We start from the raw sequence: 57,671 nt of genomic DNA, 5'->3' as shown, positions 1-57,671 counted from the left end.
AGTTTGCCGACCAATACGCGCAATCCATTCGCGGGACGTCCGGCCAGACCAACGTCGGCAGCGGCGTAACCACCGCCGCCGTGTCGCAGCAGTTCACCCAGGGCTCCTTGACCACCGGTACGGCCAACAGCCTGGACCTGGCGATCAACGGTAATGGTTTCTTCATGCTCAGCAACAACGGTGAAAAGCTCTACACCCGTGCGGGTGCATTCCATACCGACAAGGAAGGTTTTGTCGTTAATAGCTCCGGCCAGAATCTGCAAGGCTACAACGTCGATGCCAACGGCAACGTGGTGGTGGGTGCGTTGAGCAATCTCAAGGTCGACTCGTCGAACCTTGAGCCAAAAACAACCACTTCGATCACCAACAAGGCGAACTTTAACTCGTCGGAAGCGATTCCAGCGGTGACCACGTTCAGTCCGACCGACACCAAGAGCTACAACGTCAAATACAGCACCCCGATGTACGATACTCAAGGCAATGCCCACACCCTTGACCAGTACTTCGTGAAGACCGATACCAACAAGTGGACCATGTACTCGCTGGTCGACGGCCGCAATATCACCGACCCGACTACTGCGGTAAATCCTCAGACCGACAAGGTTGACCTGACCTTCGACTCGTCGGGCGCGTTGATCACCAGTGGTGTCGGCGCTCCTGTCGTCGCTGGCGCCGTAGGTCTCAATACCGATGGCACGTTCAAGGTGGATGGCTGGAAGCCTGGTGTTCAGGTTGGTACCGGCACGACCGCTACCTGGGCTCTGAATGGCGCCGACGGTGCAGCCAGCATCAAGCTGAACATGATGGCCGCTACCCAGACCGCTTCGGCATCGGGTTTGATCACTCAGGATCAGGACGGCTACGCTACTGGCCAGATCAGCGCCATGAGCGTGGATGCCACCGGCAACCTGTTCGCGACCTACACCAACGGCAAATCCAAGGTGATCGGCCAGGTTTCGCTGACCAACTTTGCCAACGTGCAAGGCCTGGCACCTGCCGGCGGCACCAACTGGCGCGAAACCTTTGCTTCGGGCGTGCCGGTCAGCGGTGTGCCGGAGTCGGGAACGCTGGGCTACCTCACTGGCCAGGCGCTGGAGGATTCCAACGTCGACCTGACCGGCGAGTTGGTTAACCTGATTAAAGCGCAGAGCAACTATCAGGCGAACGCGAAAACCATTTCGACTCAAAGCACCATCATGCAGACCACTATTCAGATGACCTGATAACAGGGTTGGATTGATGGATCAAAAACCTCTCTTCGGAGAGGTTTTTTTATGACCTGGAATTGCAATATTAGTCCAAAAACAAACGGCGATGAATATAGAGGTAGCATCTGAATTTATAGAGCTGTCGCACAATCTATATGGAAATTTCCTACTTGCATTGCTGAGACAATAAAAACTCCTTAATAAAAGTGCCGTGGTTGCGGTTCGGGAGTTTTCATGTCGTTCAATGTTGCTATCAGTGGTATCAACGCTGCCAATAAAAGGCTTGAAGTGGCCGGTAATAATATTGCCAATGTCGGGACGCTCGGTTTCAAGTCATCTCGCGCAGAGTTCGCCGCGCTTTATTCGTCGGCACATTTAAGCAATGGGCGCAGCGCTGTAGGTGATGGTGTGCGTTTGGCCAATGTGTCGCAGAACTTCAATCAAGGCACTTCCATGACCACCCATGGCCGGCCGCTGGATATGCGGATTCAAGGTAACGGATTCTTTGTGGTCAGTGATGGCGGTGCTTTGGCGTATACCCGTGCCGGGGCGTTCCTCAAGGATGCCGACGATTTTATCGTGGACAGCGAAGGCGGGCGCTTGCAAGGCTATGCAGCCAATGAGAAGGGCGAAATTGTTGATGGAATTCGTACCGACCTGAGGATCGATACCTCGACCATGGCACCGACGTTCACCACGCGGATCTCGGACACGATCAACCTGAACGCTTCATCGCAATCACTGGCAGCGCTGCCCAAGTTTGATGCAGCGGATGCGACCACTTATACCAAAGTGACACAGACAACCATTCAGGACAAAGGAGTGGGTGCTGTGCCTCCCGCGGATCATCAACTCAGCCAGTATTTCGTCAAGACGGATGAAGGTCAGTGGTCAATGTATGTATTGATCGATGGCCGCAATCCGATTGATCCTTCCAGCACCAGCGCGCTGCATGTGACATTGAATAAAGCAGCGGATGGGACGGTCAATTATTCCGGCAATACCGAACATATCAGAAAAGTCTCGGACACAGCGTTCACATTGAATGGCTGGAAGCCCGCACAACAAATCGGGGGTTCGTGGAGTGCCAGTCCAGCCCCCAGTAATGGCGCTGTTTCCCTGTCTCTGAAAGAGGGTGCGCTCAATACGCTGGATGACAGTGATCCGGTAATGATACGGCCCGTTCCGCTGTTTGATGCCTCCGATATCACAACCTACACCAATACGTTTCCTACCGGCATCTTTGATAGCCAAGGCAATAAACACGAGCTCCAGCAATACTTCATCAAGGATGGCGTGAACAGTTGGCAGATGCAGCTGCTGGTCAACGGCCGCAATCCGATGGACCCCGGCTCGAAACAACCGCTGACGGCGAATATCGTGTTCGAAACCGATGGCTCGTTACGGTCGATCACCGGTTCTCCGGGGTTGATGGCCAGTGGCGACGGCAAGCTTCAGCTCCAAGGCTGGGTGCCGGCCAGAGCGCGGGATCGTGGCACTCAGCGTGAGGAGTGGTTATCCAATGGCGCAGTTGCCGGTGCTGACGGCATCACTCTCGATATGAGCAAACTCAGCCAATACAGCGCTGTGACGGCACGAACTTCGCCTCAAGCCGATGGTCACGCGGCGGGCGCGTTGGCAGGGCTCACTCTGGAGCGCGACGGCACGCTGCGGGCCTCGTTCAGTAACGGCCTGACCCGCAATATCGGGCGTGTCATGCTGGCCAGCTTTGCCAACGAGCAGGGTTTGCAACCGCAAAGCGATTCGCGCTGGACTGCAACCAATGCATCCGGGATCGCCAATTACGGCACCGCCGGAGCGGGTACGCTGGGCAGTATCATCGGCGGGGCGCTGGAGGGTTCGAATGTTGAGCTCAGCGAAGAGTTGATCGCGTTGATCCAGGCGCAGACGGCGTATCAGGCGAACTCCAAGGCGATCTCGACGGAGGTCACGGTGCTGCAAACCTTGATCCAGTCCACCTGACAAAAAGGTGATTGGCCCTGTCGCTATCAGATCGAGCAATCCGATTTGATGAATGCGCCGTGCAAACGAGTCCAGCCCTTGCCGGGGCTGGTTTGCGCGCAGACTACGCGGTCTGCGCCTTGCCATTTGTAATAGCGGGCGGTCTGGGCGTGGGCGCTCATAGGGCCGAGCACCAGTAGCGTTGCGATGATCAGTGTGAGGCCAATGCGGCTGTTCATGAAGTACCTGCTGCGCTGCAGAGTGCGCTGTGCCCAAGCCTATCATTACGCGGCGGTACGTGAGGGACTTTGATAGCTCCAATACTGGCGCTTCAACGAAGTTTTTTTGGCGGCGGCTCCGCTGGATTTGGCCAAATGCGGCAGTCTGCCGCCGCGTCCGTGCTGCCGATTTATCCCAAGGCTGCATCTGCGCCCGATATTGCTGGCGAATCAGTGCTTTGTACCAGGCCCGACAAGTTGGTTCGATAATTGCTTTGTCCCTATCAGAACAGCTACAGGCGGCAAGCGTCTGTCAGAGGAGGAAGACTGTGGACAAGTTGCTATACGTCGCCATGAGCGGTGCATCGGAAAACGCCATTGCGCAAAAGGCCCATGCCAACAACCTGGCAAACGTTTCTACCAACGGTTTCCAGCGTGACCTTGAACAGGCGCGGTCGATGCCGGTATTTGGTGACGTTCAGCCATCGCGTGCCTACGCCATGAGCGAGCGTCCAGGGACTGACTTCAGTGGCGGCGCAATGATCGACACGGGTCGCGACCTCGACGTCGCCGTCAAGGGCGATGGCTGGATTGCCGTGCAGACGCCTGATGGTGGCGAGGCTTACACCCGCACTTCCAGCATGAACATCGATGCCCTCGGCGTGTTGCGCGATGGCAGCGGTTTGCCGGTTATGGGCAACGGCGGTCCTATCGCCGTGCCGCCGCAGCAGCAGATCGAGATCGGCGCCGACGGCACGATCAGCGTTCGCTCCCTGGGTGAAACACCAACAGTCATGGCGCAGATCGACCGCATCAAGCTGGTTCGGCCTGACATCAAGAATATGGAAAAAGGCCCTGATGGCCTGATGCACACCAAGAACGGGGCTGCCGCGCCGGCAGATGCCACTGTTCAGGTCGAATCAGGTTTCCTGCAGGCGAGCAACGTCAACGCCGTTGAAGAGATGACTTCGGTACTGACCTTGTCCCGCCAATTTGAATTGCACGTCAAGATGATGAAGACCGCCGAGACCAACGACGAGTCCATGGCTCGCGTCTTGCAGGTTGGCTAACCATTGACAGCTTGCGTCGATAATCCGACGCACGAGGAGAGAAACAATGCTTCCTGCACTATATGTCGCCAAAACCGGTCTGGCCGCTCAGGACACCAACCTGACGACCATCTCCAACAACCTGGCCAACGTGTCGACCACCGGTTTCAAAAGTGATCGCGCCGAGTTTCAGGACCTGCTGTATCAGATCAAACGTCAGCCTGGCGCCCAGTCGACCCAGGACAGCGAATTGCCGTCCGGCCTGCAATTGGGTACCGGTGTGCGGATCGTCGGCACCCAGAAAAACTTCACCGCCGGCAGCCTGCAAACCACCAATAACCCGCTGGACCTGGCTGTAAATGGTCGTGGGTTTTTCCAGGTCATGCAGCCTGATGGCACCATCGCCTACAGCCGTGACGGCACCTTTCACCTGGACTCCAACGGCCAGATCGTGACCTCCAACGGCTACGCCCTGGAGCCAGCGATCGTTGTGCCGCAGAACGCCCAGACCTTCACGGTCGGGCAGGACGGTACGGTGTCGATCACCCTGGCGGGCGCTGTTGCTACGCCGCAGGTCATCGGCAACATCCAGACCTCCGACTTCATCAACCCGGCCGGTCTGCAGGCTCAGGGCGGCAACCTGTTTCTGGAAACCGCTTCCAGCGGCGCACCGCAGGTTGGCACACCTGGCCTCAATGGTCTGGGTCCGGTTCTGCAGAACACCCTGGAAAACTCCAACGTCAGCACCGTTGAGGAACTGGTCAATATGATCACCACCCAACGTGCCTACGAGATGAACTCCAAAGTGATCTCGACGGCTGACCAGATGCTGCAAAACATCACGCAAAACCTGTAAGGCCCTGATGGATCTATCCGGCCTGTTGCACCACCTGCTCAATCCGATAGGGCGCCTGATTAAGCGTCTGCTACACCGCGAGGTTTAAGTGTCATGAAACGGCTTCCTGTTCTGCGGCTCTCTCTGTTAGTCGTTCCACTTTGTGGAATCGCGCTACTGACGGGTTGCGTTGCCCCGGCTTCCAAGCCTAATGACCCTTACTACGCGCCGGTGTTGCCGCGCACACCGTTGCCTGCTGCGGCGAACAACGGTTCGATCTATCAGGCGGGCTTTGAGCAGAACCTGTATGGCGACCGCAAGGCTTATCGGGTCGGTGACATCATCACCATTACTCTGTCCGAGCGGATGGCGGCGAGCAAGGCGGCCAGTTCCGGGATCAGCAAGAACAGCAGCAACAGCATTGGCCTGACCTCGTTGTTCGGTGCCGGTCTGAGCACCAACAACCCGTTGGGCAGCGGCGATCTGAGCCTGAATGCCGGTTACACCGGCGACCGGGTTACCAAGGGTGATGGCAAGGCAGCGCAGAGCAACAGCTTGACCGGTTCGGTCACCGTGACCGTCGCCGATGTGATGCCCAACGGCATTCTGTCGGTACGTGGCGAGAAGTGGATGACCCTGAACACCGGCGACGAGCTGGTGCGCATTGCCGGCCTGATCCGCGCCGACGACATCGCCACTGACAACACCGTTTCCTCCACTCGTGTGGCGGATGCGCGCATCACTTATTCAGGTACCGGTTCGTTCGCCGATTCCAGTCAGCCGGGGTGGTTCGATCGGTTCTTCCTCAGCCCGTTGTTCCCTTTCTGATAGCGGGATAGACATGATCAAGCTCAAGCAACTGATAGCGGCCGCACTGCTGTTGTCCGCCACGTTCGGCGCTCACGCCGAACGTTTGAAGGACATCGCCAGTATTTCCGGTGTGCGGACCAACCAATTGATTGGCTACGGCCTGGTGGTTGGCCTTAACGGTACCGGTGACCAGACCACGCAGACGCCGTTCACGCTGCAGACCTTCAACAACATGCTGGCGCAGTTCGGCATCAAGGTGCCCACCGGTTCCGGAACTGTGCAGTTGAAGAACGTCGCCGCCGTGGCGGTGTATGCCGATTTGCCGCCGTTCGCCAAACCGGGGCAGATGGTCGACATCACTGTGTCGTCCATTGGTAACTCGAAAAGCCTGCGCGGCGGTGCGTTGCTGATGACGCCCATGAAAGGTGTCGACGGCAACGTCTACGCCATCGCCCAGGGCAACCTGGTGGTGGGCGGCTTCGATGCCGAGGGTCGTGACGGCTCCAAAATCACTGTCAACGTTCCGTCGTCCGGGCGAATTCCGGGTGGCGCATCGGTTGAGCGCGCCGTGCCAAGCGGCTTCAACCAGGGCAACACCTTGACCCTGAACCTGAACCGCTCCGACTTCACCACCGCCAAGCGCGTGGTCGACAAGATCAACGATCTGCTCGGCCCGGGTGTTGCCCAGGCGCTGGACGGCGGCTCCGTGCGGGTAACCGCGCCGCTGGATCCGAGCCAGCGCGTGGATTACCTGTCGGTGCTGGAAAACCTTGAGATTGATCCGGGTCAGACCTCCGCCAAAGTCATCATCAACTCCCGGACCGGCACCATCGTCATTGGCCAGAACGTAAAAGTGTCGCCAGCCGCCGTGACCCACGGCAGCCTGACCGTGACCATCACCGAAGACCCGATTGTCAGCCAGCCCGGCGCCTTGTCCGGCGGCCAGACGGTGGTCGTGCCGCGTTCGAAGATCAACGCGCAACAAGAGCTGCACCCGATGTTCAAGTTCGGCCCGGGCACCACACTGGATGAAATCGTTCGGGCGGTTAACCAGGTGGGCGCGGCGCCCGGTGACTTGATGGCCATTCTCGAAGCACTCAAGCAGGCCGGCGCGTTGCAAGCCGACCTGATCGTGATCTGAGGAACCGCGCATGGATATGCCTAAGAGCCCGATTTCCTCGGCCAGCGATTCAGGGGCCTACACCGACCTCAATCGTCTGAACTCGATGAAAAACGGTGACAAGAACAGCGAGGGCAACCTGAAAAAGGTGGCGCAGGAGTTCGAATCGCTGTTCGTCAGTCAGATGCTCAAGGCCATGCGCTCGGCCAACGAAGTGTTGGCCAAAGACAACCCGATGAACACGGCGGCGACGCGTCAATACCAGGACATGTACGACCAGCAGTTGGCGGTTTCCATGTCCACTAAAGGCGGCGGTATCGGCCTGCAGGATGTGTTGATGCGTCAGCTGTCGAAAAACAAGAGTGTGCCGCCGGTGACGCCGGGAACTGCGACGGCTGACGGCGCGAAGGCTGATGGTGCAGTCGCGCCCGCCAGGACCGCACTGGCCACCAGCGTTTATCAGCGTCCGCTGTGGGCCACGCGTTCGGCGGCGGCAGATCAGGCCGCCGCCGCAGCGGCGGCCACCGGCGAAGGACGCAACGACATGGCGCTGCTCAATGCGCGTCGTCTGTCGCTGCCGACCAGACTGACCGATCGGCTGTTGGCCGGCATCGTTCCAAATACCGCCAATACCTTGTCGCCCACCGCGCGCACGGCTGCCAATGTCGCCGGCACGAACGTCAGCGGCAAAGGCAACGGCGACTGGACGCTGGACCCGAATCTGGCACCGGCCACGCCAAGCTATGTGCGCAGCATGGCGCAGCCACCACTGGCTCCGGCCAAGCGCGCGTTCAGCAACGCTGACCAGTTTGTGGCGACCATGTTGCCGCTGGCCAAGGAAGCCGCTGCCCGGATCGGCATTGATCCAACGGTGCTGGTTGCCCAGGCGGCGCTGGAAACCGGTTGGGGCAAATCCATCATGCGTCAGCAGGACGGCAGCAGCAGTCACAACCTGTTCGGCATCAAGGCGCAAGGCAGCTGGAAAGGCCCCGAAGCCCGGGCGATCACCAGTGAGTTCCGTGACGGCAAAATGGTCAAGGAAACGGCGGACTTCCGTTCCTATTCGTCCTATGCCGACAGTTTTCACGACCTGGTCAGCCTGTTGCAGAACAACGATCGCTATAAAGAAGTCGTGAATTCGGCCGATAACCCGGAACAGTTTGTAAAAGAATTGCAGAAGGCGGGTTATGCAACTGACCCGGACTATGCCAGCAAGATTTCGCAAATCGCCAAGCAGATGAAGAGTTACCAGACTTACGCAGCCGCAACGGGCTCTTCCACTACTTTATAAGGCTTGAACCATGTCACTGATTTCAATTGGGCTCTCAGGGCTGACCGCAAGCAGCGCCGCGATGAACACCATCGGTAATAACACGGCAAACGTGGATACCGCCGGTTACTCGCGTCAGCAGGTCATGACCACCGCTTCGGCGCAGCAGAATCTGGGCGCCGGTTATATCGGCACCGGCACGACGCTGTCTGATGTGCGGCGGATCTACAACAGCTATCTCGATACTCAATTGCAAACCAGTACATCGCTCAATGCCGACGCGACGGCCTATTCCGGCCAGGCGAGCAAGACCGACACGTTGCTGTCCGACACCGCGACCGGTATTTCCCCGGCTCTCGCGTCGTTCTTCACCAATCTGCAAGGGGTCTCGACTTCGGCGACCGACACGAATGCGCGTTCGCTGTTCCTGCAGCAGGCGTCGGCGCTGGGCGCGCGATTCAACTCCATCGCGGCGCAGCTCAACACCCAGAGCTCGACCATCAACACCCAGCTGACAACGCTGGCCGATCAGGTCAACAACCTGTCGTCTTCGATTGCCAAGCTCAATAAGCAGATCACCTCCAGCACTGCCACCGGCGCCACGCCGAACAGCCTGCTGGATGCGCGCAATGAATCCGTGCGCAAGCTCAACGAGCTGGTTGGCGCCAAGGTGGTCGAAAACAACGGTAACTACGACGTCTACCTCGGTACCGGTCAGGCGCTGGTGAACGGCAGCACCGCCAATGCCATGACGGCTGTGCCGAGCGCTGCCGACCCGGCGCAATACAGTCTCAAGGTTGCCTCCGGCTCGACCACCACTGACGTGACCTCGGTCATCACTGGCGGCAGCATCGGCGGCCTGCTGCGCTACCGCAACGAGGTCATGACCCCGGCCATCAACGAGTTGGGCCGCGTGGCGCTGGTGTTGTCCGATCAGGTCAACAGCCAGCTGAACCAGGGCATCGACAGCAACGGCGCGTTTGGCAGCAATCTGTTCAACAGCATCAATGACCTCAGCCAGATCACCCAGCGCAGCATCGGCAAGACCGGTAACACGCCAGGCTCAAGCAACCTGAACGTCACGATCACCGATACCAGCAAACTGAGCGCCAGCGATTATTCGGTGACATTCAGCGACAACGACAACTACACGATCCGCAGCCTGCCCGATGGCACCGCCGTCGGCGTCGGCAAAATCAGCGATCCGAGCACCACTCCAGCGGGTCTGGGTTTTCAGGTGTCGCTGCCTGCGGCAACCGTGCCACCGAGCACACCGTTTGCCAATGGTGACTCGTTCACGTTGACGCCAACCCGCAACGCCGCTGCCGCGTTGACGACGGTCATCACTGACCCGAAAAACCTCGCTGCCGCTGCACCATTGACGGCAACAGCAGGTGCCAGCAACAAGGGCAGCGGTACGTACACCCAGCCGACGCTGACCACCAAGGCCAATATCTACGACGCCGCTGGCACAGCGGATCTGCGCAACGGCATCAAGGACACTGCGCCGCTGAAGCTGCTGTTCGGCCCGGTTACCTCGGGTTCGCAAAGCTATCAGTTGCTGGATGCGAAGGGCGCTGCCGTGCTGGATAAAAACGGCGTTGCGGTCACCGGGACCATCGTTCCCGGCCAGAGCAATGTGCTGAAGCTGCCAGTGGGTTACACCGACTCGGCAGGCGCCGCTCAGGATTACACGTTCGAAATGACCATCGCCGGCGCACCGAGCGATAAAGACACTTACAACATTGCCCTTACCGGTGCGGGTTCGGCCGATAACCGCAACGCCATTGCGACAACCGCCTTGCAGACCAAGCAAACGGTCGGCGTCGGCGCGAACGGTTCCACGGGTCTGAGCCTTGCAGGCGCCTACGGCTCGCTGGTATCCAGCGTCGGGACCTACGCCGCGCAAGGCAAGACCGATACCACTGCAACCGCCGCGCTGCTGACCCAATCCAAAAGTGCGCGTGACGGAGTATCCGGCGTTTCCCTCGATGAGGAAGCCGCCAACCTGGTCAAATATCAGCAGTACTACACCGCTTCGTCGCAGATCATCAAGGCGGCACAAGCCATTTTCAGCACGCTGATCAACAGTCTTTAAGGAGTCGTAATTCATGCGTATTTCAACTGCCCAGTTTTACGAAACCAGCTCTGCCAACTACACGCGTACGTACGCCAACGTCATCAAGACCGGTGAAGAAGTCGCCAGCCAGGTCAAGTTGAATTCTGCTGCCGATGATCCGGTGGGCGCGGCGCGCGTGTTGCAACTGGCCCAACAGAACTCGATGCTGACCCAGTACGACTCGAACATCAGCACCGTCAGCATCAATGTGACCAAATCGGAAACCGCGCTGAAGAGCATCCAGACTGCCTTGCAACGGGCATCCGAGCTGATCATCGAAGCGGGCAACGGCACCTATACCGATGCGGACCGTGCCTCCAACGCCGCCGAGCTCAAAGAGCTGCAGTCGCAGGTCCTGAGCTTGATGAACAGCCAGGACGCCAACGGTCAGTACTTGTTCTCCGGCTCCAAGACCTCGGTGCCTCCGTACTCGCAAAACCCTGATGGCACCTTCGCCTACAACGGTGACCAGACCGCGATCAATCTGGCCATCGGCGACGGCTTGAGCATTGCCAGCAACACCACCGGTTGGGATGCTTTCGAGACGGCGATCAATACCACCCGCACGTCGTCCACCTTGACATTGCCGGCTGTTGATGACGGCAAAATCAGTTTGTCTGGCGGGATCGTAACCTCCACCTCGAACTACAACAGCCAGTACGTCAGCGGTCAGCCTTACACGGTCACGTTTCTGAGCAGCACCCAGTACAAGATTACCGATGCTGCGCTTAATGATGTGACCGTAGACGCCAGCGGTACCGGCACTTTTTCCTCGGCCGATGCGGCTAATCAGGTGATCAGTTTTCGCGGCGTGGACCTGTCGCTGAATATCAATCTGACGGCCGCGGAGCGGGCCTCGACGACCGCCGCTGATAATGCGTTGAAGGACCATACCTTCGTCCTGGCGGCAACCCCGGACCAGATCAGTACCACCGCGAGCCCGGGTAATTCGGTGCCCAATGCTGTGATTACCGGTGCCACAGTGGGCACTTCGGTTGCCGATCTGGCCGCCTACAACAACACCTTCCCGCCTGGCGGCGCAATCATCAAGTTCACCAGCGCTACTGATTTCGATCTTTACGCGTCGCCAATGACCAGTTCCAGCACCAAGATTTCCAGTGGCAGCACAACGCCGGCGACCAGCGCCTCGGGCATCACGTTCCAGGTCAGTGGCAACCCGGCTGTGGGCGACACGTTCGTGGTCAAAGGTGGTACGCAGCAAACCCAGAACATCCTGAATACCTTGTCCTCGGTGATCACCGCGCTCAATACTCCGGCGGATGGCAATCCCGTGGCCAGCCAGAAATTGCGCGCTTCCCTGGATTCTGCGCTGGGCAACATCACCAGCGGCAAGGAGCAGGTGTCCAAGGCCATTTCTGCCGGCGGCGCGCGTCAGGCCAGCGCGGACTCGCAAGGCGTCACCAACGGTTTGCTTCAGGGCAACAACACTGTCGAGCAGGGCAAGATCGTCGACTCCGACCCGGTGGATGCGATTGGCCGCCTGACGATGCAACAGACGATGCTGACCGCCTCCCAACTGGTGTTCACTCGGGTTTCCCAGTTGAACCTGTTCAGCAAGCTTTAAGCGCAAGGCCGCAAGGATGCGGCGTATTACCGAGCATCAGCCGTCTTTTTCAGCGGTTAATGGGCATCTTCCGCCAGGCTGGATGCCCGCCGCTCGCGAGTAAGCCCTGTGAATTCCGTACCCCGCGTCAGCATTGTCATCCCCGCTTTTAACCCGCGTTTCTTTCAGGCGGCTTTAGCCAGCGCCCTGAGCCAGACCTACGCCAATCTTGAAGTGATCGTCTGCGACGACAGCCCTGACAGTCAGATTCAGGATATCGTCCAATTGTTTGGCATGCGCTCTGACATTGCGTTGCGCTATGTGCGCAACGCCGAGCGGCTGGGCTTGGTCGGTAACCTGCGAGCGGGTCTGGAGGAAGCTCAAGGCGAGTTCATCAAGTTCCTCTGTGATGACGATCTGATCTTCCCGACCTGTATCGCTCAGCAAGCCCAGGCGCTGCAAGACAATGCAGATTGTCATTTTGCCCTGGCGCAACGACTGTTTTGGGACGCCAACGATCTGCTCTTGCCGGGGCGCCTGGAGAACAGCCCGCTTTCGCAGGAAAGCGGAGTGTTCAAGGGCGACGACCTGCTGGCGATCATCGAGAGTTTTCCGGTCAATTTTCTGGGCGGTTTCAGCAGTGCGCTGTTTCGCCGAGCCGATCTGGTGGAGCTGCTGCCGGCGCTGACCCAACCAGGTTTTTGCTTTACGGCAACACTCGATTTTGCCCTGTATATCTGCCTGTTACGCCGCGGCAACCTGGTGGTGCTCAACAATATCCTGAGTGTTGAACGCTTGTATCCAGAGCGCCTGATTCGCCAGCAGCCGATGCTCGATGCCACACAGGCGGAGCGTAAATGGCTGGTGCAGATGCTTGAGGCACGTAGCGGCGAATCGGCTCCTGCTGCCGGCTGGGTATCTTTCGTTGCTTTGTCTCAGACTGCCCAGGTTCCGCGTGTCTGGGGCGAATTGCCGCTCTCGCGCACGCTCGGTAACAAGCAGGCCGCGTTACCTTACCGGGTTGGCGTAGAAAGCCAGAGTTTTGGCCAGATGTATGCTCAATGGCTGGCCTGCCGGACCCTCACCGCGCCCCAGAAAAAGCTGCTGCCGGACACCTTGGCGGGTTGGCATTGGCGGCCGAAAATCGTACCGGTCGTCATCGACGATCAGGTCGGCAGCGCCGCGCTGGAACTGACCTTGCGCAGCATCTCCCAGCAGCTGTATACGCCGGAGCTGGTGCTGGTGCTGTCGAGTGCCTGTACCGAGATGCAGATCGAGGGACAAGTATTGCGCATGCCGTTGCAACGCAACTGGCAGCAGCAACTCAATGAGCTGCTTGGCCAGCTCGATGGCGCCGACTGGATTTACCTCTTGCAAGCGGGTGATCGTCTGCCAGAGCCAGCCTTGCTGGTCATGGCCGAGCGAATAGTCGCGTTTGCCGATATTCGCTGCATTTACTCCGACGAAGGTGGATTGGTCGATGGGGAGTCCGCAGAGCCTGCGTTCAAGCCTGACTTCAATGTTGATATGTTGCGCAGCTTTCCCTATGTCGGACGAGCCTTGGCGTTCGAACGCCAGGGGCTGTTGAACGTTGGCGGTTTCGACTCGGACTACGGCGTGCTGGCCGCCCACGATTTGCTTTGGCGGTTGGTTGAGGCTCACGGCAGCCAGGCGATCGAGCATATTGCGCAGGTCCTCGTCGAGTCGCAGTCCGGCTTCGCTCAGTGGCTGGGAATGCCTGAAGTTATCGCGCAAAACCCTGTGGTGGTGCAAGCCCATCTGCAGCGAATGGGCATTGCCCACGAGATTCGCGCAGGCAGTTATGAATTGCTCAATCGCGTTGATTACGTGCATGCCGAACGGCCGCTGGTGTCGATTATCATCGCCAGCCAGGACCATTTGGCGGCTGTGCAGCGCTGCGTCCAGAGCCTGCTGGAAAAAACCGCTTACGGTGAGTATGAGCTGCTGCTGATCAACAATGGCAGTCAGCAAACCGCCAGCGTTGAGTGGTTTGCTGCCATGTCCCAAATGGGCAGCGACCGCTTGCGGGTGCTGAATTACCCACAGCAGGGCAACATTGCCGCGCTGCGCAATTTCGCGGCCGGGCAGGCGCGGGGCGAATTTGTCTTGATGCTCAGCCCGTTCGCCGTGATTACCGAGCCGCTATGGCTTGATGAGCTGCTTAACCATGGGCAGCGCGCCGAGGTCGCGGTGGTGGGCGCCAAGGTGCTCAGTCCTGACGGCGCGGTTGTCCATGCGGGCCTGATCCTGGGGTTACAGGGGCCGGTCGGTGTGCCGTTCTATGGCGAAATGCTCAGTGCCGCCGGGTACATGCACCGTCTGCAAGTGGTACAGGATCTGAGCGCCGTGGGTCCTGATTGCTTACTGTTGCGTAAACAGGTCTTCGATGAGCTTGGGGGCTTCGACGAACAGAATTTTGCACATGCCCTCAGTGAAGTGGACTTGTGTCTGCGTATCAGGCGGTCGGGGTACCTGGTGGTATGGACGCCCTATTCACAACTGGTGTTGGGTGCCCAGCCGACACCTGCTCCCGACGCGCAACGTGACCGGTTACGTGAACAGGAGCAGGAAAACTACTACAAGCGCTGGCTACCGCTGATCGTCAGAGATCCGGCGTACAACCCCAACCTGGCCCTGCACATTCTGGGTGGCTCAAGTTTCAGTCTCGAGCCTGGATTGCTGACAGGCTGGAGCCCTTTCTCGCACAAGCAACTGCCGTCGATATTGGCGTTGCCGGTCAATACGTCTGCGGTGGGTCATTATCGGGTCACGCAGCCCTTGCTTGAACTTGAGGCTGCAGGTCGCGCCATCGGGCAAATCCACTATGACCAGCCGAGCCTGATCGAGATCGAGCGCCTGCAACCGGATGTCATCGTGACTCAGTGTCGCTATAGCGAGCTGGCAATAAACGACATTGAGGTGTTTAAAAAGTATTTCAACGCCCGGCGCATCTATGAGCTGGATGACTATGTCATCAAGGCGCCGAAGAAAAATTCGCATATTCGCAACATGCCGGACAGCGTTGAAATGGAGCGCCTGGTGCGGCGCGGTATCGGGCTGTGTGACCGCGTTGTGGTGTCTACTGCGGCACTGGCTGATGCCCTGTCAGGCATGCACCAGGATATCCGGGTAGTGCCAAACATGCTGGCGCCGCATCTGTGGAACAACCTGCCCGGCAGCCGCCGTCGAGCCTCGAGCAAGCCGCGCGTTGGCTGGGGTGGTGGCACCAGTCACCACGGTGATCTGGCGATCATTGCCGATGTAGTGCGTGAGCTTGCCGATGTGGTCGAGTGGGTGTTCTTTGGCATGTGCCCGGATGAGCTGCGTCCCTACCTGCACGAGTTTCATCCCGCAGTGGGCCTTGATGCCTACCCGGCCAGGCTGGCCAGCCTCAATCTGGATCTCGCTCTCGCGCCGCTGGAGTTTCACATTTTCAACGAGTGCAAGAGCAACCTGCGCCTGCTGGAGTATGGCGCGTGCGGTTATCCGGTGATCTGCACCGACACGGCTGCCTATCGCGGGTATTTGCCTTGCACCCGGGTGGTCAGCAACAGCACTTCGGAGTGGCTGGAAGCGATTCATATGCATCTGGATGATCCTGATGCCAGCTATCGCATGGGCGATCAGCTACGCGAAGCTGTGATGCGCGACTACATGCTCCAGGGCGATAACCTGCGCAACTGGGAGCACGGCTGGCTGGATGACTGAACCTGGCGTTCCCCAGGTCGCCAGTTCGGGCAATCCGAGCTGGCGCGTTTCCTGCAAGATCCCCATATATTCTCATCAGTCGCGGATTTCCGGCGCGGCGGTGAAGGGCTCGTGCCGAATGGCGACGTCTATGGGTGACTTGCAAAGCTCGGTAGTAGCTGTGCCAAAGCCCCGTGCAGTAAAAGAGGGAGCGTGATGAAGGCAGTTATCCTGGCAGGCGGTTTGGGCACGCGGATCAGTGAGGAATCGCACCTCAAGCCCAAGCCGATGATCGAAATCGGCGGCAAGCCAATTCTTTGGCACATCATGAAGCAGTACTCCGCCCACGGTATTCATGATTTCGTGATTTGCCTCGGTTACAAGGGCTACGCAATCAAGGACTTTTTCGCCAACTATTTCCTGCACACCTCTGACGTCACCTTCGACATGTGCAACAACCGCATGGACGTGCATCAGAACTACAGCGAGCCATGGCGCGTCACCTTGATCGATACCGGCGAAGACACCATGACCGGTGGCCGTTTGCGCCGGGCCAGCCGCTATGTACAGGACGAGGAAGCGTTCTGCTTCACTTATGGCGACGGCGTTTCCGATCTCAATATCAGTGCGCTGGTGGACTTTCATCTGTCTCACAAACACTTGGCCACAGTCACTGCCGTGCAGCCGCCGGGTCGCTACGGCGCGCTGGAACGTAATGGTGATCTGGTCAGCGGTTTCACGGAAAAACCCCGTGGCGACGGTGGCTGGATCAATGGCGGATTCTTCGTGTTATCGCCGCAGGTACTGGAGCTGATCCCCAACGACGAAACCGTCTGGGAAGCCGAGCCTTTGATAGGGCTGGCTGAACGTGGCCAGCTGGCCGCCTTCCAGCACGATGGTTTCTGGCATCCGATGGACACCCTGCGCGACAAGAATTACCTCGAACAACTGTGGCAGAGCGGGGAGGCCCCGTGGAAGCAGTGGGACTGAGTTCGCAATTCTGGAGTGGCAAGCGGGTATTGCTCACGGGTCACACCGGATTCAAAGGCAGCTGGTTGACGCTATGGCTGCAAAGCCTGGGGGCTGAGGTCAGTGGTTTTGCCCTGGCACCTTCCACCGAACCCAGCCTGTTCGAACTGGCTGGCGTCGCCGATGGCATCAACGACCAACGCGGCGACCTGCGTGATCTTGGCGCCTTGCTGGAGCTGATCGCCGAGACGCGGCCGGAGATTGTCCTGCACCTGGCCGCCCAGCCATTGGTGCGCGAAGGCTATCGCGATCCGCTGGGCACCTATTCCAGCAATGTCATGGGCACCCTCAATCTGCTCGAAGCCATTCGCCAGATCGGCGGCGTGCGCGCCTGTGTCCTGGTGACCACCGACAAGGTTTACGCCAATCAGGAATGGCTCTGGCCCTATCGTGAAAATGAACCCTTGGGCGGGCATGATCCCTACAGCAGCAGCAAGGCTTGCTGCGAGTTGCTGGCTCAGTCCTACGCGGCGTCGTTCTTTGCCGCCGAACGCTATGCCGAACACGGCCTGGCGCTGGCGACCGCGCGTGCGGGCAATGTGCTGGGCGGCGGTGATTTCGCCCCGGAGCGTTTGATACCGGATGTGCTCAAGGCCTGGTCGGCCAACGAGCCGGTGACCCTGCGTTATCCACAGGCGGTACGCCCCTGGCAGCACGCGCTGGAACCACTGGCGGGTTATCTGCTGCTGGCCGCCGGCCTTTACGAACATGGACCGCGATTTGCCGGTGCCTGGAACTTTGGCCCCGGCGAAAACGATATGTGCAGCGTCGGTGAAGTGGTGCAGCTACTGGCCAGTCGCTGGCCTCGCGGGCCCGGCATGCGCGTCGAACCCAGCGAACTGCACGAAGCCGGCTTGTTGCGCCTGGACAGCAGCCGTGCCCATCAACTGCTGGCGTGGAAGCCGCGCTGGTCGCTGCAACAGTGCCTGGAACATACGCTGGATTGGCATCTTGCGTGGAAAGCCGGGCAGAACATGCGTGAGGTGACGCTGGCTCAGTTGGACCTGTACAAGGAGCAGCAATGAGCGAGTTCCTGTTGAAGGCGCTGCCGTTGGCGGGACTGTTCAGCGTACAGCACAAGCGTCACGAAGATACGCGCGGGCACTTTTCCCGATTGTTCTGCGAGGGCAGCCTGAGTGGCTTCGATCAGCCGTTTCATATTCGCCAGATCAATCATTCCTGCACCCGCGAGCAGGGCAGCGTGCGTGGCCTGCATTACCAGAACGGCGACCACCCGGAAGCCAAGCTGATCACCTGCCTGCGCGGCGAAGTCTGGGACGTGGCGGTGGATTTGCGGCCGGACTCGGCAACCTTTTTGCAGTGGCATGCCGAACACCTGCGCGCTGGTGATGGCCGCAGCCTGCTGATCCCGGCAGGCTTTGCCCATGGTTTTCAGACCCTGACTGATGATGCCGAATTGTTGTACCTGCACAGCGCTGACTATGCGCCGGAGCATGAGGGCGGTCTGTCGGTACATGACCCACGCCTGGCGATTGCCTGGCCGCTGGCTGTCAAAAATCTGTCGGCAAGGGATGCATCCCATCCATTGCTGGATTCCCGGTTTAGCGGAGTGCACTTATGAACTGTCGCGGCTGCGGCACCCTGTTGAATCTGCCGCTGATCGACCTCGGCACTGCGCCGCCTTCGAATGCGTATTTGCGGGCGGAACAGCTGGAAGTCGCCGAGCAATGGGTGCCTTTGAAAGTTCAGGTCTGCCAGTGCTGCTGGCTGGTCCAGACCGAGGATTACACCAGCGCCGAAAGCCTGTTTGACGCCGATTATGCGTACTTCAGCTCGTTCTCCAGCACCTGGCTTCAACATGCCGAGCGCTATGTGGAAACCATGGTTGAGCGCTTCGGCTTGACGGCTGAAAGTCGCGTGGTGGAAATCGCTGCCAATGATGGCTACCTGCTGCAATACGTTGCCAAGCGCGGCATTCCTTGTCTGGGAATCGAGCCCACCCGCAGCACCGCCAAGGCCGCACGGGAAAAAGGTCTGGAAATCCGTGAGCTGTTTTTCGGCCGCGAGACCGCGTTGCAGCTCGTCGAAGACGGCTGGGCAGCGGACCTCATGGCGGCCAATAACGTGCTGGCCCATGTGCCGGATATCAACGATTTCCTCGCGGGTTTTGCGGTGCTGCTCAAGCCCGACGGCGTGGCGACTTTCGAGTTTCCGCACCTGCTGGCGCTCATGGCGGGCGCGCAGTTCGACACGCTTTACCACGAACACTATTCCTATCTGTCGCTGACGGCAGTGCAGACATTGTGCGAGCGCAATGGCCTGGAAATTTTTGATGTCAGCCATCTGCCGACTCACGGTGGCTCGCTGCGGGTATTCGTGCAACGCGCCGATGGTGGGCAGCGTGAGCGCCAACCGGCCGTGCAGCAGGCATTGAGTGCCGAAACGCTGGCCGGTGTCACTCGCCCCGAGTTCTACGCGACCCTGGCGCCAGCCGCCGAACGTATCAAGCACGAGTTGCTGCGCTTTCTGTTGCAGGCCAAGGCCGAAGGCAAGCGCGTCGTAGGTTATGGCGCGGCCGCCAAGGGCAATACCTTGCTTAACTATGCTGGCGTCAAACCGGACTTGTTGGCCTGGGTGGCCGATGCCAACCCGCACAAGCAAGGCAAGTTCTTGCCGGGCAGTCGAATTCCGGTGGTGGGCCCCGAGCGCATCGCGCTGGAGAAGCCTGACTATGTGCTGGTCCTGCCGTGGAACCTGATAGATGAAATCACCCATGAGTTTGCCTGCGTGAGCCGTTGGGGTGGGCGTTTTGTTGTTGCGATTCCGGAGCTGAGTTTTCGATGAGCAGAATTCATTACACCAAACCCAGCGTCGGCGAACTTGAGGCCGCTTATGTGCTGGATGCCGTGCAGAACGGCTGGGGCGAGCGCTGCTACGACTACATCAACCGCTTCGAAAAAGCGTTCGCCGAACACATCGGCGCGAGCTGGGCAATTGCCACTTCCAGCTGCACCGGCGCGCTGCACATGGGGATGGCGGCACTGGGCATCGGCGCCGGTGATGAAGTGATTCTGGGTAATACCAACTGGATCGCATCCGCCGCACCGATTACTTATCTGGGCGCCACGCCAGTGTTCGTCGACGTGTCGCCAATCAGCTGGTGCCTGGATCCGGCTAAAGTCCGGGAAGCGATTGGGCCGCGTACCAAAGCCATTGTCGCTGTGCATCTGTACGGCAATCTGTGCGACATGGACGCGCTGTTGGCTATTGGTGAGGAATTCGGCATTCCGGTCATCGAAGACGCCGCTGAAGCTGTCGGCTCCCAATGGCGGGGCAAACCTGCCGGGTCACTGGGCGCGTTTGGCGCATTCTCGTTCCATGGCACCAAAACCATGACCACCGGCGAAGGCGGCATGTTCGTCACCTCGGATCGAGCAATCTACGAACGCGTGCTGACGCTGTCCAATCACGGCCGGGTCGCTGGCAGCACGCGGCAGTTCTGGCCTGACTTCATTGGTTTCAAATACAAGATGAGCAACCTGCAGGCGGCCATCGGCTGCGCCCAGGTCGAACGCATCAATGACCTGATTGCGCGCAAGCGGGCCATCTTCGATACCTACGCCCAGGCCCTGTTGCAGATTCCGGGCCTGAGCATGAACCCGCAGCCGGATCATTCGCGCAATGGCTACTGGATGCCCACCGTGGTGTTCGCCGAGTCGACTGGCGTGACCCGGGACACCCTTATCGAAGCGTTCAAGGCTGATGATATTGATGCGCGGGTGTTTTTCTGGCCGCTGTCGTCGTTGCCGATGTTCGAGCACACGGATCCAGACCAGGCGCCCGTGAATACCCCGACCGCATTTTCACTGTCGGAACGGGCGATCAATCTGCCCAGTTATCACGACATGACGGATGCCGATCAGCTGCGAGTCATCGCGGTGCTTCGCGATCTCTGCAGCGGCAGAGGCCTGTTGTGAACATTTATCTGCTGGGCGCAGCGAACCCGGAAGCCGTGCGCATGATCGGCTCGGTCAGTCGCGCCAATGCGAACGTTGAGTTTGCGTTTCTCGACAACAATCCGGCCAGGCACGGCACGCTGTTTTTTGGCGTGCCGGTCATCGGTGGTTCCCAGCGCGTGCCCGAGCTGAAAGGGCCGGACGCGCGCTTCGTCAATCTGATCACAGGCTCCACTGCGCTGCGTTATGAAACCACCTGTGAATTGGTCGAACTGGGCGCGACGCTGACCAATTTCATCCATCCCGGCATTGACCTGAGCATGACCCGAATGGGCGTCGGCTGCTATTTGCAGGAGGGCGTGATCATGCAGGCCGATGTCGAGCTGGGTGACAACACCAGCATCAGTTCCGCCTGCGTTATCGGGCATGAGGGCCGGATCGGCCACTCGGTGTTCCTGGCACCGGGTGTCAGCATCGCCGGTTGCGTGGAAATCGGCGATGGCACGTTCATTGGGATCAATGCCACGGTCCTGCCGCGTCTGCGCATTGGCCGCTGGGCGACCATTGGTGCCGGAGCCGTGGTGACGCGGGACGTGCCGGACTACGCCGTGGTGGTGGGTAATCCCGCCAGAATTATCAGATCGAATGCGGCTTCCTATCAGGATGGCCGGGTTTTCAGTTCAACGCCGCACCCTATTCGGAGCGTTTCCAATGAATCCCCATGAGCAGTTTCGGGAAGAAGTAAAACAGAACATTGATGGCCTGGAACAGGACAAAGCGCTACAGGCCACATCACTGGACTGGGTCGGGACCACGGCCAGACACAAGTACACCTACAACTTCAGCTGGATGGGTCGCCCGATCATCCAGTTTCCGCAGGACATGGTTGCGATGCAGGAAATCATCTGGGACTTGCGCCCTGATGTGATCGTCGAAACCGGTATCGCCCACGGCGGTTCGCTGGTGTTCTACGCATCGATGCTGCAGTTGATCGGGCACGGCGATGTATTGGGAGTGGATATCGATATCCGCCAGCACAACCGCGAAGCCATCGAAGCGCATCCGATGAGCCATCGGATTCAAATGATCCAGGGTTCCAGCATCGATCCGGCCATCGTCGAGCAGGTCAAGCAGCGCATCGCCGGCAAAAAAGTCCTGGTGGTCCTGGATTCGAACCATACCCACGAACACGTTCTGCAAGAGCTGCGCCTTTATGCGCCGTTGGTATCGGTTGGCAGTTATTGCGTGGTGATGGATACCGTGGTTGAAGACATGCCCGAAGACGCATTTCCGGATCGGCCATGGGGCAAGGGTGATAACCCGAAAACCGCAGTCTGGGCCTACCTGAAGGAGAACCAGGATTTCGAAATTGATGCCGCTATTCACAGCAAGCTGCTGATCACGGTTGCTCCGGACGGTTATCTACGCCGGGTGCGTTGATCGCAAATTGATTGGTCATTGAATCCTTTTTGTTTATTCACCGGTTGTATAGGGAAAGATTTATGCAAGGAAAATACGGCTCAGAAAACGCTCTGCCACTGAACGAACTGCTCACCGTGGTTTTGATAAGCCACAATCGGCCAGCATTTCTGCGTCGCGCTGTTCAGTTTTACAGCGCATTGCCTTGCAAGGTGTTGATCCTGGATTCCTCCGCCGAGCTGACTGAAGGCGTGGCAGGGCTTTTTGCATCCATGGAGTACCAGCACCTTCCGCACATCGGTTATTGGGGGATCCAGGCCAAGCTTGACTATGGCGTCAGACAAGTCACGACGCCTTACATGGTTTTCGCAGCTGACGATGACTTTATTGTCCATGACGCGCTGGAACAGTCGGTCAGTTTTCTGCAGGCCAATCCGGATTACGGCATGTGCCATGGCTATTGCCTGATGTACCTGACGCTCGCCAATAGCGTCAGCTATTACCGGCGCGACAAGAAGGTCAGTGAGGATTACGCTTCGGACGTGGCGCAGGATCGTATTCTGGACTTCATGGGTGAGTACATCCCGCCATTCTACGCCGTTCACCGTACTTCGCTGCTGCGCGACTGGTACGACGCAATGCCTGACGGAACCATTTTCCAGTGGCAGGAAATCGGCCATGCCTGGTACATGCTGGCGCGGGCCAAGGCGCGTATCCTGCCGATCCCTTACGTCGTGCGTGAGATCAACTATATTTCCTCGGAACACTCCACCGAGATTTTTCATACCCTGACGTTTACCGATCCTGAGTCGGTCGCCGATCGTGAGCGATTTGCCGGTTTGCTGGCGGCGCAGCCCACCCAGTTCCAGGCCGACGAGCCGCAGCACGCCGTCGCCTCCATTCTGGAAAGTTTTGCGGTGTTGGCCGACAACCTGCGCCATCGCCGCTCCTTGACTGCCGAGCTGATTTTCGAGTCCAGCTGGAGCAGCGCAACGCAGCAGACCGAGCGGCGCTTTGGTCCCCGGCAGTACGTGGAAATGCCATTTTACAATCAGCGGTTTTTTGAGTTGCTGAGTGAATATGAATTCATGCAGCACGCCATGCCTGCCGGTCGAGTGCAGCTCGAAGGGCTTGAAGGCGTCTGGACCCGCCAGCAGGAGCTGATGCGTCCCCGCAACAACGACACGCCGGAGAGTGTTGTCGATCGACTGTGGCTGGCGCTGGATTGCAATATGTTCAACCGCGAGGTGGTCAGCCGTCTGGCGCACCAGCTGAATGTCATTGGCGACGACGATGAAGCGCAGAAATTCCTGGCATGGGAAGCGCGTCTGAACACATTGCCTGACCCTGACAATCACCAGACCTTCGACGCCACGCGTTCCGGTCGTCTGCTCAAGTGGCTGGACGCACGCAACCCTGACACCAGTGAGTTGCAGCTGATCAGCGACGCTGTGCGCGACCGTGATGGCGTCCCATCGTTCGGGCTGCTGGTGTTGAACCTCGACGGCGATGTGGCCGCTCTGCAGGTCACTCTGGACAGCTTGCTGGAAGGCCACTGCAAGGCCTTCAAGATTGTGGTGTTCACGACGGCAGAACCGCCTGCGGCAACCACAGTCGACAATACCCTGCACTTTGTGAAAGTCAGCCAGGCGAACCATGTCGACAAGCTTAACCAGAGCGTGCGCCAGCTAACCTGTGAGTGGCTGCTGTTGGCAAATGCGGGCGATCAGTTCACCGCAAGCGGTCTGTTGCGGGCCAGTCTGGAATTGCTGGCGGCCCCACAATGCCGCGCGGTCTACGCCGATGAGATTCATCGTCAGGCCAATGGCGCTCTCGTCGATGTGTTCCGTCCGGATTTCAACCTGGATTTGCTTCAGACTCTGCCGGGTTTGATGGCTCGCCATTGGTTGATTCGTCGCGACGTTCTGGTCGACGCAGGCGGCTATTCGGCAGAGTTCGCCAACGCGCTCGAATTCGATTTGCTGTTGCGGATCATCGAGCAGGGCGGGATGGCCTGGCTGGCTCATATGAGCGAACCCTTGCTGATCTGTGACGCGCCCGTGCTGGAAGAAAATGTCCAGGAGCGGCAGGCGTTGAGTCGCCATTTGACGGCCCGTGGCTACAAGGCCCTGATCACCTCCGAGCCGGCAGGAACCTATCAGATCGATTACCGCCACAGCGAACGCCCGTTGGTGTCCATCATTGTCCACGGCCAGTCCGAACTGATCGATTTGCAGCGTTGCGTGACCAGCATTCTGCAACGCACCCGTTACACAAAATTCGAAGTGTTGATCGGCCAAAATCGTGACACGGCGCCCGCAACACTGGAATGGCTGGCGGCTCAACCGCAACCGAACGGCCGGATCAGGCTGATCGAATCCGGGAATGTGTCCGGTGCATCCGCGCTGATCAACCATCTGGCCCGTCACGCCAAGGGTGAATACCTGATCCTGCTGGCTTCGGACAGTGAAGTGGTCAGCCCCAACTGGGTAGGCAGTCTGCTCAATCAGGCCATGCGCCCTGAAGTCGGCGTGGTCGGCGGTAAACTCATCGATTCGGCAAACAAGGTGACCCAGGCTGGATTGATTCTGGGATTGAACGATGGGGTTGGCTCGGGTTTGGTGGGCTCCAAAAATGTTCCCGGTTATATGCATCGCTTGATCCTGACCCAGAACTACTCGGCGGTTTCCTCGACTTGCATGATGATTCGCAAGGCGCTTTTCGACGCCGTTGAAGGTTTCAACGAGGATGCGTTTGCCGAGGTGTTCGCTGATATCGATCTGTGCCTGAACATCGGCCAGGCAGGTTACCTCGTGGTTTGGACGCCTCAGGTTCAGATTACTCATCCGGGCGTACTCCCTGATGCACCGCAGGCGCTCGCTGCCTTGCGCGACAAGTGGGCGGGTTCGTTCGACAGCGATCCGGCTTACAACAAAAACCTGAGTTTGACCGGCAACGGTTTCGACCTCGGCACCCCGAGTGCAGTGAACTGGGCGCAATTGCTCGCGTAGGTTCGCTACCGGTCAGAGGATTCAAGGATGTTCAACGGCAAATCGATTTTCATCTCTGGCGGCACCGGCTCGTTCGGTCGCCAGTTCATCCGCACCCTGCTTGAGCGCTATCAGCCCAAGCGGGTGGTGGTGTTCTCTCGGGATGAGCTCAAACAGTACGAAATGCAGCAGGAATTCTCCGCGCCATGCATGCGCTTTTTCCTTGGCGATGTGCGTGATGCCGACCGCTTGCTGCAAGGCATGCGCGGCATCGATTATGTGGTGCACGCCGCAGCGCTCAAGCATGTGCCCGCTGCGGAGTACAACCCGACGGAATTCATCCGCACCAACGTCAATGGCGCGGAAAACATCATTGCCGCAGCCATCGCCAATGGCGTGAAAAGCGTCATCGCGCTGTCCACCGACAAGGCTGCCAGCCCGATCAACCTGTATGGCGCAACCAAGTTGCTGTCCGACAAGCTGTTCGTCGCCGCCAACAATATTGCCGGCGATCAACCGACGCGTTTTGCCGTGGTGCGGTATGGCAACGTGGCCGGTTCCCGGGGTTCGATCGTGCCGTTCTTCAACAAGCTGATTGCCGGCGGTGCCAGCGAACTGCCGATTACCGATCCACGCATGACCCGCTTCTGGATCACCCTGGATCACGGCGTGGATTTTGTGATGCAGAGTTTTGCGCGCATGCATGGCGGCGAAGTGTTCGTGCCGAAGATTCCGTCGATTCGCATCGTCGACCTGGCCCAGGCCATGGCCGCCGGGTTGCCGCACAAGCATGTTGGCATTCGTCCCGGTGAGAAGCTCCACGAGTTGATGGTGCCGCTGGACGACGCGCGCATGACCCTGGAATTTGCCGATCACTACACCATCGTGCCGTCGATCCGTTTCAATAATGTCGATGTGAATTTCAGCCTCGATGCTACCGGAGAGCAAGGCACGGCCGTAGCCGACACCTTCGAATACCGCTCGGACATCAACCCGCATTTCCTGTCAGTCGGCCAGATCGGCGAACTGCACGCTGATATCCAGCCATGATTCCCTACGGTCGCCAGAGCCTGGATCAAGCGGACATCGACGCAGTGGTCGAAGTGTTGCAGTCCGACTGGCTGACCCAAGGCCCGACGCTGGAACGCTTCGAAGTCGCCATGGCCGCGCGCGTCGAGGCCGGCTTTGGCGTAGCGGTATGCAATGCCACGGCGGCGCTGCACATTGCTTGCCTGGCGGCGGATCTTGGGCAGGGCGATTTACTGTGGACGACACCCAATACGTTTCTTGCTTCGGCCAATTGCGGGCGCTACTGCGGCGCTGATGTAGATTTTGTCGACATCGACCCGCTGACCTGGAATCTCGATGCCCGGTTGCTGGCGCGCAAGCTCGAAGTCGCTGAGCGCGACGGGCGACTGCCCAAGGTTCTGGTGGCGGTGGCGTTCTCCGGCCAAAGCTGTGACATGCGCAGCATTGCTCAGTTGGCCACACGCTACGGCTTCACCGTCATCGAGGACGCGTCTCACGCGGTGGGCGCCACTTACGCCGGGCGTCCGGTGGGCTGTGGCGAGTTCGCGGCGATGACCGTGTTCAGTTTTCACCCGGTAAAAATCATCACCACCGGGGAGGGCGGTATGGTCATGACCAATCGCCCCGAATTAGCCGAACGCTTGCGCCGCCTGCGCAGCCACGGCATGACCCGTGATCCGGTGCACATGGACGAACCCAGCCACGGCCCGTGGTATTACCAACAGGTTGAACTGGGCTTCAATTACCGGATGACTGACATTCAAGCTGCGTTGGGCTTGTCGCAACTGAACAAGCTGGACGCGTTCATTGGCCGGCGTCGGGCACTGGCGGCTCGCTATCAAGCAGCGCTGACCGATCTGCCGCTGACGTTGCCCTGCGCCCAGACCGAGGCTGAATCGGCCTGGCATTTATACGTCGTGCGCCTGCAAACCGAGCGTCTGACGCTGAGTCATCGGGAGGTTTTCGAAGCCTTGCGCGCCGCCGGGATCGGCGTCAACCTGCACTACATCCCCGTTCACTTGCAGCCGTATTACCGGGAGCTGGGATTCACGTCAGGCGATTTTCCCGAGGCCGAGCGCTATTACGCGCAGGCCATCAGCCTGCCGATCTTTCCGGCCATGAGCGAAACCCAGCAGGACTACGTGATCGAACAGTTGCGGCGTTTGCTCACCACTGGCAAGGCGTAACGCTCGGCCTCCACTGAACTGATGGTAGAAAGACGATATGCGTGAATTGACTGAGCAAGAACAGTTCTGGGCCTCAGAGCCACAGTTTTCGGCGCACGACCTGAGTTGTTTACTTCTGGAACAACGTGCGTGAGCGCAGTAGCCATTATTCCGGCGCGGGGCGGCAGCCAGCGAATCCCGCGCAAGAATCTCAAGCTGTTCAACGGCCAGCCGATGATCGTCTGGTCGATCCACGCGGCCTTGGCCAGTGGTGTATTTGATCGGGTAGTGGTCAGCACCGACGACCCGCAAATCGCTGAAATCGCCCGAGCCCACGGCGCCGAAGTGCCGTTCATGCGCCCGGCTGAGCTGGCCGATGCATTCACTGGCACCAGCACGGTTATTCAACATGCAATCGCCGCGCTCGCAGATCAGGCACTGAGTTTCGACTACGTCTGTTGCATCTACGCCACCGCGCCGCTGCTGCAAGCGCGTTACTTGCGTCAGGGGCTGGAAATGCTGCGGTCCTCTCCGGAAAAATCCTACGCGTTCCCGGTGTGCAGTTTCGGCTTTCCGGTGCAGCGTGCGTTGCTGATCGAGGCCAGTGGTGCGTTAGCGCCGATGTATCCGCAGTTCCGCGCAACCCGCTCGCAGGATCTTGCGGCCGCGTATCAGGATGCCGGTCAATTCTATTGGGGACGTAGCGAAGCGTGGCTGCGCGGCGATGTGGTGTTCTCCGAGCTGAGTCTGCCGATCATCCTGCCACGCCATCTGGTGCAGGACATCGACACCGAAGAGGATTGGCGGCGTGCGGAATTTCTCTACTCAGCGCTCAAGGCGGCCGGGGAGCTGGAAGGGTGAGAGTGCTGATTCGTGCCGACGCATCGCTCAATATCGGCAGCGGTCATATTGCGCGGTGCATGGCGCTGGCTGAAGTGTTGCGCAACGGCGGGGCGCGAGTGAGCTTCGCCTGTCGCCAGCTGCCTGGGCATTTGTCGAGCCGCCTTCAGTCTCAGGGTTATACCGTTCATGGTTTGCCGGAGCGCTATGCGCAGGAGCAACCGGGAACCGACATCGAGGCGTTACTGCCTTGGCAGGAAGACATCGACGCGCTGGCGCAGGCGCTGCCTGCTGACGAGCGCTTTGACTGGCTGATTGTCGATCACTACGGTCTTGCCGCCGACTGGGAAAGCGCCGCGCGTCGATTTGCGCCACGTGTCATGGCCATCGACGATCTGGCCAATCGCCGTCATACGGCTGATGTGTTGCTTGATCAGAATTTTTCCGGCACGCCCCAGGCCTATGCGCCGTGGATCACTGGCCAATGCCAGGCGTTGCTCGGACCGCATTTTGCTCTGTTGCGTGACGAGTTTCAGCGTGAGCCGATCGAGATCCGCCCCAGGGTCAAGCGGGTTATCGTCAATTTCGGTGGTTTCGACGCGGCCGGGCAGTCGTGGATCGCGATGCAGGCTTTGCTGGCCTATCCGCAGCTGGAAGTGGATTTCATCGCCGGAATCGATAATCCCGACTGGCTTGCCATGCAGGCGTTGGCCGAAGGACGCTTGAACTGGCAGCTGAAAATCCAGGTCAGCGATTTTTCGCGCTTGATGGCCGAGGCCGATCTGTTCATCGGTGCCGGTGGCGGAACGACCTGGGAGCGCGCCGCGCTGGGATTGCCGACTATCTGTGTCGCAGTCGCCGCCAATCAGAAGGCCAATGCCGAACAGTTGGCAGCAGCGGGTGCGCATCTTTATGTCGGCACCCGGGAAAAGGCCAGTGTGCAGAGCCTGCGTCAGGCGATTGAGCACCTTATGTACAATCAGGAGCTGCGCCAAAGTCTGGCGGCACAGTCCCGCAAGTTAGTGGACGGGAAGGGCGCCCGTCGTGTTGCGGCAGTGCTGGCAGCTGCCGTCCCCGGTTTTAATGCGAGTGAACAGCGATGACAGGTTTCAAGATTGGCTCACGTTCCATCGGCGCGGATGCTCCGCCCTTTGTCATTGCCGAAATGAGTGGCAATCACAATCAATCCCTGGAGCAGGCGCTGCGCATCGTCGAGGCCGCTGCCAAAGCCGGAGCCCATGCGCTGAAGCTGCAAACCTACATCGCCGACACCATGACCCTCGATATTGACGAGGGCGAGTTCTTCATCAAAGACCCCAACAATCTGTGGGCCGGTTCTTCGCTGTATGCGCTGTATGAAAAGGCGCATACGCCTTGGGAATGGCATGCGCCGATTTTCGCCCGAGCCAAAGAATTGGGCATGCTGGCGTTCTCCACGCCGTTCGATGAGAGCGCGGTGGACTTTCTCGAAAGCCTGGATGTGCCTGCCTACAAGATCGCCAGTTTCGAAAACACCGATCTGCCACTGATTCGCCGGGTCGCGGCGACCGGCAAGCCGATGATTATCTCCACCGGCATGGCCAGTATTGCCGAGCTGGATGAAAGCGTGCGTGCGGCGCGGGCGGCGGGCTGCCGCGACCTGGTGCTGCTCAAATGCACCAGCACTTATCCGGCGTCCCCGCTAAACAGCCACATTCGCACCATTCCCCATCTGCGCGAGCTGTTCGGTTGTCAGGTCGGTTTGTCTGATCACACTATGGGCGTCGGCGTTTCAGTGGCGGCGGTGGCGATGGGCGCGACCGTCATCGAGAAACACTTCACCCTGGATCGCACCGATGGCGGCGTGGATGCCAGCTTTTCCCTGGAACCGGCGGAGATGGCCAGTCTGGTCATGGAAACCGAACGTGCCTGGCAAGGGCTGGGTCATGTGCAGTATGGCGCGACGCTGGCGGAACAGAACTCGCTGCAATATCGCCGCTCGTTGTACGTCGTGCGCGATATGTTTGCCGGCGAAACGTTCAGCAAGGACAACGTGCGCGCCATTCGGCCCGGCCTTGGGCTGGCGCCCAAACATATTGATGCGGTGCTGGGGCGCAAGGCCCGACAGCCCTTGACTCGGGGTACTGCGCTGGATTGGGATAGCGTCGAGTGAGCGGCACATTGGCGTGACATTTTAAAGTCGGCAGGCAATTTTCGGCACGATATCAGCTGTTGTCGGTGGCATGCGCACCGTTAAAAGCGCATAAAACTTAGTGACCTATGAGTCACAACGCGCATCTTCACTGTATCGTGCTCGCGGGCGACGACGACGTATGGCTGATTTCACGGTTCTCCGGGATCGGTCAAACTTCCCCGCAGCCCTTTATTCAAGGGCAAAAAAAGCCTTCTGATTACAATGCCCCGCCATCGAGCGCGCGGTGATATTCAGCTATTTATTATTGGGAAGCCATGATGATTGGCATAAAAAGCATAGCGAGTTACGTGCCCGCGGCCGGCGTTGACAACTACGCGCAGGGCGCTAAATTCGGCAAGGATGACGAGTTCATTCTGGGCAAGATCGGCTCGGCTTTCCTGCCACGCAAAGAAGACAGTCAGGAAACTTCCGATTTGTGCGTCGAAGCGGTCAACGCTTTGTTCGCCAACAATCCGCAACTCAAGCGCGAATCCATCGACGTGCTGATCGTCGTCACGCAGAACGGCGATGAAGAAGGCCTGCCGCACACCGCTGCCATCGTTCAGGACAAGCTCGGCCTGTCGACCAACGTTGCAGCCTTCGATATTTCCCTGGGCTGCTCGGGTTACGTCTACGGCATCTATGCGCTCAAGGGTTTCATGGAAGCCACCGGTCTGAAAAACGGCCTGCTGGTCACCGCTGATCCTTATTCGAAAATTGTCGATCCGGAAGACCGCAACACCACCATGCTGTTTGGTGATGCAGCCACCGCCACCTGGATGGGCGAGGACGCTCAATGGCAGCTGGGCAAGGCCAAATTCGGCACTGACGGTTCCGGCGCGCCGCACCTGAAGGTCAGCAACGGCGTGTTCTTCATGAATGGTCGTCAAGTGTTCAACTTCGCGCTGCTCAAGGTTCCGGCGCACTTGCACGAGTTGCTCGACGAATCCGGCCTGCAATCCACGGATATCGACGCGTTCTGCATCCACCAGGGCAGTGCGGCGATTGTCGATGCGGTAGCGCGACGTTTCGAGGGCGAACCCGAGAAGTTCATCAAGGACATGCTGGAGACCGGCAACACCGTGTCTTCCAGCATTCCGCTGCTGCTGGAACGGCATGCCATGGATTCCAGCTGGAAGCGGGTCGCCTTGAGCGGTTTCGGCGTGGGCTTGTCCTGGGGTTCGGCGATCATTTATCGCCCGTGATTCCATAAAGCAGCAAAAATGGCGCTCAAGGTGAGTTAATCTTGAGCGCTATTTTTTTGCCTTCGTTTTCAGGGAGCCTTCATGACCGACAGCTTTGAGCGCAATGCCGCCGTGCTGAAGAACCGTTGGCCGGATGTCTTCGCGCGCTTGCAGACTGAGGACGATGCCTCGTCCCAGGCCGAGTTGGTTGAAGGGCTGCAATCGACCCTGCGGATCAATGGCATTCAGCTCACCAGCCGCCATGACCGGCTTGCCGAGGCGCGTCTACAGGCCGCCAGTTTGCCGCCGGGCAGTGAAGTGCTGCATATATATGGCACCGGACTTGGCGATTTGCCGCGCGTTCTGCTGGAAGACCACGGCGCAGCGCGTTTGCGGGTGCATATTCTCAATGGTGCGCTGTTCGCCTTGGTGCTCACGTTGACCGATCAGGATGACTGGTTGAGCGACCCGCGCATTGAATTGGCTTACGCCGCTGACCACGCTGAAATCCGGTTTCCCTTTTTCGCTTTGCCGGCCGAGCTGGAACTGGCCGACGAAAACAATGCGCGGATTCGAGATCGGCTGGTCAGCGAAGTGCACATTCATTTCAACAATCGCGAATTCGATCCGCAGTCGCCGGAAATTGTGCAGCGCCTTGAGGAGAGTTTTTCCCTGGTCAGCCGTGATCCTGACGTGGCTCAGCTGTTCGGTTCGCAAGCGGGTCGGGAAATTTATGTGATTGGCACCGGGCCAAGCCTTGAGCAGCATTTCAAAAAGCTGCTGGCCGTGCGCGGTCAGGTGCAGCGCCCGTTGTTCATCTGTGTCGACACCGCGTATCGACCATTGATAGCCCAGGGAATCGTGCCTGATCTGGTGGTGACCATCGACCAGCGGATTTCCGAACGGCATCTGCCGGCGGCAGATTCAGAAAACATCCGCCTGGTTTATCTGCCTTTAGGCGATCCGCAAGTCCTATCAGCCTGGCAGGGTGAGCGTTATGTCGCCTTCTCGCCAAGCCCGGTGTACGCGCAGCTGCGCCAACGGATTCAGCGCGGCATGCTGGCGGCCGGCGGCAGTGTCATTCATCCGGCGGTGGATCTGGCGGTGAAAATGGGCGCGACGCAGATCACTCTGTTTGGTGTGGACTTCGCTTATCCGATGAACAAAAGCCATGCTGGCTGGCACGCCGGGGAGCTTGGGGGGACGGTGGATCAAGCCAGACAGTGGGTGCTCGATGGCTATGGTCAGCGGGTCAGGACCCAACTCAATTTCCGGCGCTACCTTGGTGAGCTTGAACGTTACATTCAAGCGCATCCGCAGGTTCGCTTCCTTAATAGCAGCCGGGCGGGCGCGATGATCGCGGGCGCCACCTTCAATGAGGCGTTCGTGCAATGAGCGAGATCGAACAGTGCGTGCTTGCCTGTAATGACTGCGCCGGCCTGTTTCGCCTGGGGCGCAGCGTCGAGGCGGCTCTGAATATGCTGGAAGTGTTCGAAACTGCAGACGGTTTGCTTGAGCGCAACTCTCCGGCGGTGCGGCAGCAGTGGTCGCAATTGTTGGTGGAGATGCTCGCCTGCCAACAGTCACAGGATTGGTTGGGCCTTGCCGACTACATGCAGTACGAATTAACGGAACTGGTTCACAGTTAATGGCGTGCCGTATCTACGGCACAGCGCGCCATATATAGAACTACGCTTGTTTGTCCGCACTCCTGACGCGCTTTTTTAATCTTTACAAATGCCTAAGCCCTTGTTTTCCGGGGAGGTGGCCGCTTGATGGCAATATTTTTATAAATTGCCCTAAAGCAAAGTCCGATCCCGACGATAACTATTACGAAGGTTCTCTGTGCCAACCCGGCTGTTGCCAGGGCCGGAAGCCGCAGCACCCAACCAACGAGGAATTTCATCATGGCTTTAGGCGTAAACACTAACGTTGCTTCCCTCTCCGTTCAGAAGAACTTGGGCAAAGCATCCGACGCTCTGGCAACCTCCATGAGCCGCCTGTCTTCCGGTCTGAAAATCAACAGCGCCAAAGACGACGCTGCCGGCCTGCAGATCGCAACTCGCATCAGCAGCCAGATCCGCGGCCAGACTGTAGCAATCAAGAACGCCAACGACGGCATCTCGATGGCTCAGACCGCTGAAGGCGCTCTGCAAGAGTCCACCAACATTCTGCAACGTATGCGTGAACTGGCTGTACAAGCACGTAACGGCACTAACGGCACTGCTGACCAGACTGCTACCAACGCTGAATTCGGTCAGATGTCTGACGAATTGACTCGTATCTCGGCGAGCACCAACCTGAACGGCAAGAACCTGCTCGACGGTACTGCTGGGACCATGACTCTGCAAGTGGGTTCGAACACCGGTAGTGCTAACCAGATCAACCTGACGCTGAGCAGCAAGTTTGACGCCGTCAGCCTGTCTGTAGGCAGCGGTACTACTGTTCTGACTGGTGCTACCAGCGCAGCAGCTGCATCGGCAATCGACGGCGCGATCACCGCCATTGACGCTGCATTGGCAACGATCAACGCCACTCGTGCAAACCTCGGTGCTTCGCAGAACCGTCTGACCAGCACTATCTCCAACCTGCAAAACGTAAACGAAAACGCCACTGCTGCACTGGGTCGTGTACAAGACACTGACTTCGCCGCAGAAACAGCTAACCTGACCAAGCAGCAAACTCTGCAACAGGCTTCCCAAGCTGTTCTGGCCCAGGCTAACCAGTTGCCTTCCGCTGTACTGAAACTGCTTCAGTAATTTTCGGAATGAGTTTTGGCGGAGGAGTGTGCTAGTCGTGCTCTTCCGCTTTTTACGTTGAGGAGGTGTTGGGAATGGACATGAGCGTGAAGTTGGGCTTGTCTTACCAGGCCATCAAGCCGGCACCCGCTGTAGCAGAACAAGCAGTCGCCGCTCCTCAAGCAGTTGCGGTGCCTGCGCCAGCGGCTGCTGCGGATTCGTCCGCAAGTAAGGACTCATCGAAGGAATCCGACGCCCAGAAGTCGGAAAAGCTCAAGACAGCCGTACAGGAAATTGAAAAGTTCGTGCAGTCGGTAAGGCGCAATCTCGAATTCTCCATTGATGAAGCATCCGGAGAAGTCGTGGTCAAGGTGATCGCCAGTGATACGGGAGAAGTCGTCAGACAGTTACCCTCGGCGGAAGCTTTGAAAATTGCGGACAGCCTTCACAATGCCCACAGCTTGTTGTTTGATGCCAAGGTTTGATGGCATGGATCGTGTAGGTTGTAGTTCTGCGTTGTGTCGTCGTCAAAAGACCGACGAAACCTGAAGGAGAAGCACATGGCAAGCCCAATCAGTACTTCAACGGGCCTCGGCTCAGGTCTGGCAATCAAGGAAATCGTCGCTTCCCTGGTTGATTCGGACAAATACGCCAAGCAGACCCAGATCACCAAGCAAACCTCGCTGACGACTACCAAGTTGTCAGGTGTCAGTACGCTTAAATCGGCGCTCGATGCGTTCCAGACCGCGATGACCAATCTCGGCAAAACGGACACGCCAGCGTTTAATGGTTTTTCGGCAACTTCCTCTCTTACCGCCAACATTACCGCGACCACTACCAACTCGGCAGTGGCAGGTACGTATGCGATGGAAGTTACCAAGCTTGCGACCAGCTCCAGCGTTGCGTCTGCATCGTTCGATGCGGCGGCAGCTAGTGCTATTCCGAGTGGTACCCTGACTATCACTCAAAATACCACTAACACTGCCTTCGAAATTCCGGCGGGCTCCACGTTGCAGCAGGTTCGCGACCTGATCAACGCCAAGACTTCGACCAGTGGCGTATCGGCGAACATTATTTCCGACGGTACGGGTTCGCGCCTGGTGTTTGGCTCTACCAAGACCGGTGCGGGTACGGATATCACCACCAGCAGCACTATCGCCGGCTTGACGATTGGCTCCACCGATGTACTTGACCCCAATTCGGCGACAAGTGCAGGCAGGATCGGCGACGCGCCGATCAATGGCGAGATGTTGATCGGCGGTCTGAAGGTCACCAGTTCGACCAATACCTACAGTTCAGCGCTGACCGGGGTGACCATTACTGCTGTTGCCGTTGGCAAGTCCACCGTCACCGTGGCAGGCAACACCGACGGTTTGAAAACATCGTTGCAGACGTTTGTCGATGCGTACAACAACGTGGTCAAGACCATCAACTCCCTGACCAAGGCCACCGCTGATGCCAACGGCGACCTGACCGTGTCGGCGGCGATGACCGGTGACTCCTTGCCGCGTGATCTGCTGGCCACCTTGCGTGAGCAGCTGATCACACCTGGCCCGGGCAGCAAGTTGTCGACCCTGGCGCAGTTGGGTATCCAGACTGCTCAGTCCGGCGGTACGCTTACCTTCGATGCCGGCAAGTTCACCAAGGCGATGAACGACAAAAACCTGGGCAGTGAAGTGCAGCAAATGTTTTCCGGCACTAACGCGGAAAATGGCTTGCTGGCGCGGATGAAGAAAGCTATCGAACCGTATAACAAAACCGGCGGTACTCTCGACGAACGCACCAAATCGCTGAACAAGACCAGTACCGATCTGAAAGCGCAGCAGACTGCCCTCGATATTCGTGTGGCTAACCTGACGTCAACGCTGACGGCCAAGTACAACGCGATGGACTTGCTGGTCGGGCAGATGAAGTCGACCCTGTCGAGCATCACCTCGTTCTTCGATACGCTGAATGCTCAGGCTTCTGGCTGACATTCGCTGAGTCATCCAGCCCGGCTGCGATTAATCGCACGCCGGGTTTTTGGCTTCTGGTCTAAAGTTTCCCGGCCATGCGTCGATACATTGAATATACGAACTCTTCCAGCTTTGACGAGGTTGATCATGAACCCGATGTTAGCCCTTCGGCAGTACCAGAAAGTGAATGCCCATGCGCAAACCTCCGAGGCCAACCCTCATCGTCTGGTGCAAATGCTGATGGAGGCAGGGCTCGATCGTATCGCCCAGGCCAAAGGCGCCATCGGACGCAAGGATATTCCTGCAAAAGGCGTATTGATCGGCAAGGCGATTGAAATCGTCGGCGGCCTGCGTGAAGGCCTGGATATGGAAAAATCAGCTGATACGCTGACCCGTGTGGACAATCTGTACATCTACATGATGCAGCGCCTGGCTGAGGCCAATATAAAAAGTGATCCACTGATCCTTGATGAAGTCAGCAGCCTGCTGGGCACCGTCAAGGAAGGCTGGGACGCAATCGCTGCTCACTAAGCTGTGCTGAGGAGACCAACATGAGTGCTGCACTCAAGCGTATCGAAGAGACCAAGGAAGCGCTGGTAGGCGCTTTGGCTGAGCGTGACTGGGATGCCATCGGCAAACTTGATCTGGCCTGCCGTGCCTGCGTGGACGATATGATCAGCGAGGCGACGCCCAATGCGCCGGAATTGCGCAGTAATCTGGAAGAGTTGCTGACGGTCTACCGGCAGTTAATCGATACTGCTACCGACGCGCGTCAGGCGATCGTCGACGAGATGTCGCAGATCCAGCAAGCGAAAAACGCGGCGAAGGTTTACCATCTGTTCGGTTGAAGCTCGTTGATCGAAAAGAAGTGCGCCATAAATTTGACTGTGTACGGTTTTTTGACTTAACTAGTGATGTTTGCCATTTTCTGGCGTCTCAGTAACCGTACCGGCTGAGAATTGCCAAGCTTGCCCTTGTGGGGCATAGAGTTGACTAGGGAAGTTGCTATTGCATGTGGCGTGAAATCAAGATTCTGCTGATCGATGACGATAGCCAGCGCCGCCGTGATTTGGCGGTCATTCTGAATTTTCTTGGCGAAGAAAATTTGGCCTGCTCCAGCCAGGACTGGCAGCAGGTTGTCGGCTCTCTGACCTCTACCCGAGAAGTGCTCTGCGTGCTCGTTGGCAGCGTGAGCGCGCCTGGAAGTCTGCAAGGGCTTCTTAAGACAGTCGCTGCATGGGATGAGTTCCTTCCCGTGTTGCTCATGGGCGATATTTCTTCCGTAGACCTGACTGACGATTTGCGTCGGCGCGTGCTTTCCTCCCTGGAAATGCCGCCCAGCTACAGCAAATTGCTCGACTCCCTGCACCGTGCCCAGGTCTATCGTGAAATGTACGATCAGGCCCGTGAGCGCGGTCGTCATCGTGAGCCCAACCTGTTTCGCAGTCTGGTCGGTACCAGCCGTGCGATTCAGCATGTGCGCCAGATGATGCAGCAGGTTGCCGACACTGACGCCAGCGTGTTGATCCTCGGTGAGTCCGGGACCGGCAAGGAAGTCGTCGCGCGCAACCTGCACTATCACTCCAAGCGTCGCGACGCGCCGTTTGTGCCGGTCAACTGTGGCGCGATTCCGGCCGAATTGCTGGAAAGCGAACTGTTCGGTCACGAGAAGGGCGCCTTTACCGGGGCGATCACCAGCCGTGCCGGGCGTTTCGAACTGGCTAACGGCGGTACGCTGTTCCTCGATGAAATCGGCGACATGCCGCTGCCGATGCAGGTCAAGCTGCTACGGGTCCTGCAGGAACGTACCTTTGAGCGCGTGGGCAGCAACAAGACCCAGAGCGTTGATGTGCGCATCATTGCCGCAACCCACAAGAATCTTGAGTCGATGATCGAGATCGGCAGCTTCCGTGAAGACCTCTATTACCGTCTGAACGTGTTCCCGATCGAGATGGCACCGCTGCGCGAGCGGGTCGAAGACATTCCATTGCTGATGAACGAGCTGATTTCGCGCATGGAGCACGAAAAACGCGGCTCGATCCGTTTCAACTCTGCCGCCATCATGTCGCTGTGTCGTCACGGCTGGCCGGGCAACGTGCGTGAGTTGGCCAACCTGGTGGAGCGCATGGCGATCATGCATCCCTATGGCGTGATTGGCGTGGCCGAGTTGCCGAAGAAATTCCGCTATGTCGATGATGAGGACGAACAACTCGTCGACAGTCTGCGCAGCGATCTGGAAGAGCGCGTGGCCATCAATGGTCATACGCCGAACTTCTCGTCCGGCGCCATGTTGCCGCCAGAAGGCCTGGACTTGAAGGACTATCTGGGTGGGCTGGAGCAAGGCTTGATCCAGCAGGCACTGGACGACGCCAACGGTATCGTGGCGCGTGCCGCCGAACGCCTGCGGATTCGTCGCACGACCCTCGTCGAGAAAATGCGTAAGTACGGCATGAGCCGACGCGAAGGCGATGAACAGGCAGATGATTGACGCTTGCTGAAACGCGAAAAAATCAAACCTCTGAATTTTCAGGGGTTTTTTTTCGGCACGAGGATTGCTAAGTCTCCAGGAACATACCGTTTAATGACGGTTCGCCACGCGAGAGATGACTTATGCCCCATGCCGCCAAGATGACCCCTGACCTTGCCCATGCAGTCCTGCCGTCCCTTGAGCTGGAAAGTCGTCAGGGGCTTGAGCAGGCGTTTTCGCTGTTCAATCAGATGTCGGCGCAGCTGACTGATTCCTACAGCTTGCTGGAAGCACGGGTCACCGAGCTCAAGGGCGAACTGGCAGTGGTCAGCGCGCAACGTATGGCGGAGCTCGCGGAGAAAGAGCGTCTGGCGTATCGCTTGCAGAATCTGCTCGACCTGCTGCCCGGCGGGATCATCGTGATCGACGGCATGGGCAGGGTGCGCGAGGCCAATCCGGCGGCCATCGATTTGCTCGGGCAGCCGCTGGAGGGCGAGCTGTGGCGGCACGTCATCAGTCGCTGTTTTGCTCCGCGCGAAGACGACGGCCACGAAGTATCCCTCAAGGATGGTCGACGCCTGTCCATCGCCACTCGCTCGCTGGACGCCGAGCCGGGCCAGTTGGTACTGCTTAATGACCTGACAGAAACCCGCCATCTGCAAGATCAACTGGCGCGTCATGAGCGTTTGTCGTCGCTGGGGCGGATGGTGGCGTCCCTCGCCCACCAGATTCGCACGCCGCTGTCCGCCGCCTTGATCTACGCCAGTCATTTGACTGAGCAGGCACTGCCGCTGGAAACCCAGCAGCGTTTTGCCGGACGTCTGAAAGAGCGACTGCACGAGCTGGAACATCAAGTGCGGGACATGTTGGTGTTTGCCCGTGGCGAATTGCCGCTGACCGACCGACTCACGCCGCAACAGCTCTTCGCTGCATTGCAGGACGCTGCCTTGACGCACACGCAGGATGTGCAGGTGCGCTGGCAGTGTGACGCTGCGGAAGGTGAGTTGCTGTGCAATCGCGACACGCTGGTCGGTGCGCTCCTGAATCTGATTGAAAACGCGGTGCAGGCTTGCGCCGGTCAGCCGCGCTTGAAGATCCATGCCTACAGCCGGGGCAACACGCTGCGGCTGTGCATCAGTGACAACGGCAGCGGTATCGACGCTGCTGCTCTGGCGCGTATCGGCGAGCCCTTTTTCACCACCAAGACCACCGGCACCGGCCTGGGGCTGGCGGTGGTGACCGCGGTCACCCGCGCCCATCGCGGCGCCGTTCAGTACGCCTCTCGGGTCGGGCGTGGTACTTGCGCGATGGTCACGTTGCCATTGATGAGTGCGCCATCCAGCGTCGCGGATAATAACTGATGGCAATCAAGGTGCTGTTGGTCGAAGACGACCGTGCGTTGCGCGAAGCGCTGGGGGAAACCCTGGAATTGGCCGGGCATGAGTATCACGCCGTCGGGTCGGCTGAAGATGCGTTGGTCGCTGTGGCGGCTGAGCCGTTCAGCCTGGTGATCAGTGACGTCAATATGCCAGGCATGGACGGTCATCAGTTGCTCGGCCTGCTGCGCGCGCGTCAGCCGCAATTGCCGGTGCTGCTGATGACCGCCCATGGCGCGGTCGAGCGCGCCGTGGATGCGATGCGCCAGGGTGCGGCGGATTATCTGGTCAAACCGTTCGAGCCCAAGGCGATGCTGGCATTGGTTGCCCGGCATGCGCTGGGACTTCCCGGACCGGATGATGGCGATGGGCCGATCGCGGTCGAGCCGGCCAGCGCGCAGCTGCTGAACCTGGCCAGTCGCGTGGCGAAAAGTGATTCCACGGTGCTGATATCCGGCGAATCTGGCACCGGCAAGGAAGTGCTGGCGCGTTTCATTCACCAGCATTCGCCCCGAGCCGACAAGCCTTTCATCGCCATCAACTGTGCGGCGATCCCGGACAACATGCTCGAAGCCACGTTGTTCGGCCATGAAAAAGGCTCGTTCACCGGGGCCATCGCCGCCCAGGCCGGCAAATTCGAGCAGGCCGACGGCGGCACTATCCTGCTGGATGAAATTTCCGAAATGCCCATGAACCTGCAGGCAAAATTGCTGCGTGTGTTGCAGGAGCGTGAAGTCGAGCGGGTGGGCGCGCGCAAGCCCATCACTCTGGATATTCGGGTGTTGGCAACGACTAACCGTGATCTGGCCGGGGAAGTCGCCGCCGGTCGGTTCCGTGAAGATCTGTTTTATCGGTTATCGGTATTTCCGCTGGCCTGGCAACCGCTGCGCCAGCGAACCGCCGATATTCTGCCGCTAGCCGAGCGTTTACTAGCCAAGCACGTCAATAAAATGAAACATGCGGCGGTGCGTTTGTCAGCTCAGGCGCAGGCGTGTCTGGTGAGTTATGCCTGGCCCGGCAATGTCCGCGAACTGGACAACGCAGTGCAGCGCGCGCTGATTCTGCAACAGGGCGGCATCATTGAAGCGCAAGATTTCTGCCTTGCCGGGCCCGTCTCCTGCGCGCCGCTGCCAGCGCTGAACGTGGCTGCGGCGGGCGTCGCTGCGCCGTTGTTGCCAGTGGCCCAAGCGCCTACACCTGCCGACGGGGCCGTAAGTGACGGGGGCAGCGCGTTGGGCGACGATCTGCGCCGGCGCGAATTTCAGATGATTATTGACACCCTGCGTGCCGAGCGCGGTCGTCGCAAGGAGGCTGCCGAGCGGTTAGGTATCAGCCCACGTACGTTGCGCTACAAATTAGCGCAGATGCGCGATGCCGGTATGGATGTCGAAGGTCATTTATTCGCGACGTAACCTCCAGGCTACAAAAGACGTTCACCGTATCTGCATCGCCGAAACCCCGCGTAGCCGGGGGTTTTACCCTGATCAGCCGACGGATTCAACGCCCTGGCTCATGGATTTAAGTGGGGTGACTGCCCGGTCATTAATCTGCCTAAAGTGCACTAATGGCCATTGGCTGCCATCTAGCTGGCACCCTTGTTGCTTTGACATCCATGACCGCTGAATCAGTGTCAAAAATTTGCGGCCCTCACGAGAGATATTTCCATGAGCCAAGGTGTTGAATTTAATCGCTTGATGTTGGATATGCGCTCCATGCAAATGGATGCCATGGCCGCTCCGAAGGCTGCCGCCACGCCGGAAGTCGGCTCCAGCAGCTTTGCCGACATGCTTGGTCAGGCCGTCAACAAGGTTGCCGACACCCAGCAGGCGTCCAGTCAATTGGCCAGTGCCTTCGAAATCGGCAAGAGCGGCGTCGACCTCACCGACGTGATGATTTCCTCACAAAAAGCCGCCGTGTCCTTTCAGGCGCTGACTCAGGTTCGTAACAAACTGGTTCAGGCATATCAAGACATCATGCAGATGCCGGTTTAAGGACATATTGAGTCATGGCAGAAACACTCGCCGATAGCGTTCCGGCCAAGGCAGACGCCCCAGCGGGGAAGTCGCCCGTGTTCGGTCTGGCTTTCCTGGACAATCTTTCCGAGATGCCCATGCTGCGTCAGGTCGGCCTTATGGTCGGTCTCGCCGCCAGTGTGGCGATTGGCTTCGCCGTGGTGCTCTGGTCGCAGCAGCCCGATTACCGTCCGTTGTACGGAAGTCTTGCCGGGCTCGACGCCAAGCAGGTCATGGACACGCTGACGGCGGCCAACATTGCCTACACCGTGGAGCCCAACTCCGGTGCGTTATTGGTCAAGGCCGATGACGTGCAGCGGGCGCGCATCCAGCTGGCATCGGCTGGCGTGGTGCAGCAGGACGCCAACGTCGGTTTCGAGATTCTCGACAAGGATCAAGGGCTGGGGACCAGCCAGTTCATGGAAGCCACGCGCTATCGCCGTGGTCTGGAAGGCGAACTGGCGCGCACGATTTCTGCGCTCAATAACGTCAAGGGTGCCCGCGTGCACCTGGCGATCCCGAAAAGTTCGGTCTTCGTGCGTGATGACCGCAAGCCCAGTGCTTCGATTCTGGTCGAGCTGTACGCCGGTCGTTCGCTTGAGCCAAGCCAGGTGGTGGCGATCATCAATCTGGTGGCAACCAGCGTCCCCGAGTTGAACAAGTCGCAAATCACCGTCGTTGATCAGAAGGGCAATCTGCTTTCCGATCAGGCCGAAAACTCTGAATTGACCATGGCCGGCAAGCAGTTCGACTACAGCCGTCGCATGGAAGGCATGCTCACCCAGCGGGTGCAGAATATTCTGCAGCCGATCCTGGGCAATGATCGCTACAAGGCTGAAGTTTCCGCCAACGTGGATTTCAGCGCGGTGGAATCGACCGCTGAAAGTTTCAACCCGGATCAGCCGGCCTTGCGCAGCGAGCAGTCGGTCAACGAACAGCGCTCCACCAGCAGTGGCGCCCAGGGTGTACCCGGTGCGCTGAGTAATCAGCCTCCAGGTCCGGCCACCGCGCCGCAAACCACGGGTGGTGCCGCAGGTGGCGCGGCCGCTGCGATTGCGCCGGGTCAGCCGCTGCTCGATGCCAACGGTCAGCAGATCATGGACCCGGCCACCGGCCAGCCTGCCTTGGCGCCTTATCCGGCGGACAAACGTGTGCAGTCGACCAAGAACTTCGAGCTTGATCGCTCCATCAGTCACACCAAGCAGCAGCAAGGTCGTTTGACCCGGTTGTCGGTTGCGGTGGTGGTCGATGATCAGGTCAAGGTCAATGCGGCCAATGGCGAAACCACGCGCAGCCCCTGGAGTGCCGAGGATCTGAATCGCTTTACCCGTCTGGTGCAGAACGCGGTCGGCTTCGACGCCAGCCGTGGCGACACGGTAAGCGTGGTCAACGTGCCGTTTTCCGCCGAGCGCGGCGAAACGATTCCGGATATCCCGTTCTACTCGCAGCCATGGTTCTGGGACATCGTCAAACAAGCCATGGGCGTGATTTTCATCCTGGTGCTGGTGTTTGGCGTGTTGCGCCCGGTGCTCAACAACATCACCAACGGCAAGAGCAAGCAGCTGGCCGGTTTCGACGACGATATGGGCGGCATGGGTGGCATGGGCGGCGGGGACGAATTGTCCAACGACCGTGTCAGCCTTGGCGGCCCGCAGAGCATTCTGTTGCCTAGCCCGACCGAGGGTTATGACGCACAGCTGAACGCAATCAAGAGCCTGGTGGCCGAAGATCCGGGTCGAGTGGCCCAGGTCGTGAAAGAGTGGATTAACACTGATGAGTGATCGAGCCGTCGTAGCCAAGCTGAGCAAAGTCGAGAAAGCGGCCGTCCTGCTGCTGTCCCTGGGTGAAACCGATGCGGCGCAAGTGCTGCGTCACATGGGCCCCAAGGAAGTCCAGCGCGTGGGCGTGGCCATGGCGCAGATGCGCAATGTGCATCGCGAGCAGGTCGAAGAAGTCATGACCGAGTTCGTCGAGATCGTCGGCGATCAGACCAGCCTCGGGGTGGGTTCTGACGGCTATATCCGCAAGATGCTGACGCAGGCGCTGGGCGAGGACAAAGCCAACGGCCTGATCGACCGCATTCTGCTGGGTGGCAATACCAGCGGCCTGGACAGCCTGAAATGGATGGAACCGCGCGCGGTTGCCGACGTGATTCGCTTCGAGCACCCGCAGATCCAGGCTATCGTCGTGGCCTACCTCGACGCCGATCAGGCGGGCGAAGTGCTCGGGCATTTTGACCACAAGGTGCGTCTGGACATCATCCTGCGCGTATCTTCGCTGAACACCGTGCAACCGGCCGCACTGAAAGAATTGAACCAGATTCTGGAGAAGCAGTTCTCCGGCAATGCCAATACTTCACGTACCACGCTGGGCGGTATCAAGCGTGCTGCGGACATCATGAACTTCCTCGACAGCTCCATGGAAGGCACGCTCATGGATTCGATCCGCGAAGTCGACGAAGACCTCTCGGTGCAGATCGAAGACCTCATGTTCGTTTTCAACAACCTGGCGGACGTGGACGACCGTGGCATCCAGGCGCTGCTGCGCGAAGTCTCTTCGGATGTGCTGGTGCTGGCCCTCAAAGGCTCGGACGAGGCCATCAAGGAAAAGATTTTCAAGAACATGTCCAAACGCGCTGCCGAACTGTTGCGCGACGATCTGGAAGCCAAAGGGCCGGTTCGCGTCAGCGACGTGGAAACCGCACAAAAAGAAATCCTCACCATTGCGCGCCGTATGGCCGAGGCCGGGGAGATTGTGCTCGGCGGCAAAGGTGGCGAGGAAATGATTTAAGGTCTTTTAATGTCCAGCTCCAGCAAAGAACCGGCCAGCGAGCTTATTCGCGCCAAAGACGTCGGTGGTTACGACGTATTTGCCCTGCCGAGTTTCGACCCGCAGCAAGAGCCCGAACCTGAACCTGAGGTTTTGCCGGTTGAAGACGAGCCGGCCGAGATGGAAGAAGTGCCGCTGGATGAAGTCCAGCCGCTGACCCTTGAAGAACTCGAAAGCATTCGTCAGGAGGCCTACAACGAAGGCTTTGCGACCGGTGAAAAAGAAGGCTTTCACAGCACCCAACTCAAGGTCCGTCAGGAAGCTGAAGTCGCCCTGGCGGCCAAGCTTGCCAGCCTCGAACAGCTGATGGCGCACTTGTTCGATCCAATTGCCGATCAGGACACGCAAATCGAAAGGGGCGTGGTGCTGCTGGTCGAGCATATTGCCCGCAAAGTCATTCAGCGTGAGCTGACCACCGATTCCAGGCAGATCGGCAATGTCCTGCGCGATGCGCTGAAACTGTTGCCGATGGGCGCGCAAAACGTACGCATCTTCATCAATCCGCAGGACTTCGCCCAGGTCAAGGCGCTGCGCGAGCGCCATGAGGAAACCTGGCGCATCCTGGAAGATGACAGCTTGCAAGCCGGTGGTTGCCGGATCGAGACCGAGCACAGCCGGATCGACGCCAGCATCGAGACACGTATTTCCCTGGCCATGGCCAAGATGTACGACCAGATGCACGAGCAGGCGCTGCATCCGGCTGCGGCGGATCTGAGCATCGATCTTGAGCAGGCCTTGACTGCCTCTAAAGTCGTCAATCCTGACACCGAAAGCGCCGACAGCGAGAAGCCCGATGCGCCTTGATCGCACCAGCTTCGGCAAGCGTCTGGATACTTACGCCGAAGCCATTGATCTGCCGGTCCAGCCCGTTGTGGAAGGCCGTTTGTTGCGCATGGTTGGCCTGACCCTCGAAGCTGAAGGGTTGCGGGCTGCCATGGGCAGTCGGTGCGTGGTGATCAACGATGACAGCCATTCGCCGGTAGAAGTCGAAGCGGAAGTCATGGGTTTTTCCGGCGGCAAAGTATTTCTGATGCCGGTCGGCAGCGTGGCGGGTATCGCCCCAGGTGCGCGGGTCGTACCGCTGGCCGATACCGGTCGCCTGCCCATGGGCATGGCCATGCTCGGGCGCGTGCTCGATGGCGCGGGTCGGGCGCTGGACGGCAAGGGCGGCATGAAGGCTGAAGACTGGGTGCCGATGGACGGCCCGACCATCAACCCGCTCAAGCGCAACCCGATCAGTCAGCCGCTGGACGTGGGTATTCGCTGCATCAACGGATTATTGACAGTCGGACGCGGTCAGCGCCTTGGCCTGTTCGCCGGTACCGGCGTGGGCAAGAGCGTATTGCTGGGGATGATGACGCGCTTTACCGAGGCGGACATCATTGTCGTCGGCCTGATCGGTGAGCGGGGTCGTGAGGTCAAGGAATTCATCGAGCACAGTCTCGGTGAAGAAGGCCTCAAGCGTTCCGTGGTGGTGGCTTCCCCTGCGGATGACGCGCCGCTGATGCGTTTGCGCGCGGCCATGTATTGCACGCGCATCGCCGAATACTTTCGCGACAAGGGCAAGAATGTCCTGTTGCTGATGGATTCCCTGACCCGTTTCGCCCAGGCCCAGCGGGAAATTGCCCTGGCGATTGGCGAGCCGCCAGCGACCAAAGGCTATCCGCCGTCGGTGTTCGCCAAGCTGCCCAAGCTGGTCGAGCGCGCCGGTAACGCCGAAGCCGGCGGCGGCTCGATCACGGCTTTTTATACGGTGCTCTCCGAAGGCGATGACCAGCAGGACCCGATTGCCGACTCGGCGCGGGGCGTGCTTGACGGGCACATCGTTTTGTCGCGACGTCTGGCCGAAGAAGGGCATTACCCGGCCATCGACATCGAGGCTTCGATCAGCCGGGTCATGCCTTCGGTGGTCAGCCCTGAACACATGGGGCAGGCCCAGCATTTCAAGCAGTTGTGGTCGCGCTACCAGCAAAGCCGGGATTTGATCAGCGTCGGTGCGTACGTGGCCGGTGGCGATCGGGAAACCGATATGGCCATTGCCCTGCAGCCGGCGTTGGTGCGTTATCTGCGTCAGGGTTTGAATGACAACGAAAGCATGCAGGAGAGCAGCGCGCGGCTCGCGGCAGTCTTCAATCCGGCAGCGGGCGGCTGATAGACCATGGCCAAGAGTCGCGCCGAGCGTCTGGCGCCCGTGGTGGACATGGCCGAATCCGCCGAACGCGCGGCGGCGCAACGATTGGGGCACTTTCAAGGTCAGGTTCGCCTGGCAGAAGGCAAGCTCGACGAGTTGGAGCAGTTTCGTCTCAGCTATCAGCAGCAGTGGATCGACAAAGGTGGCACTGGCGTTTCCGGGCAATGGCTGATGAACTATCAACGCTTTCTCAATCAACTTGAAACTGCGGTCGGTCAACAGCGCAAAAGCCTGGAGTGGCATCAAAACAACCTGAATCAGGCGCGGGGCACCTGGCAGCAGGCGTACGCGCGGGTTGAGGGGTTGCGCAAGCTGGTCCAGCGGTACGTGGATGAGGCACGCAAGCTTGAAGATAAGCGTGAACAAAAACTACTCGATGAATTGTCCCAGCGGTTGCCGCGACACGAGCCGTTCTAGGCTGTTCTGGCTACCTCGCCTGATGATTCACCTGTCGCGATATAAGTCCGGTTTGCTGTCGCTGACGGGCGGTGTTACACCTTCGTTACGTTACGAAGACCCCACTGAGGAATTTCCCCTATGTCGGTAACCTCCGAGTTCTCTCAAAACGCACAGCAGCTGACCATCTTTATCACCGGTCGCTTCGATTTCGCTTCTCATCAGGACTTTCGTAACGCCTACGAAAGTCTGCCCAAAGAGTGCAGTTATGTCGTCGATCTGAAGGGCACCAATTACCTGGACAGCTCCGCGTTGGGGATGCTGTTGCTGCTGCGTGATCATGCTGGCGGCGAGCGATCACAGATAGAGTTGATCAATTGCAGCTCTGACGTGATCAAGATCCTGACGATCTCCAATTTCTCGAAATTGTTCAAGATAGGCTGAGCCTGTGCTGCCTCCAACGGAAAGCCTGTGCATCCTGATTGCCGACGACAACACGACTGATCGCTATCTGCTGTCGACCATCATCAGTCGCCAGGGCCACACCGTCCTGTGCGCCAGCAACGGTGTCGAGGCCGTCGAACTTTTTGAATCCGGGCGTCCGCAACTGGTATTGATGGATGCGGTCATGCCGGTCATGGACGGTTTCGAGGCGGCGCGGCGGATCAAGCAAATAGCCGGCGAGTCGCTGGTGCCGATCATTTTCCTGACCTCGATGACCGAGGGCGAAGCACTGGCCCGCTGCCTGGATGCCGGCGGCGACGATTTCATTGCCAAGCCCTACAACCAGGTGGTGCTGACGGCAAAGATCAACGCCATGAATCGTCTGCGAGTGTTGCAGGAAACGGTCCTGCAACAGCGCGATCTCATTTCCCGCCATCACGAATACCTGCTTAACGAACAGCGAGTCGCCAAGGAAGTGTTCGATCAGGTCGCTCATTCCGGTTGCCTGGACGCGCCCAATATTCGCTATCTGCAATCGCCTTATGCGCTATTCAACGGTGATCTGCTGCTCGCCACCTACACGCCCGCCGGGCACATGCATCTGTTGCTCGGGGATTTCACCGGCCACGGCTTGCCGGCTGCGGTGGGCGCGATGCCGTTGGCTGAAGTGTTCTACGGCATGACCGCCAAGGGCTTCGGGCTTGCCGAAACCCTGCGCGAGATGAATGCCAAGCTCAAACGCATCCTGCCGGTAGACATGTTTTGCTGCGCGACGCTGGTGTGCATCAACTTTCAGCAGCGCCACGTCGAAGTCTGGAATGGCGGGCTGCCGGACGGCTATTTGCTGCATACCGAAAGTGGCGAGCGTACGCCGCTGGTGTCACGGCACCTGCCGTTGGGTGTGCTGGACGCCGGTGACTTCGATGACAAGACCGAGGTTTACCCGATTGCCACCGGCGACCGGATCTTCCTGCTGTCGGACGGTGTCATCGACACCAACGACAGCGAGGACCGTCTGTTTGGCACCCAGCGTCTGCATGAGGTATTCGAAGCCAATCGCCAGCCGCATTTGCTGATCGGCGAGATCCAGCAGGCATTGACCGCTTTCGGCGGGCAGGCGCGGGATGACGTCAGTATGGTGGAGATCACCACGGTCGATCAGGCGACGCTGGGGCCGCAAACGGTCACCTATTCCGACAGTGGCGCATCGAGCCCGCTGGACTGGTCGGCGACCTTCGAATTTCGCGCCTCGACGCTCAAGCGCTTCAATCCGCTGCCTTATCTGCTGCAACTGCTGCTTGAGGTGCATGGTTTACGCAGCCAGAGCGGCGCGTTGTATAGCGTGCTTTCCGAGCTGTACAGCAATGCCCTTGAGCACGGCGTTCTCGGCCTGGATTCGAGGCTCAAAAGAGATGCGACAGGTTTTGCCCGCTATTATCGGGAGCGGGGCGAACGCCTGGTCCAGCTTGAAGAGGGCTTCATTCGCGTGCATTTACGGGTTGTTCCGGCTGAACGGGGAGGGCGGCTTACGCTGCAGGTCGAAGACAGCGGCACCGGATTCGACGCTGATACAATTCTCGCGTTGCCCCTGGTGGGCAATGAGTTGTACGGTCGCGGTCTCGGGCTGGTCCGCCAGTTGACCGAGCAAGCGTCCTGGTCCCGGGACGGTCGTATTGCCAGCGTGGAGTTTTCCTGGGAGGGAATGGCATAATCCCTGGGTGTTTCGTCATTCGAAGCGACTTGCGTTGAGCGGCGGCGATTCAAGGTTCTTGATCAAGGAGTGAACAAGTGTCGGCTATTCATTTGGATTACAGCGTATTGAATACGTTGCAGGAGATCATGGAGGATGAATATCCAACATTGCTCGACGTATTCCTGGATGACTCGGAACAACGCATAGCGCGGTTGCAGCATATGCTGCAGGGATATGCCGCAGGCACTGGCGCCTTCGACCTTCAGGAATTGAGCCTGATGGCCCACAGTTTCAAAGGCAGCAGCGGCAACATGGGAGCGCTGCATCTCGCGGACCTGTGTCGCGAGCTTGAAGAGCGCAGCCGTCGCGAAGAGGTTTCAGGCCTTGAAGACTTGCTCGCCAGCATCGATCTCGAATACGTGACCGTACGGCGGCTAATCGACGTCGAGCGTCAGTTGCATGGTGTCCTGCCATAAACTGGCCCGTATCTTGCTCCAGCATTTGGTAATACGCTCGCAACCAGCGATTCATGCGGAGACCGACATGCCCCTTGCCTCTAATCCACTCCTTCAGACCACCCCGATGGCGGCGTCCAAGACCAACGCTGCCAATAGCGTGGCCAAGGCGGCTGACAACGGCAAGGACGACAGTTCGAGCTTCTCCGACGTCTACGCCAAGCAGGCGCAGGCTAAATCCGCCGCCAACAATGACGTGCCGGCCAAGTCCGCGCGGGACAAGACGGTCCCCGCCAAGGATAAGGACGTTACGGCGAAAGACCCGGCAGCCAAAGACGCTGCCGCCGTGGATCAGACGACGGTTGCCGATAGCGGCAATACCTTGCCTGCCGACGCTGCCGCTGCTGCTGACGCCAGTGACAAGGACGCCAAGGCCGCCGAAGAAGCAGTTGCCGCCTTGCCGGTGGAAACGCCTGCACCTGAAGTAGCCCTGGACCCGGCACTTGACCCGGCGTTGCAGGCCATGGTCCAGCCTGCTGTCGTGCCGGTGAGCGATGCACCGGTTGTTGATGCCGCAGCGCTTCCTTCGGCCCCCGTCGCAATGCTCGCTGCCTCGGCTGCAACCCCTTCGGCAGCGCTCGTGCCTGGCACTGGTGTGGCAGATGATGCGTCATTCGACCCCGAGGCAGATCCGCTGGCCGGCTTGCCCGCCCTGCAGTTTGCCCTGGAGAACGCCAGCGCCAAGGCTCAGGCCGCCCAGCAAGCCAATGGCAGCAACCATGCAGACAAGACCGGCAAGTCCGGCGGCAACGATTCCGCCGACTCCGCGCAGAACATCGCCAATAACCTGACGGCCCTGGCCGATCAACTGCCCACGGATGAAGCCAGCACGGAGAGCAGCGACAAATCTTTCAGTGGCTTGCTCGATGACGGGCTTAAAGATGTCAAAAGTGCCGTCGGTGATACCCGCATGGATAACTTCGCTGACCGGCTTGCTGCAATGAGCCAGGCTGCGCAAGCGCCGCGAGCGGCCCTCACGCCGACCGTTCCGCTGATCAATCAGCCACTTGCCATGCATCAAAGCGGCTGGAGTGAAGGGGTTGTCGATCGGGTCATGTACTTGTCGAGCCAAAACCTGAAATCCGCGGAAATCCAGCTTGAGCCGGCCGAACTCGGTCGCCTGGACATTCGCGTCAACATGGCGACGGATCAGCAGACCCAGGTCACCTTCATGAGTGCTCATGTGGGCGTGCGTGAAGCGCTGGAGAGCCAGATGTCACGCCTGCGAGAGTCGTTCAGCCAACAAGGGCTGGGTCAGGTGGACGTCAACGTGTCTGATCAGAATCGCGGTTGGCAACAGCAGCAGCAAGCTCAGGAACAGGCCAGTAACAGCCAGCGCGGTTCCGGCACCAGCGGCAGTTCTTCAAGCCTGGACGGTTCGAGTGATGACGGTATTGTCGACGCCAGCGTTCCGGTCAGTCAGCCTGCGGCGCGGGTGATCGGCAGCAGTGAGGTCGATTATTACGCTTGATTGATGCGCGCGACAGTTTTGTAGGAGGGGACTTGTCCCCGAAGGCGTCGGATCGGCCAGCAGCATTTCGCCTGATCCAGCCCGGTGCCTGCGCCACCGCCTTCCCGGACAAGTCCGGTCCTGCCTGATCCGCTCCTGCGAGTCATTGCGGGCAAGCCGTGCTCCAACAAATCCCCGCCGTTAACCCCACGACAGCACTTCCCCCGCAACTCTGGCATAACACTTGCTCACCCTCTGTCACGCATCAACGAACCCCCCGAATAGTGACGGATTATTGGCATGGCGAAGAGCGACGACGTTAAAGACCCGGCTTCCAAAGGCAAACTCAAGCTCATCATCGTCCTGGTAGTGGCTTTGTTGCTCGCTGTCGGCCTGTCGGTTGGCGCGACCTGGTTTTTCATGCACAAGGCTGAGAGCAAGCCGGATCCAGCGGCAGAGGCTGCGCAGGCCGGCGTCAAGCATCCTGCGATCTTTGAAGCCATGACACCGGCCTTCGTGGTCAACTTCAATTCCAATGGTCGTCAACGCTACATGCAGGTCAGCATCACCATGCTGGCGCGCAATCAGCCCGACCTTGAAGCGTTGAAGGTGCATATGCCGGTTATCCGCAACAATCTGGTGATGATGTTTGCGGGTATCCCGTTCGAATCACTGGCAACCCCGATTGGCCAGGAAATGCTCCGTCAGAAAGCGACGGCCAGCGTTCAGGAAGTCGCACAGAAAGAACTCGGTAAAACCGTGATCGAGCAATTGCTTTTCACTAACTTCGTACTGCAGTAGGACCACGACATGGCCGTGCAAGACCTGCTGTCCCAGGATGAGATCGATGCGCTGTTGCATGGCGTGGACGATGGTCTGGTTCAGACCGAAGAAGTATCCGCACCGGGTAGCGTCAAAAGTTACGACCTGACCAGTCAGGACCGGATTGTGCGGGGTCGGATGCCGACCCTGGAAATGATCAACGAACGCTTCGCCCGTTATACCCGGATCAGCATGTTCAACCTGTTGCGCCGCTCGGCCGATGTGGCCGTCGGCGGTGTACAGGTCATGAAGTTCGGTGAGTACGTGCATTCGCTGTACGTGCCCACCAGCCTCAATCTGGTGAAGATCAAGCCGCTGCGCGGCACTGCGCTGTTCATCCTCGATGCCAAGCTGGTGTTCAAGCTGGTGGATAACTTTTTCGGCGGCGATGGCCGGCACGCGAAAATCGAAGGTCGTGAATTCACGCCGACGGAGCTGCGGGTCGTGCGTATGGTGCTGGATCAGGCGTTCATCGACCTCAAAGAAGCCTGGCAGGCGATCATGGAAGTGAACTTCGAGTACATCAACTCGGAGGTTAATCCGGCCATGGCCAACATCGTCGGGCCAAGCGAAGCAGTTGTGGTCTCCACGTTCCACATCGAACTCGATGGCGGTGGCGGCGATCTGCACGTCACCATGCCGTATTCGATGATCGAACCGGTGCGGGAAATGCTCGACGCGGGCTTCCAGTCCGACGTCGACGATCAGGACGAGCGCTGGGTCAACGCCCTCAAGCAGGACGTGATGGATGTGTCCGTGCCACTGAGCGCTACGGTTGCCCGTCGTCAATTGCTGCTACGCGACATTCTGCACATGCAGCCGGGTGACGTTATTCCCGTCGAGCTGCCGGAATCGCTGGTCATGCGCGCCAATGGCGTGCCGTCCTTCAAGGTCAAGCTGGGTTCGCACAAAGGGCATCTGGCCCTGCAAGTGATCGAGCCGATAGAGCGACGTTGACCTTTTGTCTGCGTCGAAATTTTGCTGTGTAACTGAAACACTGTTCGCTGAGGACAACCGATGGCTGATGATAAAGATATGACCTCTGCTGAAGATCAGGCATTGGCCGATGAATGGGCTGCTGCACTGGGTGAATCCGGTGATGGCGGTCAGGATGACATCGATGCACTGTTGGCGGCGGATGCCGGCAATTCGTCGGCGTCCAGCCGTCTGGCCATGGAAGAGTTCGGTAGCGTGCCGCGCAGCAACGGGCAGGTGAATCTGGATGGGCCGAATCTGGATGTGATTCTCGACATTCCGGTATCGATCTCCATGGAAGTCGGCAGCACCGACATCAACATCCGTAACCTGCTGCAACTCAACCAGGGTTCGGTGATCGAGCTGGATCGTCTGGCCGGTGAGCCGCTCGACGTGTTGGTCAACGGTACGTTGATCGCCCATGGCGAGGTTGTGGTGGTCAACGAGAAATTTGGCATCCGTCTGACTGATGTCATCAGCCCTAGCGAACGTATCAAGAAGCTGCGCTGAGTGAAGATGATGAAGCTTGCTGGAGCATTGCTGTTAATGCCGCTCAGCGCGCTGGCGGCCGAGCCTGCAGTGCAGGCCGCCGCGCCACAGGTGGCGAGTTCGCTGCCGATGGGCATGGGCGGGCAGCTGGTGCAGTTGCTGTTCGGCCTGTTGTTGGTCATCGGCCTGATCTTCGCGCTGGCCTGGACCATGCGGCGCGTGCAACGCAGCGGGCCGGGCAATCCCCAGCTCATTGAGTTGCTGGGTTCCCGGGCGCTGGGCCCGCGGGATCGACTGGTGCTGGTGCAGGTCGGCAACGAGCAGATATTGCTGGGAGTTACGCCCGGGCGAATCACGCCATTGCACGTGCTCAAGGAACCGGTGCAGGTTCCGGTCCGCGAGCAGGCCACGCCTGAGTTCGCACGCCGCCTGATGGAAATCATGGGCAACAAGGATCAGAAGGATAAGAAGTAATGCCGCGCATTCTGTTGACGCTTCTGCTGGTGCTGGCGGCGCCTGTGGCGTTCGGCGCCGATCCGTTGTCGATCCCTGCGATCACGTTGTCCAACGGCGCCAACGGCCAGCAGGAATATTCGGTCAGCCTGCAAATTCTGCTGATTATGACGGCGCTGAGCTTCATCCCGGCGTTCGTCATGCTGATGACCAGTTTCACCCGGATCATCATTGTCTTTTCCATTCTGCGGCAGGCTCTGGGCTTGCAGCAGACGCCGTCGAACCAGATTCTCACCGGCATGGCGATTTTCCTCACCCTGTTCATCATGGCGCCGGTCTTTGACCGGGTGAATCAGGACGCCTTGCAGCCTTATCTGGCAGAAAAGCTTACCGCTCAGGATGCCGTGGCCAAGGCTCAGGTGCCGATCAAGGACTTCATGCTGGCGCAGACGCGCACCAGCGATCTGGAGCTGTTCATGCGCCTGTCCAAGCGCACCGATATCCAGTCCCCCGAGCAGGCGCCGCTGACCATCCTGGTGCCGGCGTTTGTGATTTCCGAACTCAAGACCGCTTTCCAGATCGGCTTCATGATCTTCATTCCGTTTCTGGTCATCGATCTGGTGGTTGCCAGCGTATTGATGGCCATGGGCATGATGATGTTGTCGCCGCTGATCATTTCCCTGCCATTCAAGATCATGTTGTTTGTGCTGGTTGACGGTTGGGCGCTGATTATTGGCACCCTGGCCAGTAGTTTTGGTGGTGTATGACTTCTCTTGAGCGGGAGTGCGCGCGATGACGCCGGAAGTAGCCGTCGATCTGTTCCGTGAGGCGTTGTGGCTGACGACCGTGCTGGTGGCGATCCTCGTGGTACCCAGTCTGCTCTGCGGTTTGCTGGTCGCCATGTTTCAGGCGGCTACCCAGATCAACGAACAGACCTTGAGCTTTCTGCCGCGTCTGATCGTGATGCTGATTACCCTGATCGTTGCCGGTCCGTGGCTGCTCAAAGTGTTCATGGAATACATCCTGGCGCTCTACACCAGCATTCCCACCGTGATCGGCTAGCGCTTGTGGATGCTGTCCTTGCACTCACCGACGGGCAAATAGGCACTTGGGTTGCCAGCTTCATGCTGCCGATGTTTCGCATCACCTCGCTGCTGATGACGATGCCGATTTTCGGTACGACGCTGGTGCCCAGGCGCATTCGTCTGTATTTCGCGCTGGCCATTACCGTGGTGATCGCCCCCGTGTTGCCGCCCATGCCGCAAGTCAACGCGCTGGACCTCAGCGCGCTGTTGCTCATCGGTGAGCAAATCATCATCGGTGCCGGGCTGGGGCTGTTTCTGCAGCTGTTCTTTCAGGCGTTCGTGATTGCCGGTCAGATCATCTCGACGCAGATGGGCATGGGCTTTGCGTCCATGATCGACCCCACCAACGGCGTCTCCGCTGCGGTGATCGGGCAGTTCTTCACCATGCTGGTCACGCTGTTGTTCCTGGGGATGAACGGCCATCTGGTAGTCCTGGAAACCCTGGTCGAAAGCTTCACCACGATGCCAGTCGGCAGCGGCTTGCTCGTGTCCAACTTCTGGACGCTTGCCAACAGCCTCGGCTGGGTGATGGGCGCGGCGCTGACGCTGGTATTGCCGGCGATCACTGCGTTGCTGGTGGTCAATATCGCCTTTGGCGTGATGACTCGCGCCGCGCCGCAACTGAACATCTTCTCTATCGGTTTCCCGCTGACGCTGGTGTTGGGCATGGGCATTTTGTGGATCAGCCTGGGTGACATTCTCAATCAGTACCAACCGCTGGTGGCTGAGGCGTTGCGAACGTTCCGCGATATGGTGAGGGCACGCTGATGGCCGAGAACGAGAATGGTCAGGACAAGACAGAAGACCCCACGGAAAAAAAGAAATCGGAAGCCCGGAAAGATGGGCAGATTGCTCGATCCAAGGAACTCAACACCTTGGTGATCATGTTGGTCGGTGCTGGCGGGTTGTTGTCCTTTGGCAGCGACATAGCGCAAATGATGATGGAGTTGATGCGCTCGAATTTCATCATCAGTCGCGAAATGCTCATGGACCAAAGCTACATGGCCAAGATGCTGCTGATCTCCGGCAAGCTGGCGCTGGTTGCCATGCTGCCTTTTCTGATCGCGCTGATGCTTGCCTCGCTCATTGCCCCGATTTCCCTGGGTGGCTGGCTATTCTCAGCCAAGACCCTGGCCCCCAAGTTCAGTCGCATGAACCCGGCCTCAGGTCTCAAGCGCATGGTGTCGACCACAGCGCTGATCGAGTTGCTCAAGAGTTTTGGCAAGTTTCTGATTGTCCTGGTCGTTGCCCTGGTGGTTCTGGACAAGGATAAGGCCGACCTGATTTCCATCGCTCATGAACCCCTGGAAATGGCGATCATCCACAGCTTGCAGGTAGTCGGCTGGAGCACGCTGTGGATGGCCTGCGGTTTGATGATCATTGCCGCCATCGACGTGCCGTATCAGATCTGGGAAGCGCACAAGAAACTGCTGATGACCAAGCAGGAAATCCGTGACGAACACAAGGACGCGGAAGGACGGCCGGAAGTCAAGCAGCGCATTCGTCAATTGCAGCGTGACATGTCCCAGCGCCGCATGATGGAGTCGATCCCCACTGCGGATGTGATCATCACCAACCCAACCCACTTCGCCGTTGCCCTCAAATACGATCCGGAGCAGGGCGGCGCGCCGATGCTGGTGGCCAAGGGTACTGATTTCATCGCCTTGAAAATCCGCGAAATCGGCGCTCACCATCAGATTCTGATTCTCGAATCCCCAGGGCTGGCGCGCTCGATCTACTACAGTACCGAACTGGATCAGGAGATCCCGGCCGGGCTTTATCTGGCGGTGGCTCAGGTGCTGGCGTATGTCTATCAGATTCGCCAGTTTCATTCCGGGCGAGGCAAGCGGCCGGATCCGTTGGGGGATATTTCCATTCCACCGGATTTACGGCGTGATTCCTGATTTTCGCGGTCGTTGAACGCTGGTGTCGGACTGGATTTATCCGGGAAGGCGTCGGCGCGCGGCGCATCTGGCACTACGCCTCGCTAACAAGTTGGTTCTACAGGCGCAGAGCCGGTAGACGATCCGTTGGCGAGGCTTGCCCGCGAATTGATTTGGCGCACGCCTAAATCTCCGACTAAAGCTGACGCGCCTTGAATTGCGCTGCACCAACAGCATTTGCGGTGCGACTTATTCCGGTTTCGCCCTGACGGTCGACCCCTTTGTTTC

Annotated in this window: 51 protein-coding genes and 3 pseudogenes (1 of these 54 running past the window's edge); 53 read left to right on the top strand and 1 reads right to left on the bottom strand. The window is 58.8% G+C overall.

Annotated features, from left to right (window positions below):
• Both flgE and CFII64_RS10610 read left to right on the top strand, forming a co-directional pair.
• A protein-coding gene (flgE, locus tag CFII64_RS10615) for a flagellar hook protein FlgE (RefSeq protein ID WP_020290771.1) crosses the window boundary here: on the top strand, positions 1-1,223 show its 3' portion. It extends 112 nt beyond the left edge of the window; the window shows 1,223 of its 1,335 coding nt (coding positions 113-1,335); its start codon lies beyond the left edge, outside the window; it ends in the stop codon at positions 1,221-1,223.
• A gap of 219 nt (positions 1,224-1,442) precedes the next feature.
• A complete protein-coding gene (locus CFII64_RS10610; RefSeq protein ID WP_020290770.1) occupies positions 1,443-3,191 on the top strand; it encodes a flagellar hook-basal body complex protein in 1,749 nt (582 codons plus the stop codon).
• 26 nt (positions 3,192-3,217) lie between these two features.
• Here CFII64_RS10610 and CFII64_RS10605 read toward each other — a convergent pair whose 3' ends face one another.
• A complete protein-coding gene (locus CFII64_RS10605; RefSeq protein ID WP_020290769.1) occupies positions 3,218-3,409 on the bottom strand; it encodes a hypothetical protein in 192 nt (63 codons plus the stop codon).
• A gap of 308 nt (positions 3,410-3,717) precedes the next feature.
• Between CFII64_RS10605 and CFII64_RS10600 the strand changes: the two genes are divergently transcribed.
• From CFII64_RS10600 to flhB, 51 genes and pseudogenes are all read left to right on the top strand, one after another.
• A complete protein-coding gene (locus CFII64_RS10600; RefSeq protein WP_020290768.1) occupies positions 3,718-4,458 on the top strand; it encodes a flagellar basal body rod protein FlgF in 741 nt (246 codons plus the stop codon).
• Positions 4,459-4,504: 46 nt separating this feature from the next.
• Complete coding sequence (gene flgG, locus CFII64_RS10595) at positions 4,505-5,293, top strand: flagellar basal-body rod protein FlgG (protein ID WP_020290767.1); 789 nt, start codon at positions 4,505-4,507, stop codon at positions 5,291-5,293.
• Positions 5,294-5,386: 93 nt separating this feature from the next.
• Positions 5,387-6,100, top strand: coding sequence for a flagellar basal body L-ring protein FlgH (gene flgH, locus CFII64_RS10590; RefSeq protein ID WP_044901290.1), 714 nt, complete (start codon positions 5,387-5,389; stop codon positions 6,098-6,100).
• Positions 6,101-6,113: 13 nt separating this feature from the next.
• The gene (locus tag CFII64_RS10585) at positions 6,114-7,223 is read left to right on the top strand and encodes a flagellar basal body P-ring protein FlgI (RefSeq protein WP_020290765.1); all 1,110 of its coding nucleotides are present in this window, start codon (positions 6,114-6,116) and stop codon (positions 7,221-7,223) included.
• A 10-nt stretch (positions 7,224-7,233) separates the two neighbouring features.
• Positions 7,234-7,488, top strand: a pseudogene (locus tag CFII64_RS30500) (rod-binding protein); the annotation flags it as partial.
• Positions 7,489-7,629: 141 nt separating this feature from the next.
• Positions 7,630-8,493, top strand: a pseudogene (gene flgJ, locus CFII64_RS10580) (flagellar assembly peptidoglycan hydrolase FlgJ); the annotation flags it as partial.
• Positions 8,494-8,503: 10 nt separating this feature from the next.
• A complete protein-coding gene (flgK, locus tag CFII64_RS10575) occupies positions 8,504-10,570 on the top strand; it encodes a flagellar hook-associated protein FlgK (protein WP_020290763.1) in 2,067 nt (688 codons plus the stop codon).
• A 13-nt stretch (positions 10,571-10,583) separates the two neighbouring features.
• The gene (locus CFII64_RS10570; RefSeq protein WP_020290762.1) at positions 10,584-12,176 is read left to right on the top strand and encodes a flagellar hook-associated protein 3; all 1,593 of its coding nucleotides are present in this window, start codon (positions 10,584-10,586) and stop codon (positions 12,174-12,176) included.
• Positions 12,177-12,284: 108 nt separating this feature from the next.
• On the top strand, positions 12,285-15,884 hold the full coding sequence (locus CFII64_RS10565) for a glycosyltransferase (RefSeq protein ID WP_020290761.1): 3,600 nt from the start codon (positions 12,285-12,287) through the stop codon (positions 15,882-15,884).
• A 195-nt stretch (positions 15,885-16,079) separates the two neighbouring features.
• Positions 16,080-16,853, top strand: coding sequence for a glucose-1-phosphate cytidylyltransferase (rfbF, locus tag CFII64_RS10560; protein ID WP_020290760.1), 774 nt, complete (start codon positions 16,080-16,082; stop codon positions 16,851-16,853).
• Positions 16,835-17,917 (top strand): CDP-glucose 4,6-dehydratase, encoded by a 1,083-nt coding sequence (rfbG, locus tag CFII64_RS10555; protein WP_020290759.1) that lies wholly within the window; start codon positions 16,835-16,837, stop codon positions 17,915-17,917. The genes rfbF and rfbG overlap by 19 nt, the downstream gene beginning before the upstream one ends.
• Complete coding sequence (locus CFII64_RS10550) at positions 17,914-18,474, top strand: dTDP-4-dehydrorhamnose 3,5-epimerase family protein (protein WP_020290758.1); 561 nt, start codon at positions 17,914-17,916, stop codon at positions 18,472-18,474. Before rfbG ends, CFII64_RS10550 begins: the two co-directional genes overlap by 4 nt.
• The gene (locus CFII64_RS10545; protein WP_020290757.1) at positions 18,471-19,697 is read left to right on the top strand and encodes a class I SAM-dependent methyltransferase; all 1,227 of its coding nucleotides are present in this window, start codon (positions 18,471-18,473) and stop codon (positions 19,695-19,697) included. The genes CFII64_RS10550 and CFII64_RS10545 overlap by 4 nt, the downstream gene beginning before the upstream one ends.
• Positions 19,694-20,830 (top strand): DegT/DnrJ/EryC1/StrS aminotransferase family protein, encoded by a 1,137-nt coding sequence (locus CFII64_RS10540; RefSeq protein ID WP_020290756.1) that lies wholly within the window; start codon positions 19,694-19,696, stop codon positions 20,828-20,830. Before CFII64_RS10545 ends, CFII64_RS10540 begins: the two co-directional genes overlap by 4 nt.
• Entirely contained in the window at positions 20,827-21,534 is a 708-nt protein-coding gene (locus CFII64_RS10535) for a NeuD/PglB/VioB family sugar acetyltransferase (protein WP_020290755.1), read from the top strand. Before CFII64_RS10540 ends, CFII64_RS10535 begins: the two co-directional genes overlap by 4 nt.
• A complete protein-coding gene (locus CFII64_RS10530) occupies positions 21,521-22,249 on the top strand; it encodes a cephalosporin hydroxylase family protein (RefSeq protein ID WP_020290754.1) in 729 nt (242 codons plus the stop codon). The genes CFII64_RS10535 and CFII64_RS10530 overlap by 14 nt, the downstream gene beginning before the upstream one ends.
• Positions 22,250-22,311: 62 nt before the next feature.
• Positions 22,312-25,239: a TIGR00180 family glycosyltransferase gene (locus CFII64_RS10525; protein WP_020290753.1), complete on the top strand. Its 2,928-nt coding sequence runs from the start codon at positions 22,312-22,314 to the stop codon at positions 25,237-25,239.
• Between the two features lie 27 nt (positions 25,240-25,266).
• A complete protein-coding gene (gene pseB, locus CFII64_RS10520) occupies positions 25,267-26,268 on the top strand; it encodes a UDP-N-acetylglucosamine 4,6-dehydratase (inverting) (protein WP_020290752.1) in 1,002 nt (333 codons plus the stop codon).
• Positions 26,265-27,434, top strand: coding sequence for a UDP-4-amino-4,6-dideoxy-N-acetyl-beta-L-altrosamine transaminase (pseC, locus tag CFII64_RS10515; RefSeq protein WP_020290751.1), 1,170 nt, complete (start codon positions 26,265-26,267; stop codon positions 27,432-27,434). Before pseB ends, pseC begins: the two co-directional genes overlap by 4 nt.
• 129 nt (positions 27,435-27,563) lie before the next feature.
• Entirely contained in the window at positions 27,564-28,274 is a 711-nt protein-coding gene (pseF, locus tag CFII64_RS10510; RefSeq protein WP_020290750.1) for a pseudaminic acid cytidylyltransferase, read from the top strand.
• Positions 28,271-29,326: pseudogene (gene pseG, locus CFII64_RS10505) on the top strand (UDP-2,4-diacetamido-2,4,6-trideoxy-beta-L-altropyranose hydrolase); the annotation flags it as partial. The gene pseF and the pseudogene pseG, both read left to right, overlap by 4 nt.
• A 26-nt stretch (positions 29,327-29,352) precedes the next feature.
• Positions 29,353-30,405 carry a pseudaminic acid synthase gene (gene pseI, locus CFII64_RS10500; RefSeq protein WP_020290748.1) on the top strand — a complete coding sequence of 351 codons (1,053 nt, stop codon included), beginning with the start codon at positions 29,353-29,355 and terminating at the stop codon, positions 30,403-30,405.
• 299 nt (positions 30,406-30,704) lie between these two features.
• Positions 30,705-31,631 carry a ketoacyl-ACP synthase III gene (locus CFII64_RS10495; protein ID WP_020290747.1) on the top strand — a complete coding sequence of 309 codons (927 nt, stop codon included), beginning with the start codon at positions 30,705-30,707 and terminating at the stop codon, positions 31,629-31,631.
• A gap of 81 nt (positions 31,632-31,712) precedes the next feature.
• Complete coding sequence (locus CFII64_RS10490; protein ID WP_020290746.1) at positions 31,713-33,005, top strand: motility associated factor glycosyltransferase family protein; 1,293 nt, start codon at positions 31,713-31,715, stop codon at positions 33,003-33,005.
• On the top strand, positions 33,002-33,259 hold the full coding sequence (locus tag CFII64_RS10485) for a hypothetical protein (RefSeq protein WP_020290745.1): 258 nt from the start codon (positions 33,002-33,004) through the stop codon (positions 33,257-33,259). The genes CFII64_RS10490 and CFII64_RS10485 overlap by 4 nt, the downstream gene beginning before the upstream one ends.
• 258 nt (positions 33,260-33,517) lie before the next feature.
• On the top strand, positions 33,518-34,369 hold the full coding sequence (locus CFII64_RS10480) for a flagellin domain-containing protein (protein WP_020290744.1): 852 nt from the start codon (positions 33,518-33,520) through the stop codon (positions 34,367-34,369).
• A 74-nt stretch (positions 34,370-34,443) separates the two neighbouring features.
• Complete coding sequence (locus tag CFII64_RS10475; RefSeq protein WP_020290743.1) at positions 34,444-34,833, top strand: flagellar protein FlaG; 390 nt, start codon at positions 34,444-34,446, stop codon at positions 34,831-34,833.
• 75 nt (positions 34,834-34,908) lie between these two features.
• Positions 34,909-36,321, top strand: coding sequence for a flagellar filament capping protein FliD (fliD, locus tag CFII64_RS10470; protein WP_020290742.1), 1,413 nt, complete (start codon positions 34,909-34,911; stop codon positions 36,319-36,321).
• 129 nt (positions 36,322-36,450) lie between these two features.
• Complete coding sequence (gene fliS / locus CFII64_RS10465) at positions 36,451-36,834, top strand: flagellar export chaperone FliS (RefSeq protein WP_020290741.1); 384 nt, start codon at positions 36,451-36,453, stop codon at positions 36,832-36,834.
• A 20-nt stretch (positions 36,835-36,854) separates the two neighbouring features.
• Positions 36,855-37,151 (top strand): motility-related protein FliT, encoded by a 297-nt coding sequence (locus CFII64_RS10460; protein ID WP_020290740.1) that lies wholly within the window; start codon positions 36,855-36,857, stop codon positions 37,149-37,151.
• A 164-nt stretch (positions 37,152-37,315) separates the two neighbouring features.
• Positions 37,316-38,791, top strand: coding sequence for a transcriptional regulator FleQ (fleQ, locus tag CFII64_RS10455; protein WP_020290739.1), 1,476 nt, complete (start codon positions 37,316-37,318; stop codon positions 38,789-38,791).
• A gap of 122 nt (positions 38,792-38,913) precedes the next feature.
• Positions 38,914-40,131 (top strand): PAS domain-containing sensor histidine kinase, encoded by a 1,218-nt coding sequence (locus CFII64_RS10450; protein WP_020290738.1) that lies wholly within the window; start codon positions 38,914-38,916, stop codon positions 40,129-40,131.
• The gene (locus CFII64_RS10445) at positions 40,131-41,558 is read left to right on the top strand and encodes a sigma-54 dependent transcriptional regulator (RefSeq protein WP_020290737.1); all 1,428 of its coding nucleotides are present in this window, start codon (positions 40,131-40,133) and stop codon (positions 41,556-41,558) included. The genes CFII64_RS10450 and CFII64_RS10445 overlap by 1 nt, the downstream gene beginning before the upstream one ends.
• 252 nt (positions 41,559-41,810) lie before the next feature.
• Positions 41,811-42,137 (top strand): flagellar hook-basal body complex protein FliE, encoded by a 327-nt coding sequence (gene fliE / locus CFII64_RS10440; RefSeq protein ID WP_020290736.1) that lies wholly within the window; start codon positions 41,811-41,813, stop codon positions 42,135-42,137.
• Positions 42,138-42,151: 14 nt separating this feature from the next.
• Entirely contained in the window at positions 42,152-43,939 is a 1,788-nt protein-coding gene (gene fliF / locus CFII64_RS10435; RefSeq protein ID WP_020290735.1) for a flagellar basal-body MS-ring/collar protein FliF, read from the top strand.
• Entirely contained in the window at positions 43,932-44,948 is a 1,017-nt protein-coding gene (gene fliG / locus CFII64_RS10430) for a flagellar motor switch protein FliG (RefSeq protein ID WP_020290734.1), read from the top strand. Before fliF ends, fliG begins: the two co-directional genes overlap by 8 nt.
• Before the next feature lie 9 nt (positions 44,949-44,957).
• Positions 44,958-45,791, top strand: coding sequence for a flagellar assembly protein FliH (fliH, locus tag CFII64_RS10425; RefSeq protein ID WP_020290733.1), 834 nt, complete (start codon positions 44,958-44,960; stop codon positions 45,789-45,791).
• Positions 45,781-47,139 carry a flagellar protein export ATPase FliI gene (gene fliI, locus CFII64_RS10420; RefSeq protein ID WP_020290732.1) on the top strand — a complete coding sequence of 453 codons (1,359 nt, stop codon included), beginning with the start codon at positions 45,781-45,783 and terminating at the stop codon, positions 47,137-47,139. The genes fliH and fliI overlap by 11 nt, the downstream gene beginning before the upstream one ends.
• A gap of 6 nt (positions 47,140-47,145) precedes the next feature.
• Positions 47,146-47,595 carry a flagellar export protein FliJ gene (fliJ, locus tag CFII64_RS10415; RefSeq protein WP_020290731.1) on the top strand — a complete coding sequence of 150 codons (450 nt, stop codon included), beginning with the start codon at positions 47,146-47,148 and terminating at the stop codon, positions 47,593-47,595.
• Positions 47,596-47,715: 120 nt separating this feature from the next.
• On the top strand, positions 47,716-48,018 hold the full coding sequence (locus CFII64_RS10410; protein ID WP_020290730.1) for an STAS domain-containing protein: 303 nt from the start codon (positions 47,716-47,718) through the stop codon (positions 48,016-48,018).
• Between the two features lie 4 nt (positions 48,019-48,022).
• Entirely contained in the window at positions 48,023-49,729 is a 1,707-nt protein-coding gene (locus CFII64_RS10405) for a fused response regulator/phosphatase (protein ID WP_020290729.1), read from the top strand.
• Between the two features lie 128 nt (positions 49,730-49,857).
• Positions 49,858-50,187, top strand: coding sequence for an Hpt domain-containing protein (locus CFII64_RS10400; RefSeq protein ID WP_052026616.1), 330 nt, complete (start codon positions 49,858-49,860; stop codon positions 50,185-50,187).
• Between the two features lie 67 nt (positions 50,188-50,254).
• Positions 50,255-51,697, top strand: a complete 1,443-nt coding sequence (locus CFII64_RS10395) for a flagellar hook-length control protein FliK (protein WP_044901289.1) — start codon at positions 50,255-50,257, stop codon at positions 51,695-51,697.
• A 279-nt stretch (positions 51,698-51,976) separates the two neighbouring features.
• Positions 51,977-52,477, top strand: a complete 501-nt coding sequence (gene fliL / locus CFII64_RS10390) for a flagellar basal body-associated protein FliL (protein WP_020290726.1) — start codon at positions 51,977-51,979, stop codon at positions 52,475-52,477.
• Between the two features lie 9 nt (positions 52,478-52,486).
• Entirely contained in the window at positions 52,487-53,455 is a 969-nt protein-coding gene (gene fliM / locus CFII64_RS10385; RefSeq protein ID WP_020290725.1) for a flagellar motor switch protein FliM, read from the top strand.
• Between the two features lie 60 nt (positions 53,456-53,515).
• Entirely contained in the window at positions 53,516-53,983 is a 468-nt protein-coding gene (fliN, locus tag CFII64_RS10380; RefSeq protein ID WP_020290724.1) for a flagellar motor switch protein FliN, read from the top strand.
• A gap of 6 nt (positions 53,984-53,989) precedes the next feature.
• Complete coding sequence (gene fliO, locus CFII64_RS10375; RefSeq protein ID WP_044901292.1) at positions 53,990-54,436, top strand: flagellar biosynthetic protein FliO; 447 nt, start codon at positions 53,990-53,992, stop codon at positions 54,434-54,436.
• A complete protein-coding gene (fliP, locus tag CFII64_RS10370; protein WP_020290722.1) occupies positions 54,436-55,182 on the top strand; it encodes a flagellar type III secretion system pore protein FliP in 747 nt (248 codons plus the stop codon). The genes fliO and fliP overlap by 1 nt, the downstream gene beginning before the upstream one ends.
• Positions 55,183-55,207: 25 nt before the next feature.
• Complete coding sequence (locus CFII64_RS10365) at positions 55,208-55,477, top strand: flagellar biosynthetic protein FliQ (RefSeq protein WP_020290721.1); 270 nt, start codon at positions 55,208-55,210, stop codon at positions 55,475-55,477.
• A gap of 62 nt (positions 55,478-55,539) precedes the next feature.
• The gene (fliR, locus tag CFII64_RS10360; RefSeq protein WP_020290720.1) at positions 55,540-56,268 is read left to right on the top strand and encodes a flagellar biosynthetic protein FliR; all 729 of its coding nucleotides are present in this window, start codon (positions 55,540-55,542) and stop codon (positions 56,266-56,268) included.
• Entirely contained in the window at positions 56,268-57,404 is a 1,137-nt protein-coding gene (flhB, locus tag CFII64_RS10355) for a flagellar biosynthesis protein FlhB (protein WP_020290719.1), read from the top strand. The genes fliR and flhB overlap by 1 nt, the downstream gene beginning before the upstream one ends.
• Positions 57,405-57,671: the final 267 nt, after the last annotated feature.

The organism is Pseudomonas sp. CFII64 (assembly GCF_000416235.1).
Taxonomy (GTDB): Bacteria; Pseudomonadota; Gammaproteobacteria; order Pseudomonadales; family Pseudomonadaceae; genus Aquipseudomonas.
The sequence above is the reverse complement of the archived record's forward strand: the minus strand, read 5'-3'. Positions and strand labels throughout refer to the sequence as shown.

Excerpts from the sequence above, each read along its gene's own strand:
- flgH (WP_044901290.1), top strand. The coding sequence starts at position 5,387 with ATGAAACGGCTTCCTGTTCTGCGGCTCTCTCTGTTAGTCGTTCCACTT.
- fliP (WP_020290722.1), top strand. The coding sequence starts at position 54,436 with ATGCCGCGCATTCTGTTGACGCTTCTGCTGGTGCTGGCGGCGCCTGTG.
- CFII64_RS10585 (WP_020290765.1), top strand. The coding sequence starts at position 6,114 with ATGATCAAGCTCAAGCAACTGATAGCGGCCGCACTGCTGTTGTCCGCC.
- CFII64_RS10490 (WP_020290746.1), top strand. The coding sequence starts at position 31,713 with ATGACCGACAGCTTTGAGCGCAATGCCGCCGTGCTGAAGAACCGTTGG.
- CFII64_RS10605 (WP_020290769.1), bottom strand. The coding sequence starts at position 3,409 with ATGAACAGCCGCATTGGCCTCACACTGATCATCGCAACGCTACTGGTG.
- fliR (WP_020290720.1), top strand. The coding sequence starts at position 55,540 with ATGCTGCCGATGTTTCGCATCACCTCGCTGCTGATGACGATGCCGATT.
- fliN (WP_020290724.1), top strand. The coding sequence starts at position 53,516 with ATGGCTGATGATAAAGATATGACCTCTGCTGAAGATCAGGCATTGGCC.
- CFII64_RS10540 (WP_020290756.1), top strand. The coding sequence starts at position 19,694 with ATGAGCAGAATTCATTACACCAAACCCAGCGTCGGCGAACTTGAGGCC.
- fliO (WP_044901292.1), top strand. The coding sequence starts at position 53,990 with ATGATGAAGCTTGCTGGAGCATTGCTGTTAATGCCGCTCAGCGCGCTG.
- fliE (WP_020290736.1), top strand. The coding sequence starts at position 41,811 with ATGAGCCAAGGTGTTGAATTTAATCGCTTGATGTTGGATATGCGCTCC.
- CFII64_RS10395 (WP_044901289.1), top strand. The coding sequence starts at position 50,255 with ATGCCCCTTGCCTCTAATCCACTCCTTCAGACCACCCCGATGGCGGCG.
- fliS (WP_020290741.1), top strand. The coding sequence starts at position 36,451 with ATGAACCCGATGTTAGCCCTTCGGCAGTACCAGAAAGTGAATGCCCAT.
- CFII64_RS10445 (WP_020290737.1), top strand. The coding sequence starts at position 40,131 with ATGGCAATCAAGGTGCTGTTGGTCGAAGACGACCGTGCGTTGCGCGAA.
- flgG (WP_020290767.1), top strand. The coding sequence starts at position 4,505 with ATGCTTCCTGCACTATATGTCGCCAAAACCGGTCTGGCCGCTCAGGAC.
- CFII64_RS10495 (WP_020290747.1), top strand. The coding sequence starts at position 30,705 with ATGATTGGCATAAAAAGCATAGCGAGTTACGTGCCCGCGGCCGGCGTT.
- CFII64_RS10460 (WP_020290740.1), top strand. The coding sequence starts at position 36,855 with ATGAGTGCTGCACTCAAGCGTATCGAAGAGACCAAGGAAGCGCTGGTA.
- CFII64_RS10480 (WP_020290744.1), top strand. The coding sequence starts at position 33,518 with ATGGCTTTAGGCGTAAACACTAACGTTGCTTCCCTCTCCGTTCAGAAG.
- CFII64_RS10550 (WP_020290758.1), top strand. The coding sequence starts at position 17,914 with ATGAGCGAGTTCCTGTTGAAGGCGCTGCCGTTGGCGGGACTGTTCAGC.
- fliD (WP_020290742.1), top strand. The coding sequence starts at position 34,909 with ATGGCAAGCCCAATCAGTACTTCAACGGGCCTCGGCTCAGGTCTGGCA.
- rfbF (WP_020290760.1), top strand. The coding sequence starts at position 16,080 with ATGAAGGCAGTTATCCTGGCAGGCGGTTTGGGCACGCGGATCAGTGAG.
- fliI (WP_020290732.1), top strand. The coding sequence starts at position 45,781 with ATGCGCCTTGATCGCACCAGCTTCGGCAAGCGTCTGGATACTTACGCC.
- CFII64_RS10610 (WP_020290770.1), top strand. The coding sequence starts at position 1,443 with ATGTCGTTCAATGTTGCTATCAGTGGTATCAACGCTGCCAATAAAAGG.
- CFII64_RS10475 (WP_020290743.1), top strand. The coding sequence starts at position 34,444 with ATGGACATGAGCGTGAAGTTGGGCTTGTCTTACCAGGCCATCAAGCCG.
- CFII64_RS10545 (WP_020290757.1), top strand. The coding sequence starts at position 18,471 with ATGAACTGTCGCGGCTGCGGCACCCTGTTGAATCTGCCGCTGATCGAC.
- CFII64_RS10410 (WP_020290730.1), top strand. The coding sequence starts at position 47,716 with ATGTCGGTAACCTCCGAGTTCTCTCAAAACGCACAGCAGCTGACCATC.
- flgK (WP_020290763.1), top strand. The coding sequence starts at position 8,504 with ATGTCACTGATTTCAATTGGGCTCTCAGGGCTGACCGCAAGCAGCGCC.
- CFII64_RS10365 (WP_020290721.1), top strand. The coding sequence starts at position 55,208 with ATGACGCCGGAAGTAGCCGTCGATCTGTTCCGTGAGGCGTTGTGGCTG.
- pseB (WP_020290752.1), top strand. The coding sequence starts at position 25,267 with ATGTTCAACGGCAAATCGATTTTCATCTCTGGCGGCACCGGCTCGTTC.
- pseC (WP_020290751.1), top strand. The coding sequence starts at position 26,265 with ATGATTCCCTACGGTCGCCAGAGCCTGGATCAAGCGGACATCGACGCA.
- CFII64_RS10400 (WP_052026616.1), top strand. The coding sequence starts at position 49,858 with ATGGAGGATGAATATCCAACATTGCTCGACGTATTCCTGGATGACTCG.
- fliM (WP_020290725.1), top strand. The coding sequence starts at position 52,487 with ATGGCCGTGCAAGACCTGCTGTCCCAGGATGAGATCGATGCGCTGTTG.
- fliF (WP_020290735.1), top strand. The coding sequence starts at position 42,152 with ATGGCAGAAACACTCGCCGATAGCGTTCCGGCCAAGGCAGACGCCCCA.
- flhB (WP_020290719.1), top strand. The coding sequence starts at position 56,268 with ATGGCCGAGAACGAGAATGGTCAGGACAAGACAGAAGACCCCACGGAA.
- CFII64_RS10525 (WP_020290753.1), top strand. The coding sequence starts at position 22,312 with ATGCAAGGAAAATACGGCTCAGAAAACGCTCTGCCACTGAACGAACTG.
- fliH (WP_020290733.1), top strand. The coding sequence starts at position 44,958 with ATGTCCAGCTCCAGCAAAGAACCGGCCAGCGAGCTTATTCGCGCCAAA.
- pseI (WP_020290748.1), top strand. The coding sequence starts at position 29,353 with ATGACAGGTTTCAAGATTGGCTCACGTTCCATCGGCGCGGATGCTCCG.
- fleQ (WP_020290739.1), top strand. The coding sequence starts at position 37,316 with ATGTGGCGTGAAATCAAGATTCTGCTGATCGATGACGATAGCCAGCGC.
- CFII64_RS10450 (WP_020290738.1), top strand. The coding sequence starts at position 38,914 with ATGCCCCATGCCGCCAAGATGACCCCTGACCTTGCCCATGCAGTCCTG.
- fliL (WP_020290726.1), top strand. The coding sequence starts at position 51,977 with ATGGCGAAGAGCGACGACGTTAAAGACCCGGCTTCCAAAGGCAAACTC.
- fliJ (WP_020290731.1), top strand. The coding sequence starts at position 47,146 with ATGGCCAAGAGTCGCGCCGAGCGTCTGGCGCCCGTGGTGGACATGGCC.
- fliG (WP_020290734.1), top strand. The coding sequence starts at position 43,932 with ATGAGTGATCGAGCCGTCGTAGCCAAGCTGAGCAAAGTCGAGAAAGCG.
- CFII64_RS10530 (WP_020290754.1), top strand. The coding sequence starts at position 21,521 with ATGAATCCCCATGAGCAGTTTCGGGAAGAAGTAAAACAGAACATTGAT.
- CFII64_RS10485 (WP_020290745.1), top strand. The coding sequence starts at position 33,002 with ATGAGCGAGATCGAACAGTGCGTGCTTGCCTGTAATGACTGCGCCGGC.
- CFII64_RS10570 (WP_020290762.1), top strand. The coding sequence starts at position 10,584 with ATGCGTATTTCAACTGCCCAGTTTTACGAAACCAGCTCTGCCAACTAC.